This is a genomic window from Nonomuraea montanisoli, assembly GCF_013363975.1.
Lineage (GTDB): Bacteria > Actinomycetota > Actinomycetes > Streptosporangiales > Streptosporangiaceae > Nonomuraea > Nonomuraea montanisoli.
In genome coordinates this window covers 228,279-284,783 of record NZ_JABWGN010000008.1, presented here as the reverse complement: position 1 = coordinate 284,783, position 56,505 = coordinate 228,279, and the positions used below count along the sequence as shown (strand labels likewise).

The following is a 56,505-nucleotide window of genomic DNA, read 5'->3' as shown; positions in this document are numbered from 1 at the left end:
CGCGAGCTTCACGCGTAGACCTCCTCCTGCTTGCGGGTGCGGCGGAAGGCCACCGCCGAGATGACGGCCACGAGGGCGAAGATGAACACCGAGATCGCCGCCGCGAAGCCGAACTGCGCGCCGCCCGCGCCGAAGGCCAGGCGGAAGGTGTAGGTGATGAGCAGGTCGGTCGCGCCCACCTGCGGGCTCTCCGCCGGGAACGGCCCGCCCTCGCTGGTGAGCTGGATGGCGTTGAAGTTGTTGAAGTTGAACGCGAACGACGAGATCAGCAGCGGCGTGAGCGCCACCAGCAGCAGCGGCAGCGTCACCTTGCGGAACCCGTGCCAGGGCGAGGCCCCGTCGATGGCGGCCGCCTCGGTCAGCTCGCGCGGGATCGCCTGCAGCGCGCCGGTCGTCACGAGGAACATGTACGGGAAGCCGAGCCAGAGGTTGACCAGGATGACCGCGGCGCGGGCCGTGCCGGTCTGGCCGAGCCAGTCGACGTTCGTCCCGAAAAGCTGGTTGATCAGGCCGAAGTCGCGGTTGAACATGTCGCGCCACACCAGCAGCATGGCGAAGGACGGCATCGCGTACGGCAGGATCAGCGCGATCCGGTAGATCTTGGTGCCGCGCATGCGGGGGTGGTGCAGGGCCAGGGCCACCGCCATGCCGAGCACGAACGTGCCGCCGGCGGAGGCCAGCGCGAACACCAGGTTCCAGCCGAAGACGCCGAGGAAGTACCCGGAGATCGTCGGATCGGTCAGGACCCGGGTGAAGTTGCCGAACCCGACGTTCACCTGCCAGCCCTGCGCCAGGTGATCGCCCCGGGCGTTGACGAAGTAGCCGCGCGCCCCGTCGGCCCTCCAGGGGCCGTTCTCGCCGTTGACGCAGTCGCAGGCGGCGTCGTAGACGAGGCTGGCGCGGCCCTCGACGGCGCGGCTCAGCCCGTTGGCCTTGATCACCCCGCCGCGGGTGGGCACGGCGAGCTTGGAGATCTCCTGGCCGCGGGCGGCGGCCTCGGGCGCCTTGAGCACGGTGAAGCCGGGGGCCCGCAGGACCTTGCCGGTGATGCCGACCTGGGCGCCGGTCACCGGGGCGAGCCCCCGGCCGGAGCCGGCCTGCACCTGCTTGGTCTTGGGGTCCACGAGCAGGAACACCAGCTCGCCGTCGCGCACCGCCGCGGTCAGCGCGTACTCGGGCGAGCCGGGGGCCTGCCGGACCGAGCCGGTCTCGATGGCGGTGACGGCCGCCTGCTTGTCGCCGCGGTGCCCGTCGCCGAAGTTGGTGAACGCGGTGCTCACCGTGTACAGGACGGGGAAGACCTGGAAGGCGAGCAGGCAGACGGTGCCCGGGATGAGGTATTTCGCCGGGACGAAGCGCCGGGTCAGGTAGAGGAAGGCGATGCCCGCGCTCGCCGCGCAGAGCAGCGCGAGCGACACCCACGATCCGTCGGCGGCCAGCGGCGGGGCGGCGTAGAGCAGGAGCGCGGCGGCCACGGCCAGCACCGCGACCCTGCTCACCACGAACGCCGTGGTGACCTCCCGGCGCGGCCGCGGACCCCTGCGGGTGTCCGCGGCCGCGTGCGCGTCGTGCGCCATGGCGTCAGTTCTTGAGCGAGGAGTCGATGGCCTTCTGCGCCGCCGCGGCGGACTTGGCGGCGTCGCCGCCCTTGACGACCGCGGCCTCGGCGATGCCGAACGGCTCCCAGATGGCCGCCATCTCGGGGATGGCCGGCATGGGGAAGCCGTTCTTGCCGGCCTCCATGAACTTGCCGGCGTCGGCGTCGGCCGCCTGGACCTCCTGGAGCGCCGCGGTCAGCGCCGGCGGGCGCGGGTCGGCCTCGTACAGGGCCTTGGCGACGTCCTTGTTGGTGACGTAGTTGGCGACGAACTCCTGCGCCAGCGCCTTGTTCTTGCCCTTGGCGGCGACGAAGAACGACTGCACGCCGACGAACGGGGTGGCCGGCTTGCCGCCCTTGAACGACGGGACGGGCGTGATGTCGTAGGGGAAGCCGCCCTTCTTCACGTCGCCCATGGCCCACGGGCCGGAGATGAGGAAGGCGCACTTCTTCGCGGCGAACGTGGCGATGTAGTTCTCGTTGGTGATGGAGGTCTTGAGCGCCCCCTCGCCCTTCTCGCCGAGCTCCTTGAGCCGGTCGAACGCCTTGACCGAGTCGGCCGAGCCGACCAGCACCTTCTTGGGGTCGGGGTCGCCCGTGGCGGTCGCGCCGAACAGGGCACCGCCGCCGGAGGCGAAGATCGGGTAGACGTGGAAGGCGTCGCCCTTCTGGGCGACCGGCAGGCAGAGCACCTCCTTGACCTTGCCCGCCGCCTTGAGCGCCTTGCCCTTGGCGACGAGGTCCTCGATCGTGGCGGGCGCGTCGGGCGCGAGGTCGGTGTTGCGGATCAGCGCGATGTTCTCCACCGCGTACGGCGCCGCGTAGACCTGGCCGTTGAAGGTGACGGCCTTCATGGCGATCTCGGGGAAGGCGGCCTTCTGCTCCTCGGTGAGGTTGACCGGGTCGATGGCGCCGTTCTGCACGAGGTTGCCGATCCAGTCGTGCGCGCCGACCATGATGTCGGGGCCGCTGCCCTGCTGCGAGGCGGTCAGGAAGACCTGCTGGTTGTCCTTGCTGATCTCCTTGACCTCGGCGGTCACACCGTTCTCGGTGCCGAACTGCTCGGCGAAGGGCTTGAGGGCCTTGACCCGGTTGGGGTCGGCCCAGATCACGAGCTTGCCGCCCTGGGCGGCGGGCGCGGTGGCGCCGCTCGACCCGGTGGGCGCCGCCGAGGGCGCGGCCGGCTCGCCGCCGCCGCAGGCCGTCACGGCGACCGCCAGTGCGGAAAGGGCCGCCAGATGTGCCGCACCCATGGCTCGCTTGCGCATCGGACCTCCTGAGGTCACGGAGGGAGCGGCGACGCGGGAGAGGCGCCGCCGCTGGAAGATCCATATGGCCGCCTCAGCGGCGGCTCGTGTTTCCGCGACGTTAGCGAGACTTTGCAAGAATTGGAAGAACTTGCAGAAAGCGTTACCGGATCCAGACCCGTCATGACCCCAGGTTGACCCGAGAACCCCCGCTCTGACCGGCCCTAGAGGCATCCATGCAAGTTTCCGCAACTTGCGCTTGACCTCCGGCGAGCGCACAGGTCATCCTGCATCGGAACGCGAACCACCCATGGGGGAAGAAGGACGACATGGCCACCACGCCGCACCCGCCGCCCGGCGCCCGGCCCGCCGCTGGGCCGCTGCCCGGCACCGCGACCGACGACGACTGGTGGCGCGACGCCGTCGTGTACCAGGTGTATCCGCGCAGCTTCGCCGACGCCGACGGCGACGGCATGGGCGACCTGCCCGGCGTGCGCGCCCGGCTCGGCTATCTAGGCGAGCTCGGCGTCGATGCCCTCTGGCTGAGCCCCTTCTACACCTCGCCGCAGGCCGACGCCGGCTACGACGTGGCCGACTACCGCGACGTGGACCCCATGTTCGGCACGCTGGCCGACTTCGACGCGCTGGTCGCCGAGGCGCACGCGCTCGGCATCCGGGTCATCGTCGACCTGGTCCCCAACCACTCCTCCGACCGGCACCCCTGGTTCCAGGAGGCGCTGCGCGGCGAGCGCCGCGACCGCTACATCTTCCGCGACGCCCCCAACGACTGGGAGTCGGTCTTCGGCGGCCCCGCGTGGACCCGGACGCCGGACGGGCAGTGGTACCTCCACCTGTTCGCGCCCGAGCAGCCGGACCTCAACTGGGAGAACCCCGAGGTGCGCGCCGAGTTCCGCGACATCCTGCGCTTCTGGCTCGACCGGGGCGTCGACGGCTTCCGCGTCGACGTGGCCCACGGCATGATCAAGGACGCCGGGCTGCCGGACGTCGGGCCCAAGGAGGGCCGCCAGGTCGAGCTGCTCGGCGACGAGCGGGTGCCGTACTTCGACCAGGACGGCGTGCACGACATCTACCGCGAGTGGCGGCCGATCCTCGACTCCTACCCCGGCGGCCGGATGGCCGTGGCCGAGGCGTGGGTGGCCTCGCCCGAGCGGCTCGCCCGCTACGTGCAGCCCGACGAGCTGCACCAGGCGTTCTCGTTCGACTTCATGATGGCCGACTACCACGCCAAGTCGTTCCGCACGGTCATCGAGAAGTCGCTGGCCGAGGCCGAGCTGGTCGGCGCGCCCACCACGTGGGTGCTGTCCAACCACGACAAGCCGCGCCACGTCACCCGCCACGGCGGCCTGGCCCGCGCCCGCGCCGCCACGCTGCTCATGCTGGCGCTGCCCGGCTCCGCCTACCTCTACAACGGCGAGGAGCTGGGCCTGCCGGAGGTCCTCGACCTGCCCGACGAGCTGCGCCAGGACCCGGCGTTCAAGCGCAGCGGCGAGAGCCGCGACGGCTGCCGCGTGCCGCTGCCGTGGACCACCGGGCCCGGCTGCGGCTGGAGCGAGCCGTGGCTGCCGATCCCCGAGGACTGGCGGGAGCTGTCGGCCGAGGCGCAGCAGGACGATCCCGGCTCGACGCTGAACCTCTACCGGGCGGCGCTGCGGCTGCGCAGGGAGCACCCGGCGCTGGGCGGCGGCACCCTGCGCTGGCTGGAGGTCCCGGCGCCGGAGCTGCGCGAGGACGTGCTGGCGCTGGAACGCTCCCCGGGGCTCGCCGTCGTGCTCAACACGGGCGAGGAGCCGGTGTCGCTGGCCGAGCTGGGGCTGTCCGGCGAGGTCCTGCTGTCGAGCGGCCCGCAGCCCGACCCCGGCGCGGTGGCCCCCGACACCACGATCTGGCTGCAGCTCGGCCCCGAGACCGCCTGACCCGGCCCCCCACCCGCTTCCGATCCCCCGCCCGTCCCGCGCCCCCTCCCTGCACGGCGTCGCGGGACGGGCCCCCACAGGGCACCCGGTCGCGACCGCGCCAGGCGCGCGCCCGGGCGCGTCCCGCGTGAGGGCCCGTCGTCCGTGGGCGCGTCCCTGAGAGGGCCTGTCCGAGCGCCGGACGGGCGGGGCCGGCGGGCATTGGGGGAATCTTTTCCTTCACGCGACTAACGGCGAATGTCACGGTTAGTAACCTCGGGGCGTGTCCCGCATCTGGGCACGCTCCCTGCGCGGACGTGTCACGCTCGTCACGACGCTCGTCGCGGCGGTGCTGCTGATCCCGTTCGGGATCGGGGCGGTCACCGTGACGCGCGCCTGGGTCGCGGCCAGCGTGTCACGCGACACCCGCAACACCGCCGAGCGGATCGCCTCCGAGGCCCGCGCCGGAGCGTTGTGGCGGGGCGGCCGGATCCCGGTGCTCGACCCCACCGTGCCGCTCATCCAGATCGTCAACCCCCAGGGCACCGTCAGCGCGGCCAGTGACGGGGCCGCCGCCATGCCGCGCCTGAGCGACGTGTGGCCGACCCCCGACGACCGCGTCATCACCTCACGGCCCTGCGTGCCGCAGATGTGCCTGTACCTGACCGCCGTCCGCGTGTCCCTCGAGGCGGACTCCAGCGTCGTGTACGCCGGGCGCCGGGCCCCCGCCGTGCTGAGCGACCACACCCTGGAGACCGTGGCCGCGATCGAGATCGCGATCCTCATCGGCATCACCGGCTGGGCCACCTGGATGATCATGGGGCGCGCCCTGCGGCCGGTGGCGGCCATGCGCGCCCAGCTCGACGAGATCCAGGCCAGCGACCTGAGCCGCCGCGTGGTGCAGCCGGCCGGGGACGACGAGCTGTCCGGGCTGGCCGCCTCCATCAACGGCACGCTCGCGCGCCTGGAGCGCTCGGCCCGCCAGCAGCGCCAGTTCGCCTCGGACGCCTCCCACGAACTGCGCACCCCCATCGCCGGGCTGCGCGCCCAGCTGGAGAGCGCCCAGCTCTACCCGGAGGACACCGACCTCGACGCCCTCGTGACCAGCGCGCTGCGCGACACCGACCGGCTGGAGGCGATCATCACCGACCTGCTCCTGCTGGCCCGGATCGGCTCGCGCGCGGACGACGCCGCGAAGGAGTGGGTGGACCTCGGGGAGCTGGTCCGCGAGGAGCTGTCCGTCCGCAAGGACCGGGTCCCGATCCGGCTGGCGGTCGAGGACGGCGTGCTCGTCCAGGGCGTGCGGCTCCAGCTCGCCCGGGTGCTGACGAACCTGCTCGACAACGCCGAGCGGCACGCCGACCGGTACGTCAGGGTGTCGGTGGGGTGCGAGGACGGCGTAGCCGTGCTGGCCGTGGAGAACGACGGCGCGGAGATCGCCGCCGTGGACCGCGAGCGGATCTTCGAGCGGTTCACCCGCCTGGACGCGGCGCGCAGCCGCGACGCGGGCGGCACCGGGCTGGGCCTGGCGATCGCGCGGGACGTGGCGGTGGCCCACGGCGGCGAGCTGACCGTCGAGGACTGCCAGGGCGGCGCGCGCTTCGTGCTGCGCCTGCCCTCGACGCCCTGCCGGACCGACAGACCTGCCGAAAAGCCTGGGACATCAGGGGTTTGAGTGGCTTCAACTCCCTCATATCCGGAATCATGGACGCCATGATGGAGCAGGCGCCGGTGGGCATCGATCCGCACGTTCCCAACGCGGCGCGGATGTACGACTACTTCCTCGGCGGTAAGGACAACTTCCAGGCCGACAGGGACCTGGCGGACATGGTGCTCAAGGTGATGCCCGACATCCGGGTCGGCACCCAGGAGAACCGCGCCCTGATCGGCCGGGTGGTGAAGTACCTGTGCGACCAGGGGATCACCCAGTTCCTCGACCTGGGGTCGGGGCTGCCCGCGCGGGAGAACGTGCACGAGGCCGCCCTGCGGCACGTCCCCGACGCCCGGGTGGTGTACGTGGACAACGACCCGGTGGTGGCCACCCACGGCCGGGCCCTGCTGGCCGCCCCCGACCGGGTGGCGATGGTGCAGGCCGACGCGCGGCGGCCGGAGGAGGTCCTGGAGCACCCCTCGGTGCGCGCTCTGATCGACTTCGAGCGGCCCGTGGCGCTGCTCATGATGTTCTTCCTGCACCTGGTGCCGGACGAGGACGACCCGCAGGGGTTCGTGGCCCGCTACCGTGAGGCGCTGGCGCCGGGCAGCTACCTCGCGATCTCGCACGTGGGCACCGACAGCGCGCCCGAGCAGGTGCGCCGGGTCAGCGACTTCTACAAGCAGGCCAACGCGCCGTTCTGCCCGCGTCCCGGGGCGGAGATCGCCGCGTTCTTCGGCGACTTCGAGCTGATCCCGCCCGGACTGGCGACCGGGCTGGGCGAGGAGACCGGCTGGCCGTTCGTCGACCCGAAGAACCCTCCCCTGATCGACGAGGAGATCGCCCGCATGGGGTACGCGGGCATAGGCCGCAGGCCGTTCTGACCCGGGCGAGGCCGGGCGCCCACGAGGGGCGCCCGGCCGATGCGGCTCAGGGGAGTCAGACCGGCGACATCTCCCGGTCGGCCTGGGCCGCCGGCGGCTCCGGCTCCCGCTCCTCGTCGTCCAGCAGCGTGGCCTCGTCGAACGGGTCGTGCCCGGCCAGCACCCGAAGGGCCCGCTCCCGGTCGAACCCGCCCGTCCACGTGCCGACCAGCACGGTCGCCACGGCGTTGCCGGCGAAGTTGGTCAGCGCCCGCGCCTCGGACATGAACCGGTCGATGCCGACGATGAGGCCCACGCCGTCCACCAGCTCGGGGCGGTGCGACTGGAGCCCGCCCGCCAGCGTGGCGAGCCCGGCCCCGGTCACGCCGGCCGCGCCCTTCGAGGCGATCATCATGAACAGCAGCAGCCCGAGCTGCTCGCCGAACTGCAGCGGGTCGCCCGTCGCCGAGGCGATGAACAGCGTGGCCATGGTCAGGTAGATGGCGGTGCCGTCGAGGTTGAAGGAGTAGCCGGTCGGCACGGTGATGCCGGCCACGGTGCGGCTGACGCCCATGTGCTCCATCTTGGCGATGAGCCGCGGCAGCGCCGACTCCGACGACGAGGTGGACAGGATGAGCAGGAACTCCCGGCCCAGGTAGCGCAGCAGCGACCACAGGTTGATCCGGGCGACCAGCCACAGCAGCGTGCCGAGCACGACGCCGACGAACAGGGCGCAGGTGATGTAGAAGGCGGCCATGATGACGGCCAGGCTCTTGAGCGCGTCGAGGCCGGTGGCGCCGACGACGGCCGCGATCGCGCCGAACGCGCCGACCGGCGCCGCCCACATGATCATGGCGAGGATGCGGAACACCAGCCGCTGGATGTGGCCGATGGCGCCAAGGATGGGCGCGCCCTTGGGGCCCATGGCCTGCAGCGCGAAGCCGGTGAGCAGCGCCACCAGCAGCGTCTGCAGCACCTGTCCCTCGGTGAACGCCGACACGAGCGTGGTCGGGATGATGCCGAGCAGGAAGTCGACCGTGTTCGTCGCCTCCCCCTTGGCCGCCTCGGCCGCCGCCGCCTCCTTGGCCGCGGCGGTCAGGTGCAGGCCGCTGCCCGGGTCGATGAGGTTGCCGACCACCAGCCCGATGACCAGGGCTACAGTCGACATGACGAGGAAGTAACCGAGCGCGAGCCCGCCGACCTTGCCCACGCTGGCGGCCTTGGTGACGGAGCCGACGCCGAGCACGATCGTGCAGAAGATGATCGGGCTGATCATCATCTTGATCAGTGCCACGAATCCCGTGCCGAGCGGCTTGAGCGCCAGGCCCACGTCCGGCCAGACGAATCCGACCACGATTCCGGCGAGCACGGCCACGATGACGGCCAGATAGAGGTAGCGGGTGCGGTCACGCATGGGCGGCTCTCCAAGCGTCGTGGACGAGTGTTCTCTCTGCGTGACTATGCGGGCGGGGGTGACCCAGGTCACCATTGCGTAAGTTTCGTTCACCGGATCCGCGACGGACGAGGTGAAGAGTGACGAAGAGGTCCGGATGCGACAGTGGAGCCTGGCGGGGCAGATGCTGCTCCTGCAGCTGGTCGTGATCGCCGTGGCCGTGGCGGGCGGCGCCGTGCTGGAGTCGGTGCTGGCGCGCGAGGTGGTGAGCGGGCAGGCCGCCGCCACCTCCCAGGCCGTGGCGCTCAGCGTCGCGGCCTCCCCCGACGTGCGGGCGGCCCTGGCCGGCCCGTCGCCGACGACCCGGCTCCAGCCGTACGCCGAGCGGGTGCGCCTGGACACCGGCGTCGACTTCGTCACCATCATGAAGCCGGACGGCACCCGCTACACCCATCCCAACCCGGCCGAGATCGGGCGGCGCTTCCTCGGCCACACCGAGCAGGCGCTGCGGGGCCACCCGTTCACCGAGACCTACACCGGCACGCTCGGCCCGTCGGTGCGCGCCGTCGTGCCGGTCCGCGTCGGCGGCTCCGTCACGGCGCTGGTCAGCGTGGGCATCAAGGTGGAGAAGGTCAGCGCCGAGCTGTTCGTGATCCTGGTGTGGACGGGCCTCATCACGGCGCTCGCCCTCGGGCTGGGCGCCGGCGGCACGTGGCTGGTGACCTCGCGGCTGCGCCGCCAGACCCACGGGCTCGGGCCGTTGGAGCTGAGCCGCATCCACGAGCACCACGACGCCGTCCTGCACGCCGTACGGGAGGGCCTGCTGCTCGTCGGCAAGGACGGCACGCTGACGCTCTGCAACGACGCGGCCCGCCAGTTGCTGAACCTGCCGGAGGACGCCGAGGGGCGGCACGTGGCCGACCTCGGCCTCGCCGACGTGCTGACCACCCGGGAGGAGCGCGTCCACCTGGTCGGCGAGCGCGTGCTCGCGGTCAACAGCGCGGCCAGCCGCCTCGGCACGGTCGTCACCGTACGCGACCACACGGAGCTGCAGGCGCTGGCCGGGCAGCTCGACGCCGAGCGCGGCTTCGCCGAGGCGCTGCGGTCGGCGGCGCACGAGGCGGCCAACCGGCTGCACACCGTCATCACCCTGGTCGAGCTGGGCCGCACGGAGCAGGCGGTGGCGTTCGCCACGGCCGAGCTGCGGGCCGCGCAGGAGCTGACCGACCAGGTGATGGCCGCGGTGCGCGAGCCGGTGCTGGCGGCGCTGCTGCTCGGCAAGAGCTCGGAGGCGGCCGAGCGCGGCGCCGAGCTGGTCATCAGCCCCGACAGCGACCTCGACGACCTCGGCATCGACACGCGGGAGCTGGTCACCATCCTCGGCAACCTCATCGACAACGCCATCGACGCGGCCTCGCGGGTGGAGGTCTGCCTGCGCGCCGACGCGGGCGAGCTGCTGATCCGGGTGGCCGACGACGGGCCGGGGCTCACCTCGGACGAGGCGTTCCGGCGCGGCTGGACGACCAAGGGCGACGGGCACGGGCTGGGCCTGGCGCTGGTGGGCCAGGCGGTGCGGCGGCTGGGCGGCGCGATCCACGTGGAGGGCTCGGTGTTCGCCGTGCGGCTGCCGGTGCCGGAGCGGGTCCGATGATCACCGTGCTGGTCGTCGAGGACGAGGAGATCACCGCCGAGGCCAACCGCATCTACGTGGAGCGGGTGCCCGGCTTCCGGGTGGCCGGGGTGGCCCGCTCGGGCGGCGACGCGCTGCGCTTCCTGCGGCACACGCCGGTGGACCTCATCCTGCTCGACCTGTACCTGCCGGACATGCACGGGCTGGAGGTGTGCCGGGCCGTACGGGCCGGCGGGCTGCTGTGCGACGTCATCGCGATCACCTCGGCGCGCGACCTGGCGATGGTGCGCTCGGCGGTGTCGCTGGGCGTCTCGCAGTACCTGCTCAAGCCGTTCGCGTTCGCGGCCCTGCGCGACAAGCTGACCCGCTACGCCGCCTTCCGCGGGGAGGCCGGCGAGATCGTCGGCCAGGGCGACGTGGACCGGGTGCTGGGCACGCTGCGCGGCACCGGCGGCGAGCTGCCCAAGGGCATGACGCAGGACACGCTGGACACGGTCGCGGCCGAGCTGCGCAACCGGCCCGAGGGCGTCTCGGCGCAGGCCGTGGGGACGGCGGCCGGGGTGTCGCGGGTGACGGCCCGCCGCTACCTGGAGTACCTGGTGGAGCGGGGCGTCGCGGTGCGCTTCCCCCAGTACGGCGGGGTCGGCCGTCCAGAGTTGCTCTACCGGATACCCACGGAACGTTAATGGCGCTGACGCTGGTCGTTCAATCCGGGCCTCTAGCTTCTGGGTGCATCCCACAGCACTGAGGAGACACCTTGCGAGTCCTGGCCGTAGTTCCCGCCCGCGGAGGTTCGGCGGGCGTCCCCCTGAAGAACCTCGCCACGGTCGGCGGGGTGCCGCTGGTGGCCCGCGCGGTGCGCGCCTGCCTGCGCGCCGAGCTGATCGACCAGGTCGTGGTCAGCACCGACCACGCCGGCATCGCGGAGACCGCCAGGCAGGCGGGGGCGCTCGTGGTCGACCGCCCGGAGGAGCTGAGCGGCGCCACCGCCTCCAGCGAGTCGGCGGTGCTGCACGCGCTGGACACGCTCGGCGAGGACCCCGAGGTGGTCGTGCTCGTGCAGTGCACCAGCGCCTTCATCGACCCGGAGGACCTGTCCGCCGCCGTGCGCAGGATCCTCGACGGCGAGGCCGACTCGGTCGTGTCGGGGCTGCCGACGCACGAGTTCCTGTGGACGGCCGCCGGCGCCGGCGTCAACCACGACCCGGCCGTCCGGCCGCGCCGGCAGGAGCGCGAGCCGCAGTTCCGCGAGAACGGCGCCTTCTACGCCATGCGCACCGCCGGCCTGCGCGAGCACGGCCACCGCTTCTTCGGCACCGTCGGCGTCCAGCCCGTCCCGGCCCGGCACGGCATCGAGGTCGACGACCCCGAGGACCTGGAGCTGGTCCGGGCGCTCGCCCCGTTCGTGGATCAGCCGGAGCCGATCGCCGTCGACGCCGTCATCACCGACTTCGACGGCGTCCACACCGACGACCGGGCCTACGTCGACTCCGAGGGCCGCGAGATGGTCCTCGTCAGCCGCTCCGACGGCATGGGCGTCTCGCTGCTGCGCAGGGCCGGGGTCAAGGTGCTCGTCATGTCCACCGAGCACAACCCGGTCGTCGCCGCGCGGGCGCGCAAGCTCGGCGTGCCCGTGCTGCAGGGGCTCGCCGACAAGCGGACCGTGCTGCGCGACTGGCTGGCCATCGAGGGCCTCGACCCGGCCCGCGTCGCCTACGTCGGCAACGACGTCAACGACCTCGGCCCGATGGGCGAGGTGGGCTGGCCCGTGGCGGTGCCGGACGCCAACCCGAAGGTGCGGGCCGCCGCCCGCGTCGTGCTCACCCGCGTCGGCGGGGCCGGCGCGGTGCGCGAGCTGTGCGACCGGGTCCTGGCCGCCCGCCCCGCCCCGGCCCCCGCCGCGCCCGTGACCCCGCTGGTCCCGGGCACGCCCGCCCCGTCCGCGGCTCCCACCCTGTCCTCCGCGGCCCCCGGCGGGCCCGTCCAGGCCCGGCCCAGGACCGCCCCCGCGCCGGTGGCCATCGGTGACGTGCTCGTCGGCGACGGCATGCCGGTGTACGTGATCGGCGAGATCGGCATCAACCACAACGGCGACCTCGACATCGCCCGCCGCCTCATCGACGTCGCGGCCGACGCCGGGTGCCAGGCGGTCAAGTTCCAGAAGCGCACCCCCGCGATCTGCGTGCCCGAGGAGCAGAAGGGCCAGATCCGGCAGACGCCGTGGGGCGAGATGACGTACCTGGAGTACAAGGAGCGCACCGAGTTCGGCCTGGACGAGTACCGGCAGATCGCCAAGTACTGCGACGAGCGGGGCCTGCACTGGTTCGCCTCGCCGTGGGACGTGCCCTCCGTGGAGTTCCTGGAGGAGATGGACGTCCTGACGCACAAGGTGGCCTCGGCCGGCGTCGCCGACCACGAGCTGCTGCGCGCCCTGGCCGCCACCGGCAAGCCGGTCATCCTGTCCACGGGCATGTCGACGCTGACCGAGATCGACAAGGCCGTCGAGATCCTCGGCACCAGCAAGCTGATCATGATGCACGCCACCTCCACGTACCCGCTGCCGCCGGAGGAGGCGAACCTGCGCACGATCACCACGCTCAAGGACCGCTACGGCGTGCCGGTCGGCTACTCCGGCCACGAGCGCGGGCTGCAGATCTCGCTGGCCGCGGTGACGCTCGGCGCGGTGTGCGTGGAGCGGCACATCACGCTCGACCGCACCATGTGGGGCTCCGACCACGCCGCCTCGCTGGAGCCGTCCGGGCTGGAGCACCTGGTGCGCGACATCCGGATCATCGAGCAGGCCATGGGCGACGGCGTCAAGCGGGTCTTCCCCGGCGAGGAGGCCCCGAAGGCCCGCCTGCGCCGCGTCACCGCCTGACCCGTCCCCTCTCGTCCCCGCAAGGAAAGACTTGATCACTCTCTCGGTCGTCGTGCCGGTGCGGGACGGCGAGCGCTTCATCGCCGACGCGCTCGCCTCCCTGCGCCGCAACGCCCGGCGCGACTTCGAGTTCATCGTGGTGGACGACGGGTCGGTGGACGCCACCGCCGACATCGTCGAGGACTTCCACGGCGACCTGCCCGGCCTGTCCGTGATCCGCAACCCCGCGCCGCTGGGGCTCGCGGACGCGCGCAACGCCGGGCTGTCGGCCGCGTCGGGCCGGTACGTCACGTTCATGGACGGCGACGACTGGCTCGCCCCCGGCTATCTGGAACGGCTCGTCGCGGCGATCGACGGGCTCGGCTGCGACTTCGTCCGGGTCGACCACGTCCAGGCCGAGGGCCGCAAACGGGTCGTGCACCGCGCTCCGCTGGCGCGGCGGGGCGTGGTGCTCGATCCCAGGAGCGCGATCCTGCCCGCCGACGTGCGCACCATGGTCGACTACCCGTACGCGTGGGCCGGGGTCTACCGCCGCTCGCTGCGGGACCTGCTGCACTTCCCCGGCTCGCTGCACACCGCCGAGGACCGGCCGTGGATCTGGCGGCTGCACCGCGAGGCGGCCACGTTCGCCGTGGTGTCGATCGCGGGCGTCTTCTACCGGCGGCAGGTGGCGGGGTCGCTGACGCAGGTCGGCGACGAGCGGCAGCTGCACTTCTTCGACGCCTTCGAGCTGGTCTTCAAGGACCTGGAGGAGGAGTTCCTGCCCAAGGCGGTGCGCAACTTCTGCGCGCTGCTCGCCCACCACCTGGAGCTGGCCGGCCGGTTCACGCCGCGGCTGCGGGCCCGCTTCGAGGAGCGCGGCGCGCAGGCGGTGCGGGCGCTGCCCGCCGCCCTGGTCGTGGACGCGGTCTCGCGGATGTCGCTCCAGCGGGAGACGGCGCTGCGGGCGCTGCTGCCGGACCTGCCCCCCAGCCCCCTCGTCCGGCCACGCCGGGATCGGGAGGATTCATGACGACGGTCTGCTACGCCTCGACGCTGTTCGGCGCCATGTCGCTGGCTGCCGCGATCGACGCCGACCGCATCGGAGACGGCGGCGACGGCCGCCGCGTGCTCGTCGTGTCGACGAACGCGGCGATCCCCGAGGTCGCCGTGCCGCTGGACCGGGCGCCCGGCTTCGCGGCGCTGCGCTCCCGCTTCGACGAGATCCACTCCTGGAACGACCTCATCGCGCCGCTGCACCCGTCGGACTGGAAGGCCCGGGTGATCGAGGTGCCGATGATGGAGCGGCTGATCCGCGCCCATCTGGGGCTCGGCGAGGTGGACGAGCTGGTGCTGGAGTCGATCGCGGTGCCGCCGGCCCGGACGATCGCCGGGCTGGTGCGCGACTGCCCGATCACCGTCTACTCCGACGGGCTGATGAGCTACGGCCCGACCCGGGACCCGCTGCCGGCCGAGATCTTCCGCCGCGTCACCCGGCTGCTCCACCTGGATCTGGTGCCGGGGCTGGAGCCGCTGCTGCTGAGCGAGTACGGGGTGCCCGCCGAGGTGCTGCCCGACGCGGCGTTCCTGTCGGTGGTGCGGGAGGTGACGGCCACCGCGCCCGACATGATGGACGCCCGGGCGATGATCCTCGGGCAGTACCTGTCGGCGCTCGACATGGTCACGCCCGAGGAGGAGGCGGCGCTGCACGAGGCGATGCTGCGCGCGCTGGCCGCCCGGGGCCACCGCACGGTGGTCTTCAAGCCGCACCCGTCGGCGGGGCGGGCCCACGCCCGGCTGCTGCGCCCGGCGGCCGAGCGGCTCGGGGTGCGGCTGATCGTGGCCGACGAGAGCACCCCGGCCGAGGCGTTCTTCGCGGCGCTGCGGCCGGAGCTGGTCGTCGGCTGCTTCTCGACCGGGCTCGTCACGGCGCAGCGCTACTTCAGCCTGCCGGTCGCCTCGTACGGCACGGGCCTGGTGCTGGACCGGCTGGCCCCGTACGAGAACAGCAACCGGATCCCGGTCACGCTCGTGGACGCGCTGCTGCCCCGGCTGTCGGAGGACGGCTCGGCGGCGCCGCCACCGGCCGTGGACCTGCAGGCGCTGGTGCGGGCGGTCGGCTACTGCATGCAGGCCGAGGCGTACCCGGAGCTGCGGCCGTCGGGGATGCCGTTCGACCCGCGGTACTTCAAGCGCAAGCGGCTGGAGACGCTCGGCCTGGCCGGACGGCCGACGGCCCTGGCCCGGCTGCGCCGCAAGCTCAGCGCCACCCGCTGACCCCCGCCCGGCCCTCCCCGGAACGGCCCCTCCGGGGAGGGCCGGTCAGGTGAGGGCGCGCAGGTAGCGGCGGACCCGGCGCTTGGCCCGGTAGCCGTAGCGCAGCATGGTCGGCGGCACCTCCAGCCGCAGCCGGGCCCGGCGGCGGGCGGCGGCGAACTCGGGACCGTCCAGCAGCGACCGGGCCGGCGTCGCGCCCCGGGTGGTCAACCCCGCCAGCAGGCCCGTCCAGTCGTCGAGCTCCGCCGGGTGGAAGTAGTTGGCCGCGCACCACTCCGGGTCGGCACTGCGGAAGTCGCCCTCCGCGAGCCGGTCGAGGGTCCCGAGCAGCCCGCTGCCCTCGAACACCAGGTTGATCATCTCGGCGCTGACCCCGAAGTCGGCGAGCACCAGCGACGGCACGCCCTGGGCGATGGCCTCCAGCGCGGCGGTCGAGCTGACCGTCACGAAGCCGGCGGCCCGTTCCAGGTGCTCCTGCATGGGCCCGGCCGCGAAGCTCAGCCGCCCCGGCTCCCCCAGCTCGCGCCAGAGCCGCTGGTAGTGGAAGCGTTCGCGGTGGGTCTGCCGTTCGCCCTCGAAGGCGCGCAGCTTGACCACCACGTCGAGGTCCGGCCGCAGCTCGGCGAGCCGCCCGAGCGCGAGCAGCACCCGCTCGCGCTCCTCCCGCTCCACCGGCACCTTGGCCTGGGTGGCGAACACCACGCGGTTCCCGCCGGCCGCGGCCCGGCCGGGACGCAGGAACGGCAGCCGGGCCAGCCCGATCGCCCCTCCCCCGCCGAGCCGGGCGGCGATCTCCCCGAACTCGGCCACCTCCCGGCGGCTGTGCAGCACGAACAGGTCGCAGCCGCTGCGGAAGAGCCACGCCTTCTCGGTGGCGGGCACCGAGATGCCGGGCAGGCCGGTGGCGAACACCGGCCGGGGCCGCAGCCCGTCCAGCACCTCGGCGACCAGCACGTCCACGACGGGGCCGGTGCAGGCGACGAGGATCACGTCCGGCCGGCTCCGCTCGGCCTCGCGCCGCAGCGCGCGGGCGGACAGCACGGGCGGCGCGGGACGCCCGCCCACGGCCGCGGCGATCTGCTGCGGCGAGGGCGCGATGGGCGTGCGCACCACCACGAGGTCCGTCTCGCAGCCGGCCGGCAGGTCGCCGAGCAGGCAGGCCGCCCATTTCAGGTACGAGTCGGAGTCGGCGACCGCCAGCACTCTCACCCGGTCACTCCTGTCAGATGCGTTCGCAGGGCGGGGGCGGCCCCGCTGGTCCACCAGTCGTCCGGCACGGTCACCGGCTCCACCGCGACGCCGCGCGGGCCGAGCAGCACCCGCAGCGAGGCGATGGCGGTCGAGGGCAGGCTGAGCACGCGCTGCCCGGCGTCGAGCCCGCGCAGGGTCAGCTCGGCGGGCGCTCCGCCGTCGTGCACGGTGATGCCGGGCCGTTCCCGGATGAGCGCGACGTCCACGGGGTCCTCGCGCCGGTGCGGGTAGTAGGCGAGCGGCTCCTCGCCGGCCAGGTCGGTCAGCCAGCGCAGGTAGCGGTCGCGGCGCACGAGGCCGTTGCGCACCAGGGACGTGCCGAGCACGACGGTCCGCTCGGCCGGGCCGGGCTCGGTGGGCGGCTGGGAGCGCAGCCAGGCGAAGTCATGGCGTACGAGGTCGAACCCGGCGTCGCGGACCGCCCGGTCGAGGTCGTCGGGCACCGGCAGGGCGGTGAAGACGGTCACGCGGCCGGCGCGCAGCCGGATCGCGGCGGCCAGCCCCAGCGCCGCGCGCAGCCGTCCCGGGTGGGCGCGGGCCCGCAGCAGCGGCCGGAACGGCCCTGCCGCCAGCAGCTCCAGCAGCCGCAGCGTGGCCAGGCCGTCGTCCACGACGACGAGCCGGCCGGGCCGGGAGGTGAGCCAGCGCAGTTGCACCTTGCCGGAGAAGGCGTCGCCGGCGACGTTCATGCGGCGCGGCAGGTCCTCGGACGGCTGGGCCAGCTCCAGGCCGTCGGGCAGCGACAGGCGGCGCAGCTCGCGGTGGGTCGCCTTGAGGGCGCGCTGACCGGCGCGGGGCACGACGACGGTGGCGGGGCCGAGCAGCCCGGCATGGTGCGCCTCGACGGCGCAGAGCATCTGGAGGGGAGACTCCACCCAGGCCGACGCCCGTTCCGCCACCCCTGCTCCCCCCACTCCGGGCTCACGCCGGCTATGGCGCTGCCGGACGCTCCGGCGTTCCGCGCCGCCGGAGGCTCCGGCATGCGGCGCTGCCGGGTGCTCTGACATCGCATGACGGGGTCACGGTAGCCCGGGTGCCTGACGGCGCGAAGAACGCGGCGTGAACAATGGAGGCCATGAACTCGCTCATTCTCACCACTGACGGCGTCACGATCCCCCAGCTGGGTTACGGCGTCTGGCAGGTTCCCGCGGACGAGGCCGAGCGGGCCGTCACGACGGCCTTCGAGGCCGGTTACCGGCATGTCGACACCGCGAGGATCTACGACAACGAGGAGGGGGTGGGCCGGGCGGTCCGCGCCTCCGGGCTGGCGCGCGAGGAGGTGTTCGTCACCACGAAGCTGTGGAACGACGACCACCGGCGCGCCGAGCAGGCCCTCGACGAGAGCCTGGCGCGGCTCGGCCTCGACCGGGTCGACCTCTACCTCATCCACTGGCCGGCGCCGAAGCAGGACGCCTACGTCGGCGCCTGGCGGGCGATGGAGAAGGCGCACCGCGACGGCCGCGTACGGGCCATCGGTGTGTCGAACTTCACCGTCGAGGCGCTCACCCGGCTGATGGACGAGACCGGGGTCACTCCGTCGATCAACCAGATCGAGCTGCACCCGTGGCTCCAGCAGCACGAGCTGCGGGCCTTCCACGAGGCCAACGGCATCCTCACGGAGGCGTGGAGCCCGCTCGGCCAGGGCAAGGGCCTGCTGGAGGAGCCGGCGCTGGCGACGCTGGCCGCCAAGCACGGGCGCACCCCCGCCCAGGTCGTGCTGCGCTGGCACATCCAGCTCGGCAACGTGGTGATCCCCAAGTCGGTCACGCCCGCCCGCATCCGGGAGAACTTCGACGTGTTCGGCTTCGTCCTGGACGATGAGGATCTGGCGGCCATCGGGGCGCTCAACGCCGACCGTCGCCTGGGCCCCGATCCCGCCACATTCGGGTAAAAAGCTATGATCCCTCGCCATGAGGGATCTGGCATGGGGCATCGCGGCCACGGGCGGCATCGCGCGGACCGTGGGCGCGGTCATCGCCGCGGAACCCGGCATGCGGGTGGCCGCGGTCGGGTCGCGTGACCTCGGCCGCGCCGCCGCGCTGGCCGCGGAGCTCGGCGCCGGGTCGGCCTACGGCTCCTACGCGGAGCTGTGCGCCGACCCGGCGGTCGACGCCGTGTACGTGGCCACGCCGCACGCCCAGCACCTGGCGGTGGCCGAGGCGGCCATCGCGGCGGGCAAGGCCGTGCTGTGCGAGAAGCCGCTGGCCGCCTCGCTCGCCGACGCCGAGTGCATGGTGCGCCTGGCCCGCGAGGCCGGGGTGTTCCTCATGGAAGCGATGTGGATGCGCTTCAACCCGCTCATCCGGCGCATGGCCGCCGACCCGCGCTTCGGCGAGATCCGCTCCGTTCATGCCAGCTTTGGCTTCGCTTTGCCGTTCGACCCCGCCCACCGTCTGTGGGCGCCGGAGCTGGGCGGCGGCGCCCTGCTGGATCTGGGGATATATCCGTTCGGGCTGGCGCAGTTGCTGCTCGGGGCGCCCTCAGAGGTGCGGATGACGGGCAGCCTCGCGCCGTCGGGGGTGGACGCCGAGGCCGGGGGCGTGCTCGTCTACCCCGGCGGGCGGCGGGCGATCGTGGAGACGTCTTTACTCGCGCCGTACCCGAACAGCGCGTACGTGGTGGGCACGGGGATGCGGGCCGACGTCCAGGCGCCGTTCTGGGCGCCGAGCCGCCTGGTGCTCAGCGGACCGTCGATGGAGACGGAGGTTCACGAGCTCGACCCGGCCGACAACGGCTACGCCGGGGAGCTGCGCGAGGTGCGCGACGCGCTGGCGGAGGGACGGACTGAGAGCCAGGTCATGCCGCTCGACGAAAGCCTCGCCATGATGGGGCTTCTGGAGCACGCGCGGGCCCAGCTCTCCTAGCTGGGCATTTATCCACTTGTAATCCTCTTGCCGGATGTATTACCTTAAGTCCTGTTCGTCGGCTTACGTCCGGTTTGCCCGTTCGTTGCCGACCCCTCTGAAATCACTCACAGGACCCCCCTGTGACCGCTGAATCCGCCTGAGCGCGGAACCGGGGACCCACTTCTCTTGGGGTGAATCGGCACGCCCGCGTGCCGTAGGGCAGCTTCCACGCCCGAACCCGTCAGCTAACCCGGTAAGCGGCATGGAAGCAAGGAGCATCCCTTCTCGATGGCCAAGCACCGTCTCATCCGTGCCCTCACGCCCGGTACGATCCGCGCCACCCTCGGCGCGACCGTCCTCGCCTCGGCCGCCTTCGGCGCCGTCGCGCCGGCTCATGCGGACACTCCCGAGCAGGTCGGCCCGGCCGCCAAGTCCTCGGTCGTCCAGACCGCCGACCGCACCGCCGCGAACCAGCGGGTCAACGTGACCGCGGACCAGGTCCTCAGCCTCGCCCGCGCGCAGATCGGCACGTCCGAGAACGCCGCCGGTGGCGGCACCAAGTTCCAGAAGTGGTACGCGAGCTCGCAGCGCGCGATGGAGACCGTCAAGCGTGACGGCGGCGCGCCGACCGAGTACCTCAACGCCGCCTGGTGCTCGATGTTCGTCTCCTGGGTCGGCGAGCAGACCGGCGCCCGCCCGCAGGTCGGCTGGGACGCCTACACCGTGGCCCACGCCCGCTGGTTCTCCGCCAACCACCGCTGGGGCAGCACGCCCAAGCCGGGCGCCGTCGTGTTCTTCTCCTGGAGCGGCAGCAAGAGCATCGACGACATCAACCACGTCGGCTTCGTCGCCAAGGACAACGGCGACGGCACCATCTCCACGATCGAGGGCAACACCGGCAACGGCCGCGTCGAGGCCCGGGTCCGGCCGACCTCCCAGGTCGTCGGCTACGGCTACCCCAACTACAAGGCCTGACCTTCCCCAAGGTCTCCCCCTCCCCCTTCTCGCCCTCCGCTCTCCCCACGAACGAGCGCGCGCCATCCCTCCGGGCGCGCGCTCGTTCGCGTTCCGGGGGATCTCCGTGGAAATCTCCGTCACGCCTGTCGATCCTGGGGCCTCCGGTTCGACGCGAGGATGAGAGCGGGGGCCCGGCCGGGTCCCGGCCGAGCGCCGCGCGAAGGAGACGGTGTCGTGAAGTTCATGATCGTGGGCAAGGGGAACGCGGAGACCGAGGCCGGGGTCCTGCCCGATCCCGCGTACGTCGAGGCGATGGTCGAGTACAACGAGTCGCTGGCCAAGGCCGGCGTGCTGCTCGCCGCCGAGGGGCTGCACCCCAGCTCGAAGGGGGCGCGCATCGCCTACCGCGGCGGCCGGCCGACCGTGCTCGACGGCCCGTTCACCGAGTCCAAGGAGCTCATCGCGGGATTCTGGATCATCCAGGTGCGCTCCCGCGAGGAGGCCGTCGAGTGGGCTCTGCGGCTGCCCGTCCCGCCCGGCTGCCCGGACGGGGTCGCGCTGGAGCTGTGGGAGGTGTTCGACGTGGCGGACCTGCCGCAGTCGTCGCTGTCCCCGGAGACGGCGGCCCGGCAGCAGGCCGTGCGCGAGTCCCTGGAACGGGACTCCGGGACCTGACCCACACGGGGGGCGCGACCTTCTATGCTGCGGGCAGAGGGTCGTCGGACGGTGGCGGGCGGGGGTACGTGTGATCAGGGTGCTGTTGGCGGAGGACATGCGTATCCTTCGGGAGGCGCTGGCCGGGCTGCTGGACCTGCAGGTCGACATCGAGGTCGTCGCGCAGGTCGAGACCGGCGACGCGATCGTCGCGACGGCGCTCGCCACCCGCCCGGACGTCGCGGTGATCGACGTCGAGCTGCCCGGCATGGACGGGCTGAGCGCCGCCGCCCTGCTGCGCGAGCGCCTGCCCGAGTGCCGGACGCTGGTCCTCACCGGCGTCGGGCGGCCGGGCATGCTGCGCCGGGCGCTGTCCGCGAACGTCGCGGGTTTCATGGTCAAGGACACCGGGCCCGCCGAGCTGGCCAGGGCGATCCGCACCGTCGCGGCGGGCGGGCGGGTCGTCGATCCGCAGCTCGCGTTCGCCGCGCTGGCCGTCCAGGGCAGCCCGCTGACCGACCGGGAGGCCGAGGTGCTGCGGCTGACCGCGTCCGGCGCCGAGCCCGCCGAGATCGCCGCACGGGTCGGCCTGACCTACGGGACCGTCCGCAACTACCTGGCCTCCGCCGTCACCAAGCTGAACGCGCGCAACCGGGTGGACGCCATCCGGATCGCCACCGAGGCCGGCTGGCTCTGAACCGTCCCCGCTTCGCTGCTCTGAACCGTCCGCGGTCGCTGCCCTGAGCCGACCGCGCTCGCTGCTCTGAGCCGTCCACGCTCGATGCTCTGAACCGTCCACGCCGCCCGGGACCTGCGCGCTCAGGCCGCGGTCGGCGCGCCGGTCCGTTCGACCGTGACCGCCGCGGGCAGCTCGACGCTGAGGCTGAACTCGTCCGTCCCGCTCCGGACGAGGAGGCGCCCGCCCGCCTCCTCGGCCCGCCAGCGCAGGTTGGCCAGCCCCGTGCCGGAACGCTCGCCGTCCCGGGAGCTCCGCGCCGGACCGGAGCGCCGCCCGGCGTCGCCGGCCTCGCCGTTCCCGGCGCGCACGCCGTCGTTGGTGACCCGCAGGCGGTAGGTGTCGCCGTCGCGCGACGCCTCGATGGAGCAGACGCCGGCGCGCGCGTGCCGGACCACGTTCGTGAGCGCCTCCCGCAGCACGACCGCCAGGACGTCGTCGAGGCCGGGCGGCACGGGCGCGGCGAGGTCGACGCGCGCCTCGATCCCGGCGGCGGCGAGCATCGAGCAGGCCGTGGCCGCCTCCTCGTCGAGCCGGAGACCGGCCGGCTCCCGGGTGATCGACCGCAGCGACGCCAGGGCGCGCTCGGCGAGCGCCGCCAGCTCGGCGAGCCGGGCGCGGCCCGTCTCCGGGTCGGCGGCGGGCAGGCGTCCGGCCAGCTCGCCCTTCAGGACCAGCGCCGACAGTTGGAAGCCCAGCAGGTCGTGCACGTCCCGCGCGATGCGCAGCCGCTCCTTCACCACCGCCAGCCGGGTGGTCTCCTGGCGCGCCTCCTCCAGCCGCGCCACGACGGCGGGCAACGCGCACAGCGCGTAGACCGGGCCGAGGAAAACGGTGCCGAACACGAGGGCGTTGGCCTGCGCGTCCCAGGGCGTGGACCACCAGGCGATCTCCACCGGGACGACGACGAGGAACGCCGCCGTGACCCATGACCACGGCGGCCGGAACTGGTAAAGGACGACGCCCCCGACCAGCGCGGCATAGGACGGCGGGACGGCCTGGCCGACGACGATCACCCCCACGAGCACCAGGACGATCTGCAGGGGCACCGTCACCTGCCAGGCCTTCGGCGGTTCACCGCCCGGCCGCGGGAAGACGTGCCGGAGCTGGAGGAGGGCGAGCGACGGAAGGAGCACGGCGGCCACCAGGATCTGCGTAGGCGTCAGGGATCCCGTGCCGTACTCCGAGCTGTACGCCAGGTCGAGGGCGGCCGAGCCGAGATGGTCGACCTCGATCAGCAGCAGCACGGCGAAGGCCAGCCAGGGGGCCGCGTCGACCGGGCGGGGCGAGCGGACTCTGCCGGACTCCTGCCCGACCGGGATCCGCGCCTCGACCGCCGAGCCGACGTCGAGCCGCCCGCCGAGGTCGCCGACCTCGGCGGCGGACTCGCGCAGCGCCTCGGCCAGCCCGTCGGTCCACGCGCCGGCGGACCCGCCCGAGCCCTCATCGGAGAACGCACCCGCTTGCCCGCCACCGGCCCCGCTCATCAGTCCGCCACCGGACCCACCCGTGAGCCCGCCGGCAGGGGCGGCCGCGTCCGCGCCCGAGAAGGACACCCGGAGACGGGCCGGCCCGTCGACCCGGATCCGGCACTGCTCGGGCGCGCCCCGCCGCAGCACGGCGACGACCGTGCGGCGCAGCACCGCCGCCAGAGCCGCATCGATCCCGCCCGGCAGGGCGAGCGGCGCGGCCCGGACCGTGACCCGGGTGCCGGCCGCCTCCAGGACCGTGCGCGCCGCGTCGATCTCCGCGGCGAGCGACCGGTCCCGATAGTCGTCGGCAACCGAACGGACCTCGGCCAGTGCCGCGCGAGCGGTCCGCGTCGCGTGAGCGAGAGGGTCCCGGTCCAGGTCCGCGGCGGAGCGGCGCAATGCCACGAGGATCTCCGCCAGACGGCCGCCCAGGGCGGCGCCGAGCCCGCGGGCGATCCGCAGGCGCTCTCTGGCGACCTCGAGCCCGGCCGCCTCGGCGCGGGCACGCTGGAGGTCCTGGGCGAGCTGCGCCAGCCGCGCCACGGCGAAGAAGGCGAGCCCCGTGGTGGTGGTCGCGAGGACGACCCACGCCGACTCCTCCCAGTTCAGGCCGAGCAGCTTCTTCACCAGGGCCTCGCCGAGCGACACGCCCCCCGCCAGCAGCCAGGACGTCCGGCCGGTGAGGACGAGCAGCACCGAGGCCACGGGCAGGGCCGTGTACGGCCCCCATTGGGCGCCGAGCATGACGGACATCCCGTAGGCCAGGACCACCTGCGCCAGGACCGCGCACAGGCGCGCAGGCGGGGACAGCCGGCGCAGCGCGATCGCGCCGTGAAGACCGCCGATCAGAACGAGCCCGGCCGCCCCCAGCACCAGCTCACCGACGTGCGGCCCCTGAGGGAGCGGCCTGCCGGGCACGTGGCCGAGGAGCAGGCTCATGATCTTGCCAAGACACCACAGGCCGATGTTGCCGAGCAGCAGCGCGGTGAAACGCCGCGGCGGCATGAAGTCGCGGGCCAAGCACACCTCCCTCAGAGAACCGCCCGGGATCCGCGTGATGCGGATCGCACGGCCGTGGTGTGCATTCTGCACGTCCCGGCCGTGCGGGCACGTGCCGGGCCGCCGCCATACCGCATCCCGGCCGGTGCGCCAGGCACTACTGGCGGCGCACCGCCCCCTGCCACGCTTCATGCAGGTCAGAACACCATCGTCAAGGAGATCCCATGACCCGTGAGGCGATCACGCCGTTCGTCATCGACGTCCCGCAGGCCGACCTGGACGACCTGCTCGCCCGCCTGGCCGGCACCCGCTTCGCCGAGGAGCTGCCGCCCGAGGAGGTGAGCGACGGCGTGCCGCGCGGCCCGGTCCCGCCCGGCTGGGAGTACGGCGTGCCCGGATCGTTCGTCCGCGACCTGGTCGCCCGCTGGCGCGACTTCGACTGGCGGGCCCAGGAGGCGAGGATCAACGCCTTCCCCCAGTTCACCACCGAGATCGACGGCCAGCAGATCCACTTCGTCCACGTGCGCTCCCCGCACCAGGACGCCACGCCGCTGATCCTCACCCACGGCTGGCCCAACACCTTCGTGGAGTACCTCGACCTGGTCGGGCCGCTCACCGACCCGGCCGCGCACGGCGGCGACGCCGCCGACGCCTTCCACGTGGTGATCCCGTCCCTGCCCGGGTTCGGCTTCTCCGGCCACACCCGCGCCAAGGGCTGGGACGCCGCCCGCACCGCCGACGCGTGGGCCGAGCTGATGACCAGGCTCGGCTACGAGCGGTTCGGCGCGCACGGCAACGACGCGGGCGCCATCGTCAGCCCCGAGCTCGGCCGTCGCCACGCCGACCGCGTGCTGGGCGTCCACGTCAACCAGATCTTCTCGTTCCCCTCCGGCGACCCCGCGGAGCTGGCCGGCCTCACCCCGGAGGAGCAGGGGTACCTGCAGTTCCTCGGCGGTTTCGTCGAGCACGCGATCCACGACCGCGCCCAGCAGGCCCAGCCGCAGACCCTCGCCCACGCCCTGGCCGACTCCCCCGCCGGGCAGCTCGCCTGGATCGGCCAGCTCCTCGCCGGAGTGCCCGATCCCGGCGTCATCCTGACCAACGCGACCCTCTACTGGCTCACCAACACGGCGGCGTCCTCGGCGCGTTTCTACTACGAGAACCACCACGCCGAGCGGGTGACCGAGCCGACGACCTTCCCCCTCGGCCTGGCGTCGTTCGCCTACGACTTCCGCCCGCTACGGCGCTTCGCCGACCGCGACCACAAGAACATCGTGTCCTGGAACGAGTACGACCGCGGCAGCCACTGGGCCGCCCACGACGCCCCTGACCTGCTCGTGGACGACCTGCGCGGCTTCTTCCGCCGCTTCCGCTGACCCGCCGCTTCCGCCGACCTGCCGCCCCACTGACCCGCCGCTTCCACTGCCCCGCCGCCCCACTGACCCGCAAGCCACGGCCCGCCCGCCGGCGGAAGGCTCCTCACGGCGACGGGGAGGCTCCGCGCGGCGGCGGGCCGGCGGGCGGAGGCGGCTGGGTTGCGGACACCGGGCCGGCGGGCGAGGACGGCCCGGTTGCGGAAACCGGACCGGCGGGCCGAAACGAGCCGGTTGCGCGATCCGGACTGGTGGGCCGGGACGGCCGGTTTGCGGTGCCGGGCAGGGGCTGGTCTCATGGGCCGGTGGCGGGTACGGACGCGCACCGGGCGATCGAGGCGGTATGGCGGATCGAGGCGGCCAGGCTCATCGCCGGGCTGGCCGGAATGGTCCGCGACGTCGGGCTGGCCGAGGAGCTGGCCCAGGACGCGCTCGTCGCCGCCCTGGAGCAGTGGCCCGAGTCGGGCGTGCCGCGCAACCCGGGCGCCTGGCTGATGACGGTCGCCAAGCGGCGCGCGGTCGACCTGCTGCGCCGCAGGGAGACCTACCGGCGCAAGCTCGCCGAGGTGGGCCGCGAGCTCGCCCGGGAGCCGGACGCCGACCCGGCCGCGGCCGCGGCCGAGGAGATCGCCGAGGAGATCGAGGACGACCTGCTGCGGCTGGTGTTCACGGCCTGCCACCCGGCGCTGGCGCGGGAGGCGCGGGTGGCGATGGCGCTGCGGGTGCTGGGCGGGCTGACCACGGGCGAGATCGCCCGGGCCTTCCTCGTGCCCGAGCCGACCGTGGCGCAGCGGATCGTCCGGGCCAAGCGCACGCTGGCCGAGCGGCGGATCCCGTTCGAGGTGCCCCGGGGCGCCGAGCTGGCCGGGCGGCTGGCGGCGGTCCTGGAGGTGATCTACCTGATCTTCAACGAGGGTTACTCCGCCACGGCCGGCGACGACTGGATGCGGCCCGCGCTGTGCGAGGACGCGCTGCGGCTGGGCCGGGTGCTGGCCGGGCTGATGCCCGAGGAGCCGGAGGTCCACGGGCTGGTCGCGCTCATGGAGATCCAGCAGTCGCGCGCCGCGGCCCGGGTGGGGCCGGACGGCGAGCCGATCCTGCTGCTGGAGCAGAACCGGTCACGCTGGGACCGGCTGCTCATCGGCCGCGGCCTCGCCGCGCTCGCGCGGGCCGAGGAGCACGGCGGGGCGCGCGGGCCGTACACGCTGCAGGCGGCCATCGCCGCCTGCCACGCGCGGGCGCTCGCCCCGGAGGAGACCGACTGGGAGCGCATCGCCACCCTGTACGGCGAGCTGGCCGAGCTCATGCCCACGCCCGTCGTCGAACTGAACCGGGCCGTGGCGCTGTCCATGGCGCGCGGCCCCGCGGCCGGGCTGGAGCTGGTGGACCGCATCGCCGGCGAGCCGTCCCTGAAGGGCTACCACCTGCTGCCGAGCGTGCGGGGCGACCTGCTGGCCCGGCTCGGCCGGCGGGCCGAGGCGCGCACGGAGTTCGAACGGGCGGCGTCGCTGACCCGCAACGAGCGGGAACGGGCGCTGTTGCTCGCCCGCGCGGCCGACTGCGGCTGACCGCTCCCGGCTCGCCCCCGCGTCCGCGGCTGACCGCTCCCGCGTTGCTCCCGCCACTGCGGCTGCACCCTCCCGGCTCGCGCCCGCGACCGCGGGTGAAGGCTCCGGCTTGTCCGGTCCTGTGGCGTTAACGGGACAGATGGTATGGGAGCGCTCCCAGCGACCTTTGCGCGTCGTTTGTGACGCTAAATCCCCTTCAGTGGCGGTGAATCACCCCCGAGGTAACGGTTGCGTTTCGGGGCGTTGACGGCCCCCACGCCATGAGGGCACTCTTTGTGGGAGCGCTCCCAAGACCTTCCCATCGCGGCGGCGGGCCGCGGTGCACCTCCCACATTCACACCCAAGAGGGGTACGGAATGAAGAACCACAGGCGCTTCGTCGTGACCGGAGCCGCGATGACGGCGCTGCTGGCCATCGCGGCGTGCAGCGGCGGCGGTGGCGGCACCACGCCGTCGGGCTCCCAGAGCAGCTCGGCCGCGGCCGAGCCGGTCACGATCAACGTGCACACCTTCGGCGGCGGTGAGAACTTCGGCTACGACGAGGCCGTCAAGACGTGGAACGCCCAGCACCCGAACATCCAGATCAAGTACACCAACCTCACGGACCGGTTCGAGGACGTGTACCTGCCGCAGCTCCTCCAGCGCCTCCAGGCGGGGGCAGGCGCCGGGGACGTCGTCGGCATCGACGAGGGCGCGATGGGCCTCATGGCGGCGCGCCCGCAGTTCTTCACCGACCTCGGCCAGTACGGGCTGGAGAGCCGCAAGGCGGACTTCCCGGCCGCCAAGTGGGAGGCGGGCCTGAACGCGGACGGCAAGCTGTTCGCGCTCGGCACCGACATGGGCGGCATGACCATGTGCTACCGCAAGGACCTGTTCAAGAAGGCCGGCCTGCCCACCGACCGCGAGGAGGTCGGCAAGCTCTGGCCCGACTGGAACGCGTTCCTGGAGACGGGCAAGAAGTTCGAGGCCGCCAAGACGGGCGCCAAGTTCATGGACGGCCCCAACACGATCTACAACGTGATCCTCTTCCAGGAGGCCCCGAAGAACGGCAACCTCTCCTACTTCGACAAGAACAACCAGCTCGTCATCGAGTCCAACCCGGCCGTCAAGACCTCCTTCGACTGGGTGACCACCTTCAGCAAGGCCGGCCTGACCGCCAAGCTGCAGGCGTGGAGCCCGGCGTGGGACAAGGCCATCAAGGGCGGCGGCTTCGCCACCATGGGCTGCCCCTCCTGGATGCTCGGCGTGATCGAGGGCAAGGCCGGCCCGTCCAACAAGGGCAACTGGGACGTCGCGGCGGTGCCGGGCGGCACGGGCAACTGGGGCGGTTCCTGGCTGGCGGTGCCCAAGCAGACCAAGCACCCCAAGGAGGCCGCCGAGGTCGTGAACTACCTCACCGGCAAGGAGGGCCACATCGCGGCCTTCAAGGAGGCCGGCGCGTTCCCGAGCTCGCTGCCCGCGCAGCAGGACCCCGAGGTGGCGAACCTGAAGAACGCCTACTTCAACGACGCGCCGACCGGCCAGATCTTCAGCGAGTCCGTCAAGAACCTCCAGCCGGTGTTCTTCGGTGAGAAGCACGCCCAGGTCAAGACCGCCGTCGAGAAGGTCATCGAGGGCATGGACCAGGGCGCGGTCAAGTACGACGAGGCCTGGTCGAAGTTCGTCGCGGCGGGTGTGAAGGCGGCGGGCTGACCCCCGTGCAGGCGGCGGGCTGATCCCCGCTCCCAGGACCGGGTGGCGCCCCTTCCCCTCTGCGGGCGCCACCCCTCCCCGCCCCGGCTCGAAAGGCTTCCATGACTATCCAACTCGCGCCGCCGCCCCGGAAGGCGCCGGGCAGGCGGACCGCCCCGTCGCGGCGGATGGCCCGCTTCGACCTCAAGGGCGTGCCGTACCTGCTGGTGTCGCCCTACTACCTGCTGTTCGCGATCTTCGGTGTGTTCCCGCTCGGGTACACGCTGTGGGTCTCGCTCCACGACTGGGAGCTGGCCGGCGACACCGAGTTCACCGGCCTGGCCAACTACGGCGAGCTGATCACGGACGAGTCCTTCTGGAACGCCGTCGTGAACACGCTCGGCATGTTCGTCGTGGCCACCGTGCCCCAGATCGTGCTCGCGCTGCTGCTGGCCAACGCCCTCAACAAGAGGCTGCGCGGCCGGCTGCTGCTGCGCCTCGGCGTGCTGCTGCCGCTCGTCACCTCGGTCGTCGCCGTCGCCGTCGTCTTCAGCCAGCTCTACAGCCGCGACTACGGCCTGTTCAACTGGATCCTGTCCTGGTTCGGCGTCGACCCGATCACCTGGCAGAACGAGAAGTGGTCGTCCTGGATCGCGATCTCCACGATGATCGACTGGCGCTGGACGGGCTACAACGCGATCATCCTGCTCGCCGCGATGCAGACGATCCCGCGCGACCTGTACGAGGCCGCCGCGATCGACGGCGCCTCCGCGCGGACGCAGTTCTGGCGCATCACGGTGCCGATGCTGCGGCCGACGATCGTGTTCGTCGTGTTCATCTCCACGATCGGCGGGCTGACCCTGTTCGCCGAGCCGGTCATGTTCGAGGGCAACCCGATGATGACGGGCGGCACCACCGGCCAGTACCAGACGGTGGCCATGTTCATCGTCAAGTCGGCCTTCCGCGACTTCGAGATGGGCTACGCCGCGGCGGCCGCCTGGCTGCTGTTCGTGCTCATCCTGCTCGGCACCATGATCAATTACTGGTTCACCCGGCGCATCGGAGGGGCCAAGTGAACAACCGCCTCTGGGACGTCGGCCTCCTCACCAAGGTCGTGCTCGGGTTCGCGCTGCTGCTGTCCGCGTTCCCGATCTACTACATGTTCATCATGGCGACGCGCACCAACGACGACGCCGTCGAGACGCCGCCGCCGCTGCTGCCCGGCGGCCACCTCGGCGAGAACGTCCGGCGGCTGCTCGCCACCGAGGACGCCAACTTCGTCACCGGCCTGGCCAACTCCGCGATCGTCGCCGTCACGGTGACGGTGTCGGTGGTGCTCATCTCGACGCTGGCCGGCTTCGCGTTCGCCAAGCTCCGCTTCCCCGGCTCCAAGGTGCTGCTCGGGCTGATCCTGGTCACGATGATGGTGCCGCTCCAGCAGATGGGCATGGTCCCGCTGTACGAGATGATGGTCAAGCTCGAATGGACCGGCCAGCTCAAGGCGGTCATCCTGCCGTTCCTGGTCAACGGGTTCGGCGTGTTCATGATGACCCAGTACACCTCCCAGGCCGTGCCCGACGAGCTGGTCGAGGCGGCCCGGGTCGACGGGGCGACCACCCTGGGCATCTACGCCCGGGTCGTCCTGCCCGCGTTGCGGCCCGGGATGGCGGTGCTGGCGCTGCTCGTGTTCATGCAGACCTGGAACGAGTTCATGTGGCCGCTCATCGTGCTTAACCCGGACAACCCGGTGGTTCAGACGTCGATCGCGGCGCTCAACTCCGCCCACGGCACGGACTACGTGATGCTGTTCACCGGCACCGCCGCCTCCGTCCTCCCTCTCTTCGTGGTTTTCGTGCTGTTCGGCCGGCAGATCGTCGGCGGCCTGATGGAAGGTGCGGTCAAGGCGTGACGACTCAAGAGGAGCAGATGAGCTCCCACCTGCGGTTCCCACCGGGATTCGCGTGGGGCGCGGCCACCTCGGCGTACCAGATCGAGGGCGCGGTGGCCGACGACGGGCGCGGCGTCTCCATCTGGGACACCTTCACCAAGCGGCCCGGACGGGTGGTGGGCGGCCACCACGCGGACGTGGCCATCGACCACTACCACCGCTACCGGGACGACGTCGCCGTCATGGCGGACCTCGGCCTGAGCGCCTACCGCTTCTCGGTGTCGTGGCCGCGGATCCAGCCGGAGGGCTCGGGCGCGTTCAACCACAAGGGGCTCGACTTCTACAAGCGGCTCTGCGACGAGCTGCTCGCCCGCGGCATCGACCCGTGGCTGACCCTCTACCACTGGGACCTGCCGCAGGCGCTGGAGGACGCGGGCGGCTGGCCGAACCGGGACACCGCCTACCGCTTCGCCGAGTACGCGCTGTGCGTCCACGACGCGCTCAAGGACCACGTGCACACGTTCGGCACGGTCAACGAGCCGTGGTGCGCCGCCTTCCTCGGCTACGCCTCCGGCGAGCACGCCCCGGGCCGGCGGGAGCCGGACAACGCCATCAGGGCCGCCCACCACCTCAACCTCGCGCACGGGCTGTCCGTACGGGCCATGAACGCCCGGCGGGTGGGCGGCTGCGTCAACCTGTACGCGATCACCCCGGCCACCGGCAGCGACGCCGACCTCGACGCGGCGCGGCGCATCGACGGGCTGCAGAACCGCTTCTTCCTCGACGCGCTGCTGCTCGGCCGCTACCCCGAGGACGTCCTGGCCGACCTCGGCATGGACACCGGCTTCATCCACGACGGCGACCTGGCCACCATCAACGCGCCGCTCGACGTGCTGCTCGTCAACTACTACAGCCGCTTCACCGTTTCGGGAGCCGGAGGCGGCAAGGCGTCGGCGGCGGCGGCCCCGACGGAGACGGGTTCGCCGTGGGTCGGCAGCGAGCACGTGTCGTTCGTCAACGGCGGGCGGCCGGTCACCGCGATGGGCTGGGAGATCGACGACGCCGGGCTGCTGGAGGTGCTGCGGCGGGTGGCGCGCGACTATCCGGCGATCCCGCTGGTGGTCTCCGAGAACGGCGCCGCGTTCGACGACGTGCTGAAGGACGGCCGCGTCCACGACGCCGACCGCACCGCCTACCTCGACTGCCACCTGCGCGCCTGCCGGGAGGCGATCGACGCGGGCGTGCCGCTGCAGGGCTACTTCGCCTGGTCGCTGATGGACAATTTCGAGTGGGCGTGGGGATACGGCAAGCGTTTCGGGCTGGTCCACGTGGACTTCGAGACCCAGGAACGGGTGCCGAAGGACAGCGCACGCTGGTACAGCCAGATCATCCGGCAGAATAGGCGCCATGAACCGACCGACTCTTGAGGCAGTCGCGGCCCGGGCCGGGGTCGGCCGGGGCACGGTGTCCAGGGTCATCAACGGGTCCCCCAACGTCAGCGAGAAGGCGCGCGAGGCGGTCCGCCAGGCCATCGAGGAGCTGGGCTACGTGCCCAACCGGGCCGCGCGCGCCCTCGTCACGCGGCGCACCGACACGGTGGCCCTGGTGGTGTCCGAGAGCGAGCTACGGGTCTTCGACGAGCCGTACTTCGCGGGCACGATCAGGGGCATCGGCTCGGCGCTGTCCGAGACCGGGCTCCAGCTCATCCTCGCGATGGCGCAGTCGGCCGAGGAGCACGAGCGGCTGGAGCACTACCTGACGGGGCAGCACGTCGACGGCGTGCTGCTGCTGTCGCTGCACGGCGACGACCCGCTGCCCGGCCGGCTGGAGGCGATGGGCGTGCCCACCGTGCTCGGCGGCCGGCCGGTGGGCCCGGCCCCGTACAGCTACGTCGACATGGACAACCGGGCGGGCGCCCGGCAGGCGGTCAAGCACCTGCTGGGCCTCGGCCGGGCGTCGATCGCCACCATCGCCGGCCCCCAGGACATGGGGGTGGGCGTCGACCGGCTGGCCGGCTACCGCGACGCGCTGCTCAGCTCCGGCATGCCCGAGCTGGTCGCCTACGGCGACTTCTCCGAGGAGAGCGGCGCCTCGGCGATGCGCGAGCTGCTGGCGGAGCATCCGGGGCTCGACGCGGTGTTCACCGCCTCCGATCTCATGGCGGTGGGCGCGATGCGGGTGCTGAAGGCCGCGGGCCGCGCCATCCCGGGCGACGTGGCGGTGGTCGGCTTCGAGGACTCGAAGGCGGCCGCGCACACCGACCCGCCGCTGACCACGGTCCACCAGCCGACCGAGGCCATGGGCCGGCAGATGGCGCAGCTCCTGGTGGCCCGCATCAACGGCGAGGAGGTGCGCCAGCCGGTGGTCATCCTCGACACCCACCTGGTGCTGCGCGAATCGGCCTGACCCGAGATCCGGAGGACCCCCCGCGATGGACAGCAGGACGAAGCGGCGCCTGTCCCCCGCCGAGCTGGACGCCCTGGCCCGGCGGGCCCTCGGCTCAGGCGTGGCCGCCTCGGCGGAGCTGACCGACGGCTACGCCAACGCCGTGTGGCGGCTCACGCTCGACGACGGCCGCGCCGTGGTGCTCAAGGTCGCGCCGCCGCCCGAGCTGGAGCAGCTCAGCTACGAGCGCCACCTGCTGCGCATGGAGGCGGCGGTGTGCGAGCTGGCCGCGTCGGCGGGGGTGCCGGTGGCGGGGCTGGTGGCCGCCGGGTTCGACGACCCGGTGCTGGGCGGCGACTATCTCGTTCTGGGCGCGCTCGACGGCGTCTCCTGGAACGCCGTGCCCGCGTCCGGGGGCCCGCTCGCCGCGGGCGGGCACGACGAGCTGCGGCGGGAGCTCGGGCGGCACCTGGCCCGGTTCAACGCGGTGACCGGCGAGGTGTTCGGCTACCCGCACGCGGGCATCACCGGGGGCACCTGGCGGGAGGCGTACCTCGCCATGGCGGGGGCGCTGCTGGCCGACACCCTGCGCTACCCGACGCCGCTGCCGATGCCCGCCGAGCGGATCGCCGCCGTGCTCGCCGGGGCGGCGCCCGCGCTGGACGAGGTGACGACGCCGCAGCTCGTGCACTTCGACGTGTGGCAGGGCAACGTGTTCCTCGACCTGACGGGCACGCCACGCATCCAGGCCATCATCGACCACGAGCGGGCGTTCTGGGGCGACCCGCTGGCGGAGTTCGTCACGCCGACCATCTTCGGCGAGCTGCGCGAGGACGACCCGCTGCTGGCGGGCTACCGCGAGGTGACGCCGCTGGAGCTGACGCCCCGGGCGCGGGTGCGGCTCGACCTGTACCGGGCGTACCTGTACCTGATCCTGCTGGTGGAGAACGGGCCGCGCCAGTACCCGGAGGACGAGTACCGCCGGATCCGCGACCTGGCCACGGCGGCGCTCACCGAGGTGCTGAACCGCCTCGCCGCCGCGCCGGTGGCCTGACGGGGAGCGCCGCGGGCGCCTTGCCGGGAGTGCCGCACGCTCAGCGCTCAGGCGGGCGGGCGGTCGCCGAGTCAGGCGGGCGGGAGGTCGGCGAGGAGCAGGGCGCGGGTCGTGGGGCGCCGGGAGCCGCCCGCGGGCTCGACCGTGAGCCCCACGCGCGCGTCGCCCTCGCGCACGCGGATCGGCACCGGCCCGGCCTGCCCGTCCCCGGCGCCGGTGTCCGGGCCGGGGCCGGAGCCGAGCAGGCCCGCCGGGCGGGCGCCGTCGGGGCCCATCAGCCACAGCTCGTAGACGCGCGACGCGGGCAGCCGGGGCAGGCCCGCCCAGGCGAACACCACGCTCCCCCGGGCCCGGGAGACGACGAGCGTGCCGGTGCCTCCTGAGGCGACGGGCCTGCGCACGGTGCGCGCGTCGGGGGCGGCCAGCACGGCGGCCACCTCGCGCTCCCGGGCGCGCGACGCGGCGAGGTCGCCGCGCGCGTCCCGGGCGGCCACCCCGAGCAGGACGGCCGTCACCGTGGCGGCCGCCGCGGCGACCGTCGCCGCCGACAGGGCCGCCGTGCCCGCGCGCCGCCTCCCGCCCCGGCGCCGCCCGGCTCGGCCCTCCTCCACGCCTCCGGGGGCTCTGAGCGGGAGGCGCAGCCGTACGGTCGCGTCCTCCGGGGAGACAGGCGAGGGGGGCGGAACCGGGCGCGGGACGCGCAGGAGGCGGGCGGCGGACCGGATGCGGGGCCACAGGCGCGCCGGGGGCGGCTCGGCCAGCGGGAGCGCCAGCCGGGCGGCCGTCTCCCGCAGCCGCCGCACCTCCGCCGCGCACGCCGCGCACCCCGCCAGGTGGCGCTCGAACAGCACCACCTCACCCTCCGGCAGCGCGTGCACCGCGTAGGCGCCGGACAGGGCGTGGAGCTCATCGGTCACGGTCGGCTCCCCACGTCGATCGGCGGCTCTCGTCCAGTACTTCGGCTGCTCCGGCCCGCCGGATGTCCCGACCTCCGGGCGCCTCGGCCCGTGTTCGCTCGTGCCCGTACGGGGAAAGACCCGGCGAGAAGCCGCACCTGGGGACGGACCATGACCTGTGTGATCGCCGGCGGCGGCCCCGCGGGCGCGATGCTCGCCCTGCTGCTCGCCCGGGCCGGCGTCGAGGTGACGCTGCTGGAGAAGCACGCCGACTTCCTGCGCGACTTCCGCGGCGACACCATCCACCCCTCGACGCTCCAGGTGCTCGGCGAGATCGGCCTGGCCGAGGAGTTCCTGCGGCTGCCGCACCGCAAGGCGTACGAGTTCAGCATCGTCACCGACACCGGCCCGATCAGGCTGGCGGACCTACACGGACTGCCCTGCGCCTACGACTACATCGCCTTCGTCCCCCAGTGGGACTTCCTCGACCTCGTCACCACGGCCGCCGCCCGCTACCCGGCGTTCCGGCTGCTGATGAGCGCCGAGGCGGACGGGCTGATCGTGGAGGACGGCGCGGTGCGCGGCGTGCGCTACCGCGACGCGGGCGGCGAGCACGAGCTGCGCGCGGCGCTGACGGTCGCCGCCGACGGGCGTCACTCGGCGCTGTGCCGGGCCGCCGGGCTGGTGCCGCGGGAGTTCGGGGCGCCGATGGACGTGCTGTGGTTCCGGCTGCCGCGCGAGCCGGGCGACCCCGGGCAGCCGTTCCTGCGGCTCTCGCGCGGCCACCTGATGGTGGCGATCGACCGCGGAACGTACTGGCAGCTCGCCTACGTGATCCCCAAGGGCGGCCACGACGACCTGGTCAAGCGGGGCATCGGCGCGCTGCGGGAGCCGGTGGCGCGGCTGCTGCCGTTCCTGGACGGCCGGGTGGAGCTGATCGGGAGCTACGACGACGTGAGCGTGCTGACCGTGGTGGTCGACCGGCTGCGCCGCTGGCACCGGCCCGGCTTCACGGCCATCGGCGACGCCGCCCACGCCATGTCGCCGGTGTTCGGCGTCGGCATCAACCTGGCCGTGCAGGACGCCGTCGCCGCGGCCAACCTGGTGGCCGCGCCGCTGCGGGCGTACGGACGGGTGCCGGAGGCGGTGCTGCGGCGGCTGCAGCGGCGGCGCATGTGGCCGACCCGGGTCACCCAGGCCGCCCAGCGGGTGGTGCAGGACCTGCTGATCGGCCCGGCGCTGCGCAGCCGCGTCCCGGCCCCGCCGATCCGGCCCGATCTGACGCGGATCCCGCTGCTCAGACGGGTTCCGCGGCGCTTCATCGGCCTCGGCGTACGGCCCGAGCACGTCGAGGTGCCGTCGTCTCCGTGAAACGACCTTCTCACAACGTGGACATCGGGTCATGCCGGGCGGGGCCGGTGGCATACCCTCGTATGTCGTGAGCGCACACAGCAATCTGGATTCCTGGAGAGCCCTCCCCGCGGCCCAGCAGCCCGACTGGCCCGACCGCGGCGAGCTCGACAAGGTCGTCGCCGAGCTCGGCGGCCTGCCTCCCCTCGTCTTCGCCGGCGAATGCGACCAGCTCAAGGACGAGCTGGCCGCCGTGGCGCGCGGCGAGGCGTTCGTGCTGCAAGGCGGTGACTGCGCCGAGACGTTCGCCGGCGCGACCGCCGACAATGTCCGCAACAAGCTCAAGACGCTGCTGCAGATGGCGATCGTGCTCACGTACGCGGGCAAGGTGCCGGTCGTGAAGATCGGGCGGCTGGCCGGGCAGTTCGCCAAGCCGCGCTCCAAGGGCACCGAGACCCGCGAGGGCGTGGAGCTGCCCGCCTACCGGGGCGACATGGTCAACGGCTTCGACTTCACCTCCGAGGCGCGCACGCCCGACCCGTGGCGGCTGCTGAAGGCGTACCACTCCTCCGCCGTGACGCTCAACCTGGCCCGCGCCTTCGCCAAGGGCGGCTACGCCGACCTGCGCCAGGTCCACGCCTGGAACCAGGACTTCGTCGCCGAGTCGCCGGCCGGCCGCCGCTACGAGCAGCTCGCCCGGGAGATCGACCAGGCGCTGGCGTTCATGCGCGCCTGCGGGGCCGACCCCGAGGAGTTCCACACGGTCGAGTTCTACTCCTCGCACGAGGCGCTGATCCTCGACTACGACCGGGCCCTGACCCGCATCGACTCCCGCACCGGCCTGCCGTACGACGTGTCGGCGCACATGGTGTGGATCGGCGAGCGCACCCGCCAGCTCGACGGCGCCCACGTCGACTTCTTCGCCCGCATCCGCAACCCGATCGGCGTCAAGCTGGGCCCGACCACGACGGCGTCCCAGGCGCTGGAGCTGGTCGAGAAGCTCAACCCCGACAACGAGCCGGGCCGGCTGACGTTCATCACCCGCATGGGCGCCCCCAAGATCCGCGAGCTGCTGCCCGGGCTGGTCAAGGAGGTCACCTCCGCCGGCGTCCAGGTGGCCTGGGTGTGCGACCCGATGCACGGCAACACCTTCGAGGCGCCGAGCGGCCACAAGACGCGGCGGCTCGACGACGTGCTCGACGAGGTGGCGGGCTTCTTCGAGGTGCACCGCTCGCTCGGCACCCACCCGGGCGGCATCCACATCGAGTTCACCGGCGACGACGTCACCGAGTGCGTGGGCGGCGGCCACGAGATCGCCGAGGGCGACCTCGCGACCCGCTACGAGACGGCCTGCGACCCGCGCCTCAACCGGGGCCAGTCGCTCGACCTGGCCTTCCGCGTCGCGGAGCTCTACCGCAGCGTCTGAGGTCCCGGACGACGCCCGTTCGGGCGTGCGGAAGCCCCGCCGGCACGGGCGGGGCTTGGCGGGTCAGTTGTTGTGCTGCTCGGCCTGCTTGAGCTCGTCGCTCAGCTCGGTGCGGATGGCGTCCATGTCGAGCGCGCGGACCTGGCTGATGAGGTCCTCCAGGGCGGGCTCGGGGATCGCGCCGGGCTGGGCGTAGACGACGATGCCGTCGCGGATCGCCATCAGCGTCGGGATCGACGTGATGTCGAAGCCCTGCGCGAGCGCCTGCTGCGCGTCGGTGTCGATCTTGCCGAAGGTGATGTCGCCGTGCTTCTGCGACGCCTTCTCGAAGATCGGCCCGAACATGCGGCACGGGCCGCACCACTCGGCCCAGAAGTCGAGCAGGACGATCCCCTTGTCGGCGATGTCGTTGAAGTTGGTCTCGGTTACCTCGATGGTCGCCACAAGTGGCTCCTCGCTCGTCGTTGAAGCTGTCGACGGATAGGAACTCCTACCCGTCCTCCGTCATTCCAGCCTCGCACGCGCGCGGGCCCCGCCACGTCTCAGGTGGCGGGGCCCGCGTCCGTCGTACGCCTCCCCCTTTTCTACCCCTTGCCGCCGGGCAGGGTGAGGCCGATCACGACGGGATCGTGGTCGGAGGAGCGGTAGGCGTCCGGCCGGTAGAGGTCCGGCGGGTTGAACTCGGTGTTGTAGTCGAGGATGCGGGGCTCGTCGGCGTTGATGTGCCAGATCGTGGTGCTGGTGACCCGCTTGAGGAGCTGCCGGCCGGCGAGGGCGTGGTCGAGCTCGCCGGACATCCCGTCGAACAGGTAGCTGTAGCGCAGCGGCGCCGGCACGAACCGCTTGGTGAGGCTGGTCAGGCCGCCCGCCTCCAGCGTGTCGATCGGGTCCTCCTCGCCGTAGGCGTTGAGGTCGCCGAGGACGAGCGGGTTCGGCAGGTCCTCGACGAGCCCGAGCAGGGCCTGCGCCTGCTTGACGCGGGTGGCGTTCCAGCAGCCCTGCCCGTCGCCCTGGTCGGCGTCGGGGCCGTCACCGGCGGGGCAGCTGCCCTTGGACTTGAGGTGGTTGACGACCATGGTGAACGGCTGGCCGCCGCCCGCGCGGCGGAACGTCTGGATGAGCGGCGGCCGGCTGAACACCGGGTCCTGCGCGGCGCGCGGCTCGCCGACGGGCTCCAGCCGGGCGGGCTTGTAGATCAGGCCGACCTGGATGGCGTCGGTGCCCGGGTACGGGTGGGTCAGCGCCGCGTACGTGCCCGCGCCGACCTCGGCGTTGACGGCGTCCACGAGCGTCTGGAGGGCCGTCTGGCCGTTGTTCTCGACCTCCATGAGGGCGACGGCGTCGGCGTCGATGCCCTTGAGCGCCGCCACTAGCTTGGCGAGCTGGCGCCGCTGCTCCTCCGCGTTCGTCGCGCCGCGGGAGCCGACGGTGGTGAACCAGTTGAGCGTGTTGAACGAGGCGACCTTGACGTTGCCGATCACCGGGAACGGCTTGGGCAGCCGGGGGTTGGCGTCGAGGTAGGCGACGGGCCTGGTGGGCTGGAGCCGGTAGGTGTCGAAGCCGTAGCCGAGGACGCCGGTGAGCCCGACGGCCACCTGGCCGGTGCGTACGACGGGCGGCAGCGTGGCGGGGTTCTGCCGGGTGGAGCCGTCGTCGACGAGCAGCGTGCGGGCGCGCTGCTCGCCGGGGTCCACGCCGGGGCGGTCGGTGGGCTGGAAGAGCCGGCCACCGGCCGAGACGGTGACCTCGCCGAAGCGGCCGAGGTTGTAGTGGTCGGTGACGGTGAGCGGCTGCGGGAACGTGAGCAGCATGTTCTCGACGCGCTCCAGCCCGTCGCCGGGCAGCGTGGACGGCAGGGCGGGCACGGTCCCGGTGCCGCAGACGTCCACGGCGGTCACCGGGGACAGCTCGGTCCAGCCGTTGAACTCGACGGCCTTGCCGGTGACCAGCACCCGGTCGCCGGGCTTGACGTCCTTGAACGTGTCGCGGGCGAAGGCGAACAGTCCCTCGGAGGTGGCCGGGTCGGAGTCGGGCCTCGGGTCCTGCAGGAAGAAACCGCTGAGCTGGTCGGAGCGCTGGAAGTCGCCCGTGACGACGCCTTCGACGCGGACGGTCTGCCCGGCGAGCGGGGTGGCGTCGCCGCTGCCCTGGACCTGCGAGATCCGGTGGGTGGCGGGAGTGTCGCAGGAGGCGGCCGCGGCTTCCCGCGCGGCCGGGGCGTCCGGCGTGGCGGGTGCGGGGGACGCCGCCACGGCCGGGACGGCCAGGACGGCGGACAGGACGGCCGCGCCGAGGGCGGCGAGAGTGGCCCGGGGTAAAACGCGCATGACCCGCACTTTAGAGGGACAGCGCTTGCATATTTCGACATAAATGTGGAGAGAGGATGAAATTAGTAAATCTTGACACGTGGGCGGCCGGGGTATGACGACTCCATGGACTGGGTCACCTGCGCGCACTCTGCTGCCTGCACGGGCATCGCACGCCGGCCGTACAACCTCTGCCTGGCGCATCTGCCCCCCGACCAGCTCGCCGCCGCGATCGGCGAGATGGCCCCCGGCCGCCTGCTCGACCTGCGCGGGACGGTCGTCGGCGGCGACCTGCTCTCCCGGCTGATCGAGGCCACCGGCGCCCGGCCCGGCCGGGCCCGCCTCGATCGGGTCCGGTTCACCGGTGACGTGCGCCTGTCCGGCGTCACCTTCGCCGGGGACGTGTCGCTCGACGGCGCCGTGTTCGACCGTCTCGCGTCGTTCTTCGGCGCCCGCTTCGAGGGCAACCTGTCCCTCGCCGACGCCCGCTTCTCCCGCGAGCTGTCGATGCACGGCGTGACCGTGCGCGGCCACGTGTCGCTGGACCGGGCCGTCATGGCGCGCGACGCGCTGTTCAGCCAGGCGTCGTTCGGGCGCGGCCTGTCGTGCGAGCGGGCCAGGTTCGACGGGTACGCCACCTTCGACGGCGCGCGGCTCGGCGACGGCGCGACCTTCCGGGGCGCCCGGTTCGGGCGGACGCTGTCGTTCCGCAAGGTCGTCGGCGCCGCCGGGTTCGACGCCGCGCACTTCGCCGCCAACGCCTACCTGTCGGCCACCGGCCGCCTGTCGGCCGCCCGCGCCCGCTCCGACGCCTCGCTCGACGTGTCGGTCACCGGCTGCGGGGTGGACCTGCGGCGGGTGGACGTCGCCGGGGCGACCACGCTGCGGCTGACCGGCTCGCACGCCGATCTGGAGGGCGCGGTGCTGCGCGGCCCGGCGACGGTGACGGGCCGCGGCGGCGCGGCGCTCACCTCGCTGCGGCACGTGGACGCCCGCAGCCTCGCGCTGTACGGGCTGGACCTGTCGGCCTGCCGCTTCGCCGGGCTGGCGCACCCGGCGGGGGTGCGGCTGAAGGACTGCCGGTTCGCGCTCACCGGGCGCGGCGTGCGGGTGAGCATGCGGCGGCCGATGCTGCGCTGGTTCTCGCGGCGCAGCGTCCTGGCCGACGAACGGGCCTTACGCGGCGGCCCCGGCCTGGAGGAGTCCGGCCCTTCCCCCGTGCCCGGCGAGCCGCGCGACGCCGCCGACCTGCGGGCCGGCTGGCTCGCCACCCTGTACGCGGAGCTCGGCCGGCGCGCCGACGACCGCGGCCTGTCCCTCGACTTCGCCTTCGCCGCCACGGAGATGCGCCGGCTGGCGGGCCACCGCTGGTGGGGCGCCACCTCCTGGCCGCTGGTCACGGCCGGGGTCCGCGTGGGGCGGGCGGCCGGCTGGCTCGTGCTGATGACGGCCATCGCCGCGGGCGCCATGCTGCTGTCCACGGCCCAGCACGCCGCCCACGGCGCGCCGCACCAGCCCCCGGCCGTCCACCACTGACCCCCGCCCGCCCCGCCGCCCGTCTCGGGGCCGCCCGCCTCGGGCCGCTTCCGGCGGGGCAGCCGTCCCGTGCCCGCCCGGACGCTTGCTCCGGGCGGGCGCGGGCGACACCCTTGACGGGGTCCGGCGTCCCCCGTACCGCGGACGGGACGCGTCCCCTCAGAGCTGGAGGCACGATGAACCTGGAGCCGATCCCCACCGACCGGCTGACGTTCCGGTTACCGCAGAAGTTCGACGACGTGGCGGACGAGCGCCGCCACCGCCAGGAGCGGCTGGTGGCCGCGCTGCGCCTGTTCGGCCGGTTCGGCTTCGAGGAGGGGGTGGCCGGGCACATCACCGCCCGCGACCCCGAGCACACCGACCACTTCTGGGTCAACCCGTTCGGCATGAGCTTCAAGCACATCAGGGTGAGCGACCTCATCCTGGTCAACCACGAGGGCCAGGTGGTCCACGGCTCCTACCACGTCAACCAGGCCGCCTTCGCGATCCACTCGATGGTGCACCAGGCCCGGCCCGAGGTGGTCGCCGCCGCCCACTCCCACTCGGTCCACGGCAAGGCGCTGTCCTCGCTCGGCGTCAGGCTGGAGCCGCTCACGCAGGACGCCTGCGCCTTCTACGAGGACCACGGCCTGTTCGACGACTACACCGGTGTGGTGGTGGAGGTCGAGGAGGGCAGGCGCATCGCCCGGGCGCTCGGCTCGTACAAGGCCGTCATCCTGCGCAACCACGGCCTGCTGACCGTGGGCGACTCGGTGGACGCCGCCGCGTGGTGGTTCATCACGATGGAGCGCTCGTGCCAGGCGCAACTGCTGGCCAAGGCCGCGGGCCCGACCGTGCGCATCGAGCACGAGCAGGCCAAGCTCACCCACGGGCAGGTCGGCAACGACCTGGTCGGCTGGATCAACTTCCAGCCGCTGTACGACCAGATCGTCCGCTCCGACCCGGACCTGTTCGACTGAGGCGGGGACCGCGCCGGCAGGCCGTTCGCTGTGACCACTTTGGGGCTGGATTGGGTGTTTAGGGGCTTATGTCCGTCTTACGCTGGGTGGAGATGGCCCGAGGAGGACCCATGAGCAAGTTCATCGACGTCCATCACGGCATGGTCGGCATCACCGCCGACCAACTGCAGCAGGCGCACGACGCCGATCTCGCGATCCAGGGTGAGGAGAGGGTGACCTTCGAGCACGCCTGGGCCGACCCCGACACGGGCGTCGTCTACTGCCTGTCGGAGGCGCCCAGCGCCGAGGCGGTGCAGCGCATCCACGAGCGGGCCGGCCACCCGGCCGACGAGATCCACGCCGTGCCGCTCGACGTCTGACCCCGCCTCCCGTCCCCCCGCATCCCGGCCTTCCGCTGGAGGGCGCTTGCCTTGACGCCGGTGACAGGGTCCTAACCTGTCGCCGTCGTCAACGGCCGGTCCACCCCAGAGGAATGCCCCATGAAGTACGCCATCAGCTACAGCACCCCCCACTGCGGGGTGGACCCCGACGCGATCGCGGCGTTCGCCCGGCACGCCGAGGCGTGCGGCTTCGAGGCGCTGTACGTGCCGGAGCACGTCGTGCTGTACCGCGGCGCCAGGCTCGGCCCCTGGGAGATCCCGACGTCGCTGCCCTACGCCGACCCGCTCGACACGCTGACGTTCGTCGCCGCGGCCACCCGGCGGCTCCTGCTGGGGACCGCCGTGCTGCTGCTGCCGTACCACCATCCGGTGACCCTGGCCAAGCGGCTGGCCACCATCGACCTGCTGTCCAAGGGCAGGATGCGGCTGCTGACCGTGGGCGTCGGCGCGCTGCCGGGCGAGGCCCGGGCCGTGGGCGTCGACTTCGCCACCCGGGGGCGGCGCGCGGACGAGGCGATCGACGTGCTGCGGCTGCTGTGGGCGGGCGGGGAGGAGGGCGTCTCGTACAGCGGCGAGTTCTTCGCCTTCGAGGACCTGTGCAGCTTCCCCAAGCCGGTCGGGGACGCGGGGCTGCCGATCCACGTCGGCGGGTCGAGCGACGCGGCGGCGCGCCGGGCCGGGCGGCGCGGCGAGGGCTGGTTCCCCGGCGGCAGGCTGGACGCGGCCCAGCGCGCCGCCCAGTGGGAGCTCGTCCGCTCCGCCGCCGCCGAGGCCGGCCGCGACCCGGACGCGCTCGACCACACCCGGTGGGGGACGATCGACATGACGCACGAGCGGGCCGAGGAGCTGGCGGCGGCCGGCGTGACCCGCGTCGTCGTCTCACCGGCCTCCCTCGACCTGGACGAGCAGTGCGAGCAGATGTCCGAATTCGCCGGCCGATTCGGCCTCACGGGCAGCGGATCCTCCTGAACGCCCCCACGGTCCGCGCTCGTCCGGTTACGGTTCCGGCATGGGCGAGAGAGACGAGGACCGGACCGGGAGGGCGCGATGACGGGACCGGACGCCTGCCCCGAGTGTGAGGGCCGCAAGGTGCAGCGGCTCGGCCGGCTGTTCCTGGCCTGCGTGGTCTGCCGGGGGCGCGGCTGGGTGACCGGCGACGCCGACCCCGGGCGGCGGCCCGAGCCGCCGGACGGCCCGCCGCCGGTGTGGGAGGACCCGCGGTGGCTGGACCCGATGGTCGCCGCCGCCTTCGCCTGCCGCTACTGCCTGGGCAACGGCTCGGTGCAGCACGTCGACCGCGACCGGGGGGTCATGGTCACCATGGCGTGCGCGTGCGGCGCCTGAGAGGCTTGCCCGGGGGCTTGCCGGGCTGAGGGGAGCTTGCCGGGCTGAGGGGAGCTTGCCGGGCTGAGGGCCTGCGCTGCGGGCCGTCGGTGCGTGAGGACGGCCGAAGGTGCCGAAGCCGAAGCGGGCGAGGACTACGCCGCCGCTGTCCGTGGGGAACTCGTTTCCGGGCGCCGTCGTTCTTTCATCCAGCGATGCGCCGAAATATCCGGAAGCGAGGCCCCTTGTCGGTAACCGTCTTACGTGTCGTCTCGCTCGGGCTGACCGCGCTCCTCTCGGCCACGGGCTGCGCGGGCACCTCTCCGGCGCGCCGGCCCGTCCAGGCCGCGCCCACCACGCACCGGCCGAAGGCGGACCGGCGGCAGGACTCTGCCCGCGTCGAGCTCTGCGTCAAGAAGGTCTCCCTGGTCAGGGCCACGTACCAACCGTGCGACGACGCGACGCCCGGCTACGCGTGGTACTACGTCCCGGCGAGTGTGCGCTGGGCCGCCGTCGGGAAGAAGGTGGCGCACGGCACGTGGGTCGAGCCCGCCACCATCCCCTTGCGGGTGCGCGGTGATGACGGCACGTTCCTCGACGACCGGCAGCGCGTCCGGATCTGCGTACGGAAACGCACCCGCGTCCGGGTCGCGGACGACCGTTGCCGCGACGCCGTCGACCACGCCTGGTACTACCTCCTGCTGTCCCGCCAGGTCCCCGCCGTGGGCGGGCGGGCCGCGGGCGGGTCCTTCCACCTGCCTCGTTCGTCCGAGTGGTTCCGGGGGCGGCGCAGCGGCGGCAAGGGCGGCGTCGTCGCGTTGCGACCGCGGGACGACACCGTGGAGGCGGACCCGACTCCCTCCGGGCGCCCGTCCACCCACCCGTCCACTCACCCGTCCACTCGCCCGTCCACCCGGCCTTCCGATCGCCTCTCCGGCCGCCCGGCCATCCGGACGACGGTCCCGGTCCCGACGGCCAGGACCTGCACGACGACCAGGACGGGCAAGGTCACGGTCCGCCGCTGCTCCTGACCCGCACGCTTCCGCGGACGGCGAAGGCGGCGCGGGCGGCCTCTCGGGCGCTGTACGCGGGGAGACGAGAGCGCCCTGGATGCGCGCGCCTTACGGCCATGAAATGCTCTTGCGTATTGTCGCGATAACGGCGGAGTTGGTGTCCATGTCCGACAGCAGCACACCCGTGCGGCGGTCGTTGTTCCTTCACGCGCCCCTGCGGCGCAGGCCGCGCGCGATGCTGGAGCAGATGCTCCGCCTGGTGGACGAGGACACCCCGCCGGACGGCCCCGACGGCCCCGTGGCGGTGCTGGAGCGCCGGCTGGCCGACCTGCTGGGCAAGGAGAGCGCGCTCTTCTTCCCGAGCGGGACGATGGCGCAGCAGGCCGCGCTCCGCGTCCACGCCGACGCGCGCGGACGCCGCACCTTCGCCGCCCATCCGCAGTCGCACCTGGACGTGTGGGAGGAACAGGGCTACAACGCCGTCCACGGCCTGCGGTTCCACCGCACCGGGGACCCCTTCGAGCTGATGACGGCACGGGACCTCGCGGCGATCGGCGAGCCCCTCGCGGCCGTCCTGTGGGAACTGCCGCAGCGCGACCTCGGCGGTCTGCTCCCGGAATGGGACGACCTGTGCGGTCAGGTCGCGCTCGTCCGGGCGTCCGGCGCCGCGTCGCACCTGGACGGCGCCCGGCTCTGGGAGGCGCAGACGTACTACCGGCGGCCCTTCGACCAGATCGCCGGCCTGTTCGACTCGGTGTACGTCTCGCTCTACAAGAGCCTGCAGGGCGTGCGCGGCGCCGTGCTCGCCGCGGACACGGACACGGTGCGCGCCGCCGCGGTGTGGCGGCAGCGGCTCGGCGGCGGCATGGCGGACGCCTGGCCGCTCGCCCTGGCCGCCCTCGTCGGGCTCGACACGCTGCCGCCCCGCATGGCCGCCTTCCGGGACCACGCGATCGCCATCGCCGCCGCCGTCAACGCCGACGGCGTCGCGCGCGCCCACCCCGATCCGCCGCAGACGCCGATCTTCCACATCCACCTGCCCGCCCCCAAGGCGGCCGTCGAGCGGGCCGGGGCCGCCATCCTCGCCGAGCACGGCGTCCAGCTCTGGGGACGGGTGCGGTCCGGGCCCGAGCCGTCGCGCTGCGGCTTCGAGGTGACGGTCGGCGAGAACGCGATGGAGTTCACGCCCGACGAGGTGGCCGCGCTCATCCGCGACCTGCTGGAGCGTTGCTCCGCTACGGACGGCCGGTCCCGTCCCGCAGCACCCTGAGGAACACCGGCGCCAGCAGGTCCGTCGACGTCTGCCTCAACGCCTCCTCGACGGTGACCAGGCGGGAGGACAGCTCGTACCCCTCGGTGTCGACCCACGCCGCCTCCGGACCGCCCTCCCGTCCGGAGGCCTTCGCCCGGCAGACGATCTGCAGGAAGTCCGGGTACGGGGTCGCGGGGTCGGGCGGCTGGGGCAGCAGGTGCGTCAGGTGGAGCCAGCCCATGCGCCGGACACTGGCGCGGTCGATCCACCAGCCGGTCTCCTCGTGCACCTCGCGCACGACGGTGTCCGTGTACGACTCGGCCGCCTGCCGCCGCCCGCCGGGCCACGGGTGCGAGCCGTCGCTGTTCTCGCAGAAGACGATCGAGTCACCGACCTCGACGATGCAGCGCACCGACGTGACCAGTTCGAGGGGCACCTCCGCGTCGGAGGTGTGGGCGCCGACGCGGAGCGGCAGCCGCCCGCCGGCCCACGCGACCTCGTGGCTCTCGACCGGCGCGTCGACCTCCAGGAGGCGGGCCAGTTCGGGGTGGCGTCCACCGAAGCCGGGTCTCATCGGCGTGTCGGCTCCTTTCCGCTTCCGTCTCCGCCGGCTGTCGGCCGGAGAGGACTTCGATGATCCTCGACCGGGCGGCCGCGCACCACGGCAGTCCCTCGCCGCGGGTGCGGGGCGCGAGCCCCGCTCAGGTCGTCCGAGCGGAGCCATGGCCTTGACGTGGGGATTCGACGGGGGCGAAACGGCGATACCCATGACAGGGCTCCGGCGCGACGGGGGTCGCGGGAGCGGGTGAGGTGACGACCATGACAGAGCCGATCGTCGTCGGGTTCGACGGATCGCAGTCCTCGCGGCAGGCCCTGACCTGGGCGGAGGAGGAGGCGGCCGTCCGGGACGCGCCGCTGCGCGTCCTCCACGCCATGACGCGCTGGTCACCCGACGTCCTGCTGGTCCCCGAGCCCTCCGGCTGGGAGATCGAGGCGGACAAGGCCGCGCGCGAGCAGCTCACGCAGGTCGCGGCCGAGATCCGGTCGAGGAGGCCGAGGCTGGAGGTCAGCACGGACGTGGTCGGGGACCGGCCGGGGGACGCGCTCGTCCAGGCCGCCGAGGCCGCGCAACTCGTGGTGGTGGGGAGCAGGGGCCGCGGCGGGTTCGCCGAGCTGCTGCTCGGCTCCGTGAGCCGGCACGTGGCCAGCCGCGCGCCGCGTCCCGTGGCGGTCGTCCGCGAGACGCCGGCCGGCGCACCCGCTGCCCGGCACGGGGTCGTCGTCGTGGGCGTGTCGGGGCTGGCGGGCGAGGACGCCGTGCTGGAGTACGCGTTCCGGGAGGCGGTGCTGCGCGGATCCGTCCTGCGCGCCGTCCACGCCTGGACGCACCCCGGCACGGTCGAGCCCTGGACCGTGGAGCCCGTGGTCTTCGACGCCGAGGCGACGGGGCGGGACGAGGCGCAGCGGCTGGCGGAGTTCCTGGTCCGGACGGCCGAGAGGTTCCCGGACGTGGAGCTCAGCGCGCAGGTGGTGCGCGGGCATCCGGGCAAGGCGCTGGCCGCCGCCTCGGCCGAGGCCGACCTCGTGATCGTGGGGGCCGCGCACGGCGCGACGAGGGCGCTGCCGACCCTCGGCGGCACGGCCCACGCGGTCCTGCACCACGCGCGGGCGCCGGTCATCGTGGTCCGCGGCTGACCGCCGCGCCCCGTCTCGAACCCATCCGCGACCGGAGACGGACGCGGCCCGGTAGCCTGCGCGGATGCGCACCGGCTCCCCCGGCACTGTCCTCGTCGTCATCCGCGGCAACTCCGGGTCCGCCGGTCACCATGTGATCCTCGAGGGGATCCTCGCCGCGAGCCGGTACGGCCCCATGCTGGAGGCGCTGCGGCGCGACCGTCTCGGCACGACGAGGCTCTGCTATCTCGACGTCTCGTGGGAGGAGACCGCACGGCGCATCCTGGGTGATGCCGGCCTGCCGATCGGCCCGCCCCCGGTGTGACGCGGGGCTCTGGCCCCCCTGGCGGCGTCGATGGTAGGGCTGGCCCCACCGGAGGAACGGGTGCCAGCGGGGTACGCGCACCGTCCGCCTCTCGCGATGCTGAAAAGCGATCACGCATGACCGAATTCATCAGCATCGGAGACAGATGTGACTGTGGTGGAGGCGTCCCGCCCGCAGCGGGGCAGCGACTTCGCGAGGTTGTCACGCCGCGTCGCGGAGGCGGGGCTGCTGGAGCGGCGGCCCGGCTTCTACGCGGTCCGGATCGGGCTGGTCGCGGCCCTGTTCGCGGGGACCTGGGCGGCGTTCGCCGTGGTGGGCGACTCCTGGTGGCAGATGCCGGTGGCGGTGCTGCTCGCGGTGGCCTTCGCCCAGGTGACGCTGCTGGCCCACGACCTCGCGCACGGCCAGATCTCCCGTTCGCGCCGCGTCGACAGGATCGCGGGGCTGCTGGTCGGCAACCTGGCCGTCGGCCTGAGCTACGGCTGGTGGATGGACAAGCACACCCGCCACCACGCCAACCCCAACCACGAGGACCGTGATCCCGACGTCGCGCCGGACGTCCTCATCTGGTCGCGGAAGCAGGCCGAGGCCGCGCGCGGGCTGCCGCGCCTGATCGGACGCCGGCAGGCGTGGCTGTTCTTCCCGCTGCTCACGCTGGAGGGCGTCAACCTGAAGGTGTCGAGCTTCCGCGCGCTGCGCCGCCCCACGCTGAAGAACCGCCCGGCCGAGGGACTGCTGCTCGTCGCGCACGTCCTGCTCTACGCCGGTGCGCTGTTCGTGGTGCTGCCGCCCGGCAAGGCGCTGGCCTTCCTGGCCGTTCACCAGGCCTGCTACGGCGTGTACCTGGGCTGCACGTTCGCGCCCAACCACAAGGGCATGCCGGTGCTGACGGCGCAGGACGAGCTGGACTTCCTCCGCCGCCAGGTGCTGACCTCCAGGAACGTCAGCGGCGGACGCCTCATGGACGTCGCGCTCGGCGGCCTCAACTACCAGATCGAGCACCACCTGTTCCCCGGCATGCCCAGCGCGAACCTGCGCAAGGCGCGGCCCATCGTGCGCGACTACTGCCGCTCGCTGGGCGTCGAGTACACCGAGTGCGGGCTGCTCGCGTCATGGGGGCAGGCCCTGCGCCACCTGCACGACGCGGGCCGGCCGCTGCGCGACGCCCGCACCTGACGACCGGACCTCCGCCGGGCATGCGGATGCGGCCGCGTTCCTCCGCCGCGCCGGCGAGTCGCGCGCCGCGGGATCCGGCCGTCGCCATGGGGAGGTTCGGCCGGGCGGGGAGCCTGGGTTCGGTCTAGAGTGCCTGTGCGTGGAGGAGCTGTTCGGCGGCGCCGCGCCGTACTACGCCCGCTACCGTCCCGGGTACGGGAAGGCGGCGATCGCGTTCCTGGCCCGCACGCTCGGCGCGGACAGCCAGGTGCTGGACCTGGGCTGCGGCCCGGGGACGATCGCGATCCCGCTCGCCAGGCGGGTGAGGGCGGTGCTCGCCGTGGACCCGGCCGAGGAGATGCTGGCGGAAGGCCGGCGGCTGGCGGCCGGCGTCCCCGCCGTCAGGTGGCTGCGCGGTGACTCGACCACGCTGCGCGCGCTGCCGCCGTTCGACCACGTGGTGATGGGGCGGTCGTTCCACTGGATGGACCGCGCGGCGGTGCTGGCGGAGCTGGACGAGCTGCTGCCGCCCGGCGGCACGGTGGCGCTGCTCGGCCCGGCCGGGCGACCCGGCGAGCCGTGGCAGCCGGACGCCCAGCCGTGGCAGGCGATCGAACGGCGGGTCTGCGCGGACTTCGGCCTCGACATAGACGCGGCGGCCGCCTCCTTCCACGCCACCGGCGAGCCCCACCACGACCTGTTGGCCGCCTCCCCGTTCCGCCGCCTGGAGTCGCGGACGTTCGCGCGGCGGCTGGTCTGGGACGTGGACGGGCTGGTCGGGCTCCAGCTCTCCTACTCCTACAGCTCACCCGCCGTGCTCGGTGATCGGCTGGGCGCCTTCGTCGTGGCGTTCCGGGAGGCGCTGCTCGCCGGCAACCCGGCGGGGCGGTGGGAACAGGACCTGGTCACCGAGGTGCTGATCGCCGGCCGCACGGAACCGCGGCCGCCTGCTCGTACGCGCCGCAGCAGCACGTCCTGGTGACACGCGTTCCCTGCTCACAGGGCGGTGCCCGTCTCCTCGGCCAGCGTCCGCACGAGGCGGTCCTGGAACGCCTCGTCGTGGACCGCGGGGTGCGGCTCCTGCCGTTCGCCGTGGTACCAGTACCCGCCGGTGGTCAGAGCCTCGGGTTCGTCGCTCGACGCGAGCCACTCCTGCGTACGATGGCCGAGCTCCAGATCGTCCGGCGCGTCCGGTCCACCCATCCTCGTCGGCACCCAGCCGGGATCCACGGCGTTGCTCAGCACCTCGGGACGCAGGCGCGCCACCGCGGCCGCGAGCGTGGTGACGAACAGCTTGCTGTCGGCGTACGAGCCCGCGCTCCCGCCCCGCCAGTCGACCCCGTCGAGCGCGGGATGCCCGTCGAAATGCGAGCCGCTGCTCAGGTACACCAGCCGGCGCGGCCCGCGGAGCAGAGCCGTGATCAGGTACGGGGCGATGATGTTGACCGGCATGACCGCCGGTCCGCTGTACACGCCGGCGTTGTGGATGACCGCGTCGAGCGGCTGCCCGTCGTTCAGTTCCGCGGCGATGCGCCGGACGGCGTCGCGCTCCGTGAAGTCGCCCACCACGACGTCCGCCCCTCGGCCGACCAGCGGGTCGAGGCTCGCCGCGCGCTCGGCGTTGCGCGCGTGCGCCACGACGTCGTGTCCCGCGGACAGGAGCGCGTCCGCCGCGGCGCGCCCGAGGCCGTCGGCGGAACCGGTCACCAGGATCCGGCTCACGATCCCACCGCCTCTTCCATGCGCGCCAAGGCTCTGGCGCACGCCACGACTCCCGGGGGAGCGTGGGTCGTCCCTTCGGGTCGGGCGTCGCCGGCGGCGTGCGTGAGTGCTCCTCGCATGGGCGTGTCTCCTTCCGTTCGCCGGAGTTCCGTTCGCCGGAGCTCCGTTCATCGGCGTCCGGGCGGCTCCTCCCCCGCCGCTCAGGCCGAGAAGACCTGCTTCGCGGTCGTGATCGCCGTCATGGCCTTCGGCCAGCCCACGTAGAAGGCGAGATGGGTGATCGCCTCGACGAGCTCGGTCTCGGTGACGCCGTTCTCCATCGCGCGTCCGAGGTGGAAGCGGAGCTGATCGGTGTCACCGCCGGCCACCAGGGCGGCGACGGTGATCAGGCTGCGGTCACGGGCGGCCAGCTCCGTGCGATTCCACACGTCCTCGAACAGGACATCGTCGGTGAGCTCGGCGAGCTTCGGAGCGAAGTCGCCGATCATGCGGCGTCCCCCGCCGGTCTGTCTGTGCTGCTCGGTCATCGAAGATCTGCTCCCCCGGGCGCTCTACTACTCAGGGCTTGCCCGGAGCGTGCATCTCGACACCGCATGGCGGGAGGTCGCGCCAGCGTTCGGCCGACGCCAGAACGTCCAGGCTGATCCGCTCCAGGAACGCACCGCCCCTGGCCAGGCGGCGTCCCACGGGCGTGTCGAGCCCGAGCGTCTCCCCCGCCGCCTTCGTGATCTCCGCCGCCGCGAGCGTCTGCCGCGCGCTGATCACCGTCGAGCGGTACCAGGTGTCGTCGTCGAGCACGTAGATGTCGCGCCGTCGTCGCGGATCACGTTCGCGCCTGATCAGCCCCTGCTGGGTCAGGTAGCCCACCGCCATGGAGATCGAGGCGGGACTGACGTTCAGCCCGCGCGACAGCTCGGCCGCGGTGAGCCTGCCGTCCTCGCTCAGCCACACGCCGATGAGCACGCGCGCCACGATGCGCGGCAGGCCCATCCCGACCGCCAACTCGACGGCTTCCTCTTCCACCTCCAAGACCTCGCCCTTTCGGGGTTCGGCCTCGGGCGAACGGGACGGGGTGCCGCGCCGCGCCCGCCGCACCGCCGCCTGGTGCGCCCGCTCGGGACGGTAGTCGCCGGGGCCGCCGTTGCGGCCGACCTCACGGCTGATCGTCGAGGTCGGCCGGTCCAGCCGCCTGGCGATCTCGGCGTAGGAGCGGCCGTCGGCGAGGCCGGTCGCGATGCGCCGGCGGTCCTGCAGGGTCAACCTTCCTTCTGACATGACACCACTATTGCGTTCGACACCACTCAATGCAACGTTTCATTGCATTCAGCTTCACCGCCAACGCATCAATATCTTGCTGTTTACCTGCATTTATGCCGATCGATTGATTGACAGCATTTTTAAATGCAACGTAGCTTTCAACCATGTCGAACACGTACTATCGCGACGAGCCGGTCACTCCGTCCCTCGACCGCTCCCCCGACTGCCCCTTCGATCCCGCCCCTGCGCTCACCGCCCTGCGCGCGGAGCAGCCGATCGCCCGCCTGGCCGCGCCCGAAGGCGCCCCCGGCGTCTGGATGATCACCGGGTACGAGCTGGTCCGCCAGATCCTCGCCGACCCGCGCTTCAGCTCCCGCTACGAGACCCACTACCACCCCCTGGCGGGCGGGCACCTGCCGCCCGCCCCCGTCGGCGACCTGACCGGCATGGACGCACCCCGGCACACCCGCTTCCGCAAGCTGCTGGCGGGCAAGTTCACCGTCCGCAGGATGAACCTGCTCACCGAGCGGGTCACCGAGATCACCCGTGACCGGCTCGACGCGATGGAGCGGCAGGGGCCGCCCGCCGACCTCGTCGAGGTCTTCGCGCAGCCGGTTCCGGCGCTGATGATCTGTGAGCTGCTCGGCGTGCCGTACGAGGACCGCGACCAGTTCCAGAGCTTCACCCAGGCCCTGTCGGACCCCGGGACCGCCGAGGCGCAGTACGCCGCCTTCGTCGAGCTCGGCGCCTACCTGCGGGAGCTCGCGCTCGCCAAGCGGGCCGAGCCGACCGACGACCTGCTCAGCGACCTGGCCACCGGCGGCGACCTGACCGACGAGGAGCTCGGCGGCGTGGCCGCGTTCCTGCTCGGCGCCGGGCTCGACACCACCGCCAACATGCTCGCGCTCGGCACCTTCGCCCTGCTGCGCAACCCGGCCCAGCTCACCGCCCTGCGCGGCGACCCCGACCTGGCCGCCGGCGCCGTGGAGGAGCTGCTGCGTTATCTGTCCGTCGCCGCCATCGGTATGCGCGGCGTGCTGGAGGACGTGGAGCTCGGCGGCAGGCAGCTCAGGGCGGGCGACACGGTCGTCATCGCGATCAACGCCGCCAACAGGGACCCGGCCCGGTTCTCCGACCCCGACGCGCTCGATCTGCGCCGCTCGGCCGCCGGGCACCTGGCTTTCGGCCACGGCGCCCATCAGTGCCTCGGTCAGCAGCTTGCCCGCATCGAGATGCGCGTCGCGTTTCCCGCGCTGCTCACCCGCTTCCCGTCGCTGCGGCTGGCCGTACCGGCTGAAGAGCTGTCGCTGCGCGCCGACCCCTCGCAGGTGTACGGCGTGCACAGCCTGCCCGTCACCTGGGATCGGGCGTGAACGCGGTGCGAGGCTTCGTCTCGGTGAGAGGGCTGCGCAAGTCCTACGGCGCCCACCGCGTCCTGGACGGCATCGACCTCACCATCGCGCAGGGCACCGTCTTCTCGCTGCTCGGCCCCAACGGCGCGGGCAAGACCACCACCGTGCAGATCCTGTCCACCCTGATCAAGGCCGACGCGGGCGAGATCCGGGTCGCCGGGCACGACCCGGCCGAGGAACCCGACCAGGTGCGTGCCGCCATCGGCGTCACCGGCCAGTTCTCCGCGGTCGACAGCTTCCTCACCGGCGAGGAGAACCTGCGGCTCATGGCCGACCTACTCCACCTCGGCCGCGCCGAGGGCCGCCGGCGCGTCCGCGACCTGCTGGAGCGCTTCGACCTCACCGACGCCGCGCGCAAGCCCGCGGTCACCTACTCGGGCGGCATGCGCCGCCGGCTCGACCTCGCCATGACCATGGTCGGCACGCCCAGGCTCATCTTCCTCGACGAACCGACCACGGGCCTGGACCCGCGCAGCCGCCGCACCATGTGGCAGATCGTCCGCGACCTCGTCCGGCAGGACGGCGTGACCATCTTCCTGACCACCCAGTACCTGGAGGAGGCCGACGAACTCGCCGACCGCATCGCGCTGCTCAGCCAGGGCCGGCTGGTGGCCGAGGGCACCCCCGAGGAGCTCAAGCGCATGGTCCCCGGCCGCCACATCGTCGTGCGCTTCGCCGACCCCGGCGGGTACCGCAGGGCGGCCGGGCACGTCGGCGCCACCTCCAGCGACGACGCGGCGCTCACCGTCGAGATCCCCGACTCCGGCGGAGTCAGGACGCTGAGGAAGCTCCTGGAGTGGCTGGACAGGCAGGCCATCGACGTCGCCGAGCTGTCGGTGCGCACCCCCGACCTGGACGACGTCTTCCTCACCCTGACCCAGGAGCCCTCGCGCCAGGAGCCCTCGACCAAGGCACCCTCGACCCAGGAGCCCTCCCGATGAGAGCGATCACCGACTCGGCGACGATGCTGCGGCGCCAGGTCAAGCACATCTGGCGCCACCCCACGCTGATCGTCACGTTCGCGGCCGTGCCCGTGGTGTTCCTGCTGCTGTTCGTCTACGTCCTCGGCGGCACCATGGGCGCGGGCATCGGCGCCGGCCGCGCCGCCTACGTCGGTTACCTCACTCCCGGCATCATGATCACGACGATCGCCGGGGCCGCGCAGGGGACCGCGATCTCGGTGGCGACCGACATGACCGAGGGCATCATCGCCAGGTTCAAGACCATGGCCATCGCCCGCGTCTCGGTGCTCACCGGGCACGTACTCGGGGCGATGGTGCAGACGTTCCTCGCGATCGCCATGGTGACGGTGGTGGCGTTGCTGATCGGGTTCCGCCCGTCGGCCTCGGTGCCGGGCTGGCTCGGCGTGGTCGGGGTGCTGGCCATGTTCACCTTCGCGATCACCTGGCTGTCGGTCGCGCTCGCCCTGGTCACCAGGAACGTGGCCACGGCCAGCAACCTGCCGATGCCGCTGATGCTGCTGCCGTTCCTCGGCAGCGGCTTCGTCCCGACCGAGTCGATGCCGGCTGGTCTGCGGTGGTTCGCCGAGCACCAGCCGGCCACCCCGGTCATCGAGACGCTGCGCGCGCTGCTGGCCGGGCGTCCGGCCGGAGCCGGTTTTCTGGAGGCGGCTGGGTGGAGCGCGGGCATCGCCCTGGTCAGTTATCTGTGGGCACGCAGGCTCTACAACCGGTGAGGCCCGAGGCTGCCGGGTTATTCGATGGAGGCGCCGTCGCGCCGCTTGTACAGTGACTCCCGCCGAGGGGAGGGATCATGCGCGTGCACTATCCGCGTACCCCTCACCTGCCCTGGTCCCCTGGCGTGACCTCGGACGACGTCCGCGCAGGAGATCTGTCCGGGCTGCGCGGGCGCGAGGTCGTGGTCACGGAGAAGCTCGACGGGGAGAACACCACCCTGTACGCGGACGGGCTGCACGCCCGGTCGCTGGACTCGGCGCACCATCCCTCGCGGGCGTGGGTCAAGGGCCTGCAGGGGCGGATCGGCGGGCGGATCCCGGCGGGGTGGCGGGTGTGCGGCGAGAACCTGTACGCCCGTCACTCCATCGCGTACCAGGGGCTGGAGAGCTGGTTCTACGGGTTCTCGGTCTGGGACGGCGAGCGGTGCCTGGACTGGGACCGCACCGTCGCCTTCCTGCGCGGGCTCGGCGTCCCGGTCCCGCCGGTGCTGTGGCGGGGCGTCTTCGACGAGCGGGCCCTGCGGGCGTTGCGGCTGGACGTG

Annotated in this window: 52 protein-coding genes and 1 riboswitch (1 of these 53 cut by a window edge); of the genes, 38 read left to right on the top strand and 14 right to left on the bottom strand. The window is 73.0% G+C overall.

What is annotated here, in order from left to right; genetic code table 11:
* Positions 1-8 precede the first annotated feature (8 nt).
* Positions 9-1,577: an ABC transporter permease subunit gene (locus HTZ77_RS22140; RefSeq protein WP_175591558.1), complete on the bottom strand. Its 1,569-nt coding sequence runs from the start codon at positions 1,575-1,577 to the stop codon at positions 9-11.
* Positions 1,578-1,581: 4 nt separating this feature from the next.
* Positions 1,582-2,865, bottom strand: a complete 1,284-nt coding sequence (locus HTZ77_RS22135; protein WP_175591557.1) for a sugar ABC transporter substrate-binding protein — start codon at positions 2,863-2,865, stop codon at positions 1,582-1,584.
* A gap of 308 nt (positions 2,866-3,173) precedes the next feature.
* Between HTZ77_RS22135 and HTZ77_RS22130 the strand changes: the two genes are divergently transcribed.
* From HTZ77_RS22130 to HTZ77_RS22120, 3 genes are all read left to right on the top strand, one after another.
* Positions 3,174-4,778, top strand: a complete 1,605-nt coding sequence (locus tag HTZ77_RS22130; protein WP_175591556.1) for a glycoside hydrolase family 13 protein — start codon at positions 3,174-3,176, stop codon at positions 4,776-4,778.
* 262 nt (positions 4,779-5,040) lie between these two features.
* The gene (locus tag HTZ77_RS22125; protein WP_175591555.1) at positions 5,041-6,432 is read left to right on the top strand and encodes a sensor histidine kinase; all 1,392 of its coding nucleotides are present in this window, start codon (positions 5,041-5,043) and stop codon (positions 6,430-6,432) included.
* Between the two features lie 29 nt (positions 6,433-6,461).
* Positions 6,462-7,292: an SAM-dependent methyltransferase gene (locus HTZ77_RS22120; RefSeq protein WP_235994960.1), complete on the top strand. Its 831-nt coding sequence runs from the start codon at positions 6,462-6,464 to the stop codon at positions 7,290-7,292.
* A 55-nt stretch (positions 7,293-7,347) separates the two neighbouring features.
* Here HTZ77_RS22120 and HTZ77_RS22115 read toward each other — a convergent pair whose 3' ends face one another.
* Positions 7,348-8,685 carry a cation:dicarboxylate symporter family transporter gene (locus HTZ77_RS22115; RefSeq protein ID WP_175591554.1) on the bottom strand — a complete coding sequence of 446 codons (1,338 nt, stop codon included), beginning with the start codon at positions 8,683-8,685 and terminating at the stop codon, positions 7,348-7,350.
* Between the two features lie 136 nt (positions 8,686-8,821).
* Here HTZ77_RS22115 and HTZ77_RS22110 point away from each other — a divergent pair, with 136 nt between their 5' ends.
* From HTZ77_RS22110 to HTZ77_RS22090, 5 genes are all read left to right on the top strand, one after another.
* Complete coding sequence (locus tag HTZ77_RS22110) at positions 8,822-10,315, top strand: ATP-binding protein (RefSeq protein ID WP_175591553.1); 1,494 nt, start codon at positions 8,822-8,824, stop codon at positions 10,313-10,315.
* A complete protein-coding gene (locus HTZ77_RS22105; protein ID WP_175591552.1) occupies positions 10,312-10,980 on the top strand; it encodes a response regulator in 669 nt (222 codons plus the stop codon). Before HTZ77_RS22110 ends, HTZ77_RS22105 begins: the two co-directional genes overlap by 4 nt.
* 71 nt (positions 10,981-11,051) lie before the next feature.
* Entirely contained in the window at positions 11,052-13,172 is a 2,121-nt protein-coding gene (locus HTZ77_RS22100; protein WP_175591551.1) for an N-acetylneuraminate synthase family protein, read from the top strand.
* 31 nt (positions 13,173-13,203) lie between these two features.
* A complete protein-coding gene (locus tag HTZ77_RS22095; protein WP_175591550.1) occupies positions 13,204-14,184 on the top strand; it encodes a glycosyltransferase family 2 protein in 981 nt (326 codons plus the stop codon).
* Complete coding sequence (locus tag HTZ77_RS22090) at positions 14,181-15,428, top strand: polysialyltransferase family glycosyltransferase (protein ID WP_175591549.1); 1,248 nt, start codon at positions 14,181-14,183, stop codon at positions 15,426-15,428. Before HTZ77_RS22095 ends, HTZ77_RS22090 begins: the two co-directional genes overlap by 4 nt.
* 45 nt (positions 15,429-15,473) lie before the next feature.
* Here the strand turns inward: HTZ77_RS22090 and HTZ77_RS22085 are convergent, their stop codons facing one another.
* Complete coding sequence (locus tag HTZ77_RS22085) at positions 15,474-16,637, bottom strand: DUF6716 putative glycosyltransferase (protein ID WP_175591548.1); 1,164 nt, start codon at positions 16,635-16,637, stop codon at positions 15,474-15,476.
* On the bottom strand, positions 16,634-17,578 hold the full coding sequence (locus HTZ77_RS22080; RefSeq protein WP_175591547.1) for a hypothetical protein: 945 nt from the start codon (positions 17,576-17,578) through the stop codon (positions 16,634-16,636). The genes HTZ77_RS22085 and HTZ77_RS22080 overlap by 4 nt, the downstream gene beginning before the upstream one ends.
* Positions 17,579-17,754: 176 nt before the next feature.
* Between HTZ77_RS22080 and HTZ77_RS22075 the strand changes: the two genes are divergently transcribed.
* The 5 genes from HTZ77_RS22075 to HTZ77_RS22055 all read left to right on the top strand — a co-directional run bounded on the left by HTZ77_RS22075 (position 17,755) and on the right by HTZ77_RS22055 (position 21,833).
* Positions 17,755-18,570, top strand: a complete 816-nt coding sequence (locus tag HTZ77_RS22075; protein ID WP_175591546.1) for an aldo/keto reductase — start codon at positions 17,755-17,757, stop codon at positions 18,568-18,570.
* A gap of 19 nt (positions 18,571-18,589) precedes the next feature.
* Positions 18,590-19,543: a Gfo/Idh/MocA family protein gene (locus tag HTZ77_RS22070; protein WP_175591545.1), complete on the top strand. Its 954-nt coding sequence runs from the start codon at positions 18,590-18,592 to the stop codon at positions 19,541-19,543.
* 117 nt (positions 19,544-19,660) lie between these two features.
* Positions 19,661-19,800, top strand: a riboswitch (cyclic di-AMP (ydaO/yuaA leader).
* A gap of 13 nt (positions 19,801-19,813) precedes the next feature.
* Positions 19,814-20,500 (top strand): CHAP domain-containing protein, encoded by a 687-nt coding sequence (locus HTZ77_RS22065; protein ID WP_175591544.1) that lies wholly within the window; start codon positions 19,814-19,816, stop codon positions 20,498-20,500.
* Positions 20,501-20,725: 225 nt separating this feature from the next.
* Positions 20,726-21,157: a YciI family protein gene (locus tag HTZ77_RS22060; protein ID WP_205303187.1), complete on the top strand. Its 432-nt coding sequence runs from the start codon at positions 20,726-20,728 to the stop codon at positions 21,155-21,157.
* Between the two features lie 70 nt (positions 21,158-21,227).
* Entirely contained in the window at positions 21,228-21,833 is a 606-nt protein-coding gene (locus HTZ77_RS22055) for a response regulator transcription factor (protein WP_175591542.1), read from the top strand.
* A gap of 122 nt (positions 21,834-21,955) precedes the next feature.
* Here HTZ77_RS22055 and HTZ77_RS22050 read toward each other — a convergent pair whose 3' ends face one another.
* Entirely contained in the window at positions 21,956-24,364 is a 2,409-nt protein-coding gene (locus tag HTZ77_RS22050; protein ID WP_175591541.1) for a sensor histidine kinase, read from the bottom strand.
* A gap of 203 nt (positions 24,365-24,567) precedes the next feature.
* On the opposite strand from HTZ77_RS22050, the gene HTZ77_RS22045 reads away from it, so the two are divergent.
* The 8 genes from HTZ77_RS22045 (at position 24,568) to HTZ77_RS22010 (ending at position 34,281) form a co-directional block, all read left to right on the top strand.
* On the top strand, positions 24,568-25,719 hold the full coding sequence (locus HTZ77_RS22045) for an epoxide hydrolase family protein (RefSeq protein WP_175591540.1): 1,152 nt from the start codon (positions 24,568-24,570) through the stop codon (positions 25,717-25,719).
* A 302-nt stretch (positions 25,720-26,021) separates the two neighbouring features.
* A complete protein-coding gene (locus tag HTZ77_RS22040; RefSeq protein ID WP_175591539.1) occupies positions 26,022-27,284 on the top strand; it encodes an RNA polymerase sigma factor in 1,263 nt (420 codons plus the stop codon).
* A gap of 356 nt (positions 27,285-27,640) precedes the next feature.
* Positions 27,641-28,975, top strand: a complete 1,335-nt coding sequence (locus HTZ77_RS22035; RefSeq protein ID WP_175591538.1) for an ABC transporter substrate-binding protein — start codon at positions 27,641-27,643, stop codon at positions 28,973-28,975.
* A 101-nt stretch (positions 28,976-29,076) separates the two neighbouring features.
* Entirely contained in the window at positions 29,077-30,030 is a 954-nt protein-coding gene (locus tag HTZ77_RS22030) for a carbohydrate ABC transporter permease (protein ID WP_175591537.1), read from the top strand.
* Positions 30,027-30,863 (top strand): carbohydrate ABC transporter permease, encoded by an 837-nt coding sequence (locus HTZ77_RS22025; protein ID WP_328808695.1) that lies wholly within the window; start codon positions 30,027-30,029, stop codon positions 30,861-30,863. Before HTZ77_RS22030 ends, HTZ77_RS22025 begins: the two co-directional genes overlap by 4 nt.
* Entirely contained in the window at positions 30,860-32,269 is a 1,410-nt protein-coding gene (locus HTZ77_RS22020) for a GH1 family beta-glucosidase (protein WP_328808694.1), read from the top strand. The genes HTZ77_RS22025 and HTZ77_RS22020 overlap by 4 nt, the downstream gene beginning before the upstream one ends.
* Positions 32,250-33,248, top strand: coding sequence for a LacI family DNA-binding transcriptional regulator (locus tag HTZ77_RS22015; RefSeq protein WP_175591536.1), 999 nt, complete (start codon positions 32,250-32,252; stop codon positions 33,246-33,248). Before HTZ77_RS22020 ends, HTZ77_RS22015 begins: the two co-directional genes overlap by 20 nt.
* Before the next feature lie 25 nt (positions 33,249-33,273).
* Positions 33,274-34,281, top strand: a complete 1,008-nt coding sequence (locus HTZ77_RS22010; protein WP_175591535.1) for a phosphotransferase family protein — start codon at positions 33,274-33,276, stop codon at positions 34,279-34,281.
* A 71-nt stretch (positions 34,282-34,352) separates the two neighbouring features.
* Here the strand turns inward: HTZ77_RS22010 and HTZ77_RS22005 are convergent, their stop codons facing one another.
* Positions 34,353-35,198 carry an anti-sigma factor gene (locus HTZ77_RS22005; RefSeq protein WP_175591534.1) on the bottom strand — a complete coding sequence of 282 codons (846 nt, stop codon included), beginning with the start codon at positions 35,196-35,198 and terminating at the stop codon, positions 34,353-34,355.
* 150 nt (positions 35,199-35,348) lie between these two features.
* On the opposite strand from HTZ77_RS22005, the gene HTZ77_RS22000 reads away from it, so the two are divergent.
* Both HTZ77_RS22000 and HTZ77_RS21995 read left to right on the top strand, forming a co-directional pair.
* On the top strand, positions 35,349-36,548 hold the full coding sequence (locus tag HTZ77_RS22000) for an FAD-dependent oxidoreductase (protein ID WP_175591533.1): 1,200 nt from the start codon (positions 35,349-35,351) through the stop codon (positions 36,546-36,548).
* A gap of 67 nt (positions 36,549-36,615) precedes the next feature.
* The gene (locus tag HTZ77_RS21995) at positions 36,616-37,953 is read left to right on the top strand and encodes a class II 3-deoxy-7-phosphoheptulonate synthase (protein ID WP_328808693.1); all 1,338 of its coding nucleotides are present in this window, start codon (positions 36,616-36,618) and stop codon (positions 37,951-37,953) included.
* A 63-nt stretch (positions 37,954-38,016) separates the two neighbouring features.
* On the opposite strand, the gene trxA is transcribed toward HTZ77_RS21995, so the two are convergent.
* A complete protein-coding gene (gene trxA, locus HTZ77_RS21990) occupies positions 38,017-38,397 on the bottom strand; it encodes a thioredoxin (protein WP_175591531.1) in 381 nt (126 codons plus the stop codon).
* Positions 38,398-38,537: 140 nt separating this feature from the next.
* Entirely contained in the window at positions 38,538-40,280 is a 1,743-nt protein-coding gene (locus HTZ77_RS21985; RefSeq protein ID WP_235994959.1) for an ExeM/NucH family extracellular endonuclease, read from the bottom strand.
* A gap of 105 nt (positions 40,281-40,385) precedes the next feature.
* Between HTZ77_RS21985 and HTZ77_RS21980 the strand changes: the two genes are divergently transcribed.
* From HTZ77_RS21980 to HTZ77_RS21950, 7 genes are all read left to right on the top strand, one after another.
* Complete coding sequence (locus tag HTZ77_RS21980) at positions 40,386-41,795, top strand: pentapeptide repeat-containing protein (protein WP_175591529.1); 1,410 nt, start codon at positions 40,386-40,388, stop codon at positions 41,793-41,795.
* A 176-nt stretch (positions 41,796-41,971) separates the two neighbouring features.
* Positions 41,972-42,754, top strand: a complete 783-nt coding sequence (locus HTZ77_RS21975) for a class II aldolase/adducin family protein (protein WP_175591528.1) — start codon at positions 41,972-41,974, stop codon at positions 42,752-42,754.
* 110 nt (positions 42,755-42,864) lie between these two features.
* Positions 42,865-43,113 carry an SCO4226 family nickel-binding protein gene (locus tag HTZ77_RS21970; RefSeq protein ID WP_175591527.1) on the top strand — a complete coding sequence of 83 codons (249 nt, stop codon included), beginning with the start codon at positions 42,865-42,867 and terminating at the stop codon, positions 43,111-43,113.
* Positions 43,114-43,233: 120 nt separating this feature from the next.
* Positions 43,234-44,103 (top strand): TIGR03619 family F420-dependent LLM class oxidoreductase, encoded by an 870-nt coding sequence (locus tag HTZ77_RS21965; protein WP_175591526.1) that lies wholly within the window; start codon positions 43,234-43,236, stop codon positions 44,101-44,103.
* 78 nt (positions 44,104-44,181) lie between these two features.
* Positions 44,182-44,478 (top strand): hypothetical protein, encoded by a 297-nt coding sequence (locus tag HTZ77_RS21960; protein ID WP_175591525.1) that lies wholly within the window; start codon positions 44,182-44,184, stop codon positions 44,476-44,478.
* A 224-nt stretch (positions 44,479-44,702) separates the two neighbouring features.
* Entirely contained in the window at positions 44,703-45,488 is a 786-nt protein-coding gene (locus tag HTZ77_RS21955) for a hypothetical protein (RefSeq protein WP_175591524.1), read from the top strand.
* A 145-nt stretch (positions 45,489-45,633) separates the two neighbouring features.
* The gene (locus tag HTZ77_RS21950; protein ID WP_205303023.1) at positions 45,634-46,740 is read left to right on the top strand and encodes a threonine aldolase family protein; all 1,107 of its coding nucleotides are present in this window, start codon (positions 45,634-45,636) and stop codon (positions 46,738-46,740) included.
* Here the strand turns inward: HTZ77_RS21950 and HTZ77_RS21945 are convergent.
* Positions 46,706-47,296, bottom strand: coding sequence for an NUDIX domain-containing protein (locus HTZ77_RS21945; protein WP_175591522.1), 591 nt, complete (start codon positions 47,294-47,296; stop codon positions 46,706-46,708). The two genes, HTZ77_RS21950 and HTZ77_RS21945, sit on opposite strands and share 35 nt — an antisense overlap.
* Positions 47,297-47,541: 245 nt before the next feature.
* Here HTZ77_RS21945 and HTZ77_RS21940 point away from each other — a divergent pair, with 245 nt between their 5' ends.
* The 4 genes from HTZ77_RS21940 to HTZ77_RS21925 all read left to right on the top strand — a co-directional run bounded on the left by HTZ77_RS21940 (position 47,542) and on the right by HTZ77_RS21925 (position 50,858).
* Positions 47,542-48,417 (top strand): universal stress protein, encoded by an 876-nt coding sequence (locus HTZ77_RS21940; RefSeq protein WP_175591521.1) that lies wholly within the window; start codon positions 47,542-47,544, stop codon positions 48,415-48,417.
* Between the two features lie 64 nt (positions 48,418-48,481).
* The gene (locus HTZ77_RS21935; RefSeq protein WP_175591520.1) at positions 48,482-48,721 is read left to right on the top strand and encodes a P-loop NTPase family protein; all 240 of its coding nucleotides are present in this window, start codon (positions 48,482-48,484) and stop codon (positions 48,719-48,721) included.
* Positions 48,722-48,877: 156 nt separating this feature from the next.
* Positions 48,878-49,897, top strand: a complete 1,020-nt coding sequence (locus tag HTZ77_RS21930) for a fatty acid desaturase family protein (RefSeq protein ID WP_175591774.1) — start codon at positions 48,878-48,880, stop codon at positions 49,895-49,897.
* 139 nt (positions 49,898-50,036) lie between these two features.
* On the top strand, positions 50,037-50,858 hold the full coding sequence (locus tag HTZ77_RS21925; RefSeq protein ID WP_175591519.1) for a class I SAM-dependent methyltransferase: 822 nt from the start codon (positions 50,037-50,039) through the stop codon (positions 50,856-50,858).
* 14 nt (positions 50,859-50,872) lie between these two features.
* On the opposite strand, the gene HTZ77_RS21920 is transcribed toward HTZ77_RS21925, so the two are convergent.
* From HTZ77_RS21920 to HTZ77_RS21905, 4 genes are all read right to left on the bottom strand, one after another.
* Positions 50,873-51,598, bottom strand: coding sequence for an SDR family NAD(P)-dependent oxidoreductase (locus HTZ77_RS21920; RefSeq protein WP_175591518.1), 726 nt, complete (start codon positions 51,596-51,598; stop codon positions 50,873-50,875).
* 200 nt (positions 51,599-51,798) lie between these two features.
* A complete protein-coding gene (locus HTZ77_RS21915; protein ID WP_175591517.1) occupies positions 51,799-52,125 on the bottom strand; it encodes a carboxymuconolactone decarboxylase family protein in 327 nt (108 codons plus the stop codon).
* 31 nt (positions 52,126-52,156) lie between these two features.
* The gene (locus tag HTZ77_RS21910) at positions 52,157-52,873 is read right to left on the bottom strand and encodes a MarR family transcriptional regulator (RefSeq protein ID WP_175591516.1); all 717 of its coding nucleotides are present in this window, start codon (positions 52,871-52,873) and stop codon (positions 52,157-52,159) included.
* A 7-nt stretch (positions 52,874-52,880) separates the two neighbouring features.
* Positions 52,881-53,021: a hypothetical protein gene (locus tag HTZ77_RS21905; RefSeq protein ID WP_175591515.1), complete on the bottom strand. Its 141-nt coding sequence runs from the start codon at positions 53,019-53,021 to the stop codon at positions 52,881-52,883.
* On the opposite strand from HTZ77_RS21905, the gene HTZ77_RS21900 reads away from it, so the two are divergent.
* The 4 genes from HTZ77_RS21900 to HTZ77_RS45370 form a co-directional block, all read left to right on the top strand.
* Positions 53,020-54,228 carry a cytochrome P450 gene (locus HTZ77_RS21900; RefSeq protein WP_175591514.1) on the top strand — a complete coding sequence of 403 codons (1,209 nt, stop codon included), beginning with the start codon at positions 53,020-53,022 and terminating at the stop codon, positions 54,226-54,228. The two genes, HTZ77_RS21905 and HTZ77_RS21900, sit on opposite strands and share 2 nt — an antisense overlap.
* A complete protein-coding gene (locus HTZ77_RS21895) occupies positions 54,225-55,208 on the top strand; it encodes an ATP-binding cassette domain-containing protein (RefSeq protein ID WP_175591513.1) in 984 nt (327 codons plus the stop codon). The genes HTZ77_RS21900 and HTZ77_RS21895 overlap by 4 nt, the downstream gene beginning before the upstream one ends.
* The gene (locus tag HTZ77_RS21890) at positions 55,205-55,963 is read left to right on the top strand and encodes an ABC transporter permease (RefSeq protein ID WP_175591512.1); all 759 of its coding nucleotides are present in this window, start codon (positions 55,205-55,207) and stop codon (positions 55,961-55,963) included. Before HTZ77_RS21895 ends, HTZ77_RS21890 begins: the two co-directional genes overlap by 4 nt.
* Positions 55,964-56,040: 77 nt before the next feature.
* A protein-coding gene (locus tag HTZ77_RS45370) for a poly(A) polymerase (RefSeq protein ID WP_205303021.1) crosses the window boundary here: on the top strand, positions 56,041-56,505 show its beginning. 4,293 nt of this gene lie beyond the right edge of the window; the window shows 465 of its 4,758 coding nt (coding positions 1-465); its start codon is at positions 56,041-56,043; its stop codon lies off the right edge, out of view.

Bases quoted from the DNA above. Each gene is read 5' to 3' on its own strand.
- HTZ77_RS22035 (WP_175591538.1), top strand. From the start codon at position 27,641: ATGAAGAACCACAGGCGCTTCGTCGTGACCGGAGCCGCGATGACGGCG.
- HTZ77_RS22065 (WP_175591544.1), top strand. From the start codon at position 19,814: ATGGCCAAGCACCGTCTCATCCGTGCCCTCACGCCCGGTACGATCCGC.
- HTZ77_RS22090 (WP_175591549.1), top strand. From the start codon at position 14,181: ATGACGACGGTCTGCTACGCCTCGACGCTGTTCGGCGCCATGTCGCTG.
- HTZ77_RS21915 (WP_175591517.1), bottom strand. From the start codon at position 52,125: ATGACCGAGCAGCACAGACAGACCGGCGGGGGACGCCGCATGATCGGC.
- HTZ77_RS22120 (WP_235994960.1), top strand. From the start codon at position 6,462: ATGGACGCCATGATGGAGCAGGCGCCGGTGGGCATCGATCCGCACGTT.
- HTZ77_RS22130 (WP_175591556.1), top strand. From the start codon at position 3,174: ATGGCCACCACGCCGCACCCGCCGCCCGGCGCCCGGCCCGCCGCTGGG.
- HTZ77_RS21935 (WP_175591520.1), top strand. From the start codon at position 48,482: ATGCGCACCGGCTCCCCCGGCACTGTCCTCGTCGTCATCCGCGGCAAC.
- HTZ77_RS21960 (WP_175591525.1), top strand. From the start codon at position 44,182: ATGACGGGACCGGACGCCTGCCCCGAGTGTGAGGGCCGCAAGGTGCAG.
- HTZ77_RS21900 (WP_175591514.1), top strand. From the start codon at position 53,020: ATGTCGAACACGTACTATCGCGACGAGCCGGTCACTCCGTCCCTCGAC.
- HTZ77_RS22060 (WP_205303187.1), top strand. From the start codon at position 20,726: ATGATCGTGGGCAAGGGGAACGCGGAGACCGAGGCCGGGGTCCTGCCC.
- HTZ77_RS21940 (WP_175591521.1), top strand. From the start codon at position 47,542: ATGACAGAGCCGATCGTCGTCGGGTTCGACGGATCGCAGTCCTCGCGG.
- HTZ77_RS22010 (WP_175591535.1), top strand. From the start codon at position 33,274: ATGGACAGCAGGACGAAGCGGCGCCTGTCCCCCGCCGAGCTGGACGCC.
- HTZ77_RS21975 (WP_175591528.1), top strand. From the start codon at position 41,972: ATGAACCTGGAGCCGATCCCCACCGACCGGCTGACGTTCCGGTTACCG.
- HTZ77_RS21945 (WP_175591522.1), bottom strand. From the start codon at position 47,296: ATGAGACCCGGCTTCGGTGGACGCCACCCCGAACTGGCCCGCCTCCTG.
- HTZ77_RS22115 (WP_175591554.1), bottom strand. From the start codon at position 8,685: ATGCGTGACCGCACCCGCTACCTCTATCTGGCCGTCATCGTGGCCGTG.
- HTZ77_RS22015 (WP_175591536.1), top strand. From the start codon at position 32,250: ATGAACCGACCGACTCTTGAGGCAGTCGCGGCCCGGGCCGGGGTCGGC.
- HTZ77_RS21910 (WP_175591516.1), bottom strand. From the start codon at position 52,873: ATGTCAGAAGGAAGGTTGACCCTGCAGGACCGCCGGCGCATCGCGACC.
- HTZ77_RS22105 (WP_175591552.1), top strand. From the start codon at position 10,312: ATGATCACCGTGCTGGTCGTCGAGGACGAGGAGATCACCGCCGAGGCC.
- HTZ77_RS22075 (WP_175591546.1), top strand. From the start codon at position 17,755: ATGAACTCGCTCATTCTCACCACTGACGGCGTCACGATCCCCCAGCTG.
- HTZ77_RS21950 (WP_205303023.1), top strand. From the start codon at position 45,634: ATGTCCGACAGCAGCACACCCGTGCGGCGGTCGTTGTTCCTTCACGCG.
- HTZ77_RS22140 (WP_175591558.1), bottom strand. From the start codon at position 1,577: ATGGCGCACGACGCGCACGCGGCCGCGGACACCCGCAGGGGTCCGCGG.
- HTZ77_RS21890 (WP_175591512.1), top strand. From the start codon at position 55,205: ATGAGAGCGATCACCGACTCGGCGACGATGCTGCGGCGCCAGGTCAAG.
- HTZ77_RS21965 (WP_175591526.1), top strand. From the start codon at position 43,234: ATGAAGTACGCCATCAGCTACAGCACCCCCCACTGCGGGGTGGACCCC.
- HTZ77_RS22070 (WP_175591545.1), top strand. From the start codon at position 18,590: ATGAGGGATCTGGCATGGGGCATCGCGGCCACGGGCGGCATCGCGCGG.
- HTZ77_RS22030 (WP_175591537.1), top strand. From the start codon at position 29,077: ATGACTATCCAACTCGCGCCGCCGCCCCGGAAGGCGCCGGGCAGGCGG.
- HTZ77_RS22000 (WP_175591533.1), top strand. From the start codon at position 35,349: ATGACCTGTGTGATCGCCGGCGGCGGCCCCGCGGGCGCGATGCTCGCC.
- HTZ77_RS21970 (WP_175591527.1), top strand. From the start codon at position 42,865: ATGAGCAAGTTCATCGACGTCCATCACGGCATGGTCGGCATCACCGCC.
- HTZ77_RS22110 (WP_175591553.1), top strand. From the start codon at position 8,822: ATGCGACAGTGGAGCCTGGCGGGGCAGATGCTGCTCCTGCAGCTGGTC.
- HTZ77_RS21980 (WP_175591529.1), top strand. From the start codon at position 40,386: ATGGACTGGGTCACCTGCGCGCACTCTGCTGCCTGCACGGGCATCGCA.
- HTZ77_RS21985 (WP_235994959.1), bottom strand. From the start codon at position 40,280: ATGCGCGTTTTACCCCGGGCCACTCTCGCCGCCCTCGGCGCGGCCGTC.
- HTZ77_RS22135 (WP_175591557.1), bottom strand. From the start codon at position 2,865: ATGCGCAAGCGAGCCATGGGTGCGGCACATCTGGCGGCCCTTTCCGCA.
- HTZ77_RS21905 (WP_175591515.1), bottom strand. From the start codon at position 53,021: ATGGTTGAAAGCTACGTTGCATTTAAAAATGCTGTCAATCAATCGATC.
- HTZ77_RS22045 (WP_175591540.1), top strand. From the start codon at position 24,568: ATGACCCGTGAGGCGATCACGCCGTTCGTCATCGACGTCCCGCAGGCC.